The organism is Pseudomonas meliae (genome assembly GCF_001400515.1).
GTDB classification, from domain to species: domain Bacteria; phylum Pseudomonadota; class Gammaproteobacteria; order Pseudomonadales; family Pseudomonadaceae; genus Aquipseudomonas; species Aquipseudomonas amygdali.
In genome coordinates this window covers 1-41,103 of record NZ_LJQT01000409.1, presented here as the reverse complement: position 1 = coordinate 41,103, position 41,103 = coordinate 1, and the positions used below count along the sequence as shown (strand labels likewise).

The following is a 41,103-nucleotide window of genomic DNA, read 5'->3' as shown; positions in this document are numbered from 1 at the left end:
TCTCCGAGAAACCCGGGGCGATTCAGTCGCGCTGTCGCCATAGCCTTTGCACGAGAAGGCGCGCAGGTTGCAATCTCGTACCTGAACGAGCATGAAGACGCGGAAGAAACCAAGCGCTGGGTCGAAGAGGCCGGCAGGAAGTGTCTGCTGTTGCCGGGTGATCTGGCCCAGAAGCAACAGTGCGAAGGCATTGTGAGCAAGACGGTGGCTGAATTTGGCCGTATCGATGTGCTGGTCAACAACGCCGCGTTCCAGATGAATCACGAGACGCTGGAAGAAATCTCCGACGAAGAGTGGGTCAAGACCTTCGATATCAACATCACTGCGATGTTTCGTATCTGCAAAGCCGCGGTCCCGCATATGCCGAGGGGTGGTTCGATCATCAACACCAGTTCGGTCAATTCGGACATGCCCAAACCGACGCTGCTGGCGTATGCGACCACCAAAGGCGCGATTGCCAATTTCACCGGTGGCCTGGCGCAGTTGCTGGGCGACAAGGGTATCCGCGTGAACAGCGTGGCCCCTGGCCCGATCTGGACGCCACTCATCCCGGCGACCATGACCGACGAAGACGTCAAAAGCTTCGGCAGCGAGACCCCGCTGGGCCGTCCAGGCCAGCCGGTGGAAGTTTCTCCCATCTACGTTTTGCTGGCCTCGGACGAAGCCAGTTACATTTCCGGCTCGCGCTATGCAGTGACGGGCGGCAAGCCGATCCTGTGAATTCATAGAACGTTTGTGCGGTTGAAGCGCTGCCCGGCGGGTGCCGTTTCTCCCGCATCAGGCGCGATGTATGGTCCGGTGCCACTGCGGATACACACCTTTCCGGGTTTGAATGGGCATTGAAGCCTGTCAGTAAGCTGAACGGATCCAACTGTTGCAAGAAATTTCAATGCGTTAGCGGTGTCCATGTAAGACATCCCGTGTTCAGGCAGTTGTTAATGAAGTTCTCCAGATTTTCCCAATCCCTTTCGAAATGGGCCGGCAGCCCGGCCACTTTTGCTTCAGCCGTCGTGCTTATTTGTCTCTGGGCATTCACCGGTCCGTGGTTTCATTACAACGATACCTGGCAGTTGATCATCAATACGTCGACTACCATCATTACCTTCCTTATGGTGTTCTTGATCCAGAACACGCAGAACCGTGACAACGATGTCCTGCACCTGAAAGTCGACGAGCTGTTGCGCGTCACCAAGGATGCGCAGAACTCGTTGCTGAACCTCGACGGCCTCACGCAGAAGGACCTCAGGGCCCTGCGCAAGAAATACGAAGCCATGGGCGGCGAGCACGACATCGAGGCCCCTTTGCCAATGGCTGGTGCCGAGCAGCGAGTCTGATCGCTCAGTAACGCCGTTTTTTCAATTACCTATGGAGATTTTCATGTATCCAGACGTACAGCTTTATATCGATGGCCAATGGCGCGCGAGCCGCGATGGACGTTCCATTCCGGTCATAGACCCTGCAACCGGCCAGTCGCTGGGCAGTGTGGCACATGCCGGTATCACCGACCTTGACGAAGCCCTGGCGGCCGCCGAGCGTGGCTTTGCCACCTGGCGCGCCACCTCGGCCTATGATCGCTACAAGCTGATGCAGAAAGCCGCGAACCTGATTCGCGAGCGTGCCGACAACATTGCCCGGATCATGACCCAGGAGCAGGGCAAGCCCTTGGCCGAGGCGCGGATGGAAACCCTTTCTGCCGCTGATGTCATCGACTGGCTGGCCGAGGAAGGACGTCGCAGCTATGGCCGTATCGTGCCTTCGCGTGGCGTGGCCATTGAGCAGAAGGTCGTCAAGGAGCCGGTCGGTCCTGTTGCGGCGTTCACACCGTGGAATTTTCCGATCAATCAGGTGGTGCGCAAGTTGTCGTCTGCACTGGCAGCCGGGTGCTCGATCATCGTCAAGGCTCCGGAAGAAACTCCGGCGTCGCCTGCCGAGCTGATTCGGGCGTTTGCCGATGCCGGTGTTCCGGCAGGCGTGATTGGTCTGGTCTACGGTGATCCGGCTGAAATCTCTGGCTACCTGATCCCGCATCCGGTGATTCGCAAGGTCACGTTTACCGGTTCGACACCGGTCGGCAAGCAACTGGCTGCGCTCGCCGGAAAACATATGAAGCGGGCAACCATGGAGCTGGGTGGTCATGCGCCGGCGCTGGTGTTCGATGACGCTGATATCGACCTTGCTGCGCGCGTGCTGGCCACCGCGAAGTTCCGCAATGCCGGACAGGTCTGCGTATCGCCGACGCGGATTCTGGTGCAACGCAAGGTGCTGGATGCGTTCACCGAGAGATTTGTGGGCCTGACCCGCGAGATCAAGGTGGGCAACGGTCTGGAGGCGGGCACCACCATGGGGCCGGTAGCCAACGAGCGACGTATTCCTGCGCTGGTCGATCTGATCGAAGACGCTGTGCGTGGCGGTGCAACCCTGTCTGCCGGAGGCAAGGCTGTCGAGGGGGCGGGCTATTTCTTCGAGCCAACCGTATTGAGTGGCCTGACACCGCAAATGCGCATCATGAACGAAGAACCTTTCGGGCCGGTTGCGCTGCTGGTGCCGTTCGACACAGTGGAAGAGGCGATTGCCGAATCCAACCGGGTGCCGTTCGGGCTGGCGTCCTATGCGTTCACGACCTCGATGAAGACCGCTCAGGCGCTGAGTACTTACATTGAGGCGGGCATGCTGTCGATCAACCATCAGGGCATCGGCTTGCCGGAAGTCCCGTTCGGTGGGATCAAGGATTCCGGTTACGGTTCCGAAGGCGGCACCGAGGCCATTGAGGCTTACCTGAACACCAAGCTGGTCACTCAGTACAACTGAGTGCGCAACGGGTAAATAAAAACGGTCGCGATGTGCAAGCATCGCGACCGTTTTTTTGGCGCACGTACCCGTCAGTCTTTGGCTTGAATACCGGTCTGTCTCATGACCAGATTCTTTTCTTTCTTGTACTGCAGGGCAACTTCAGGTGCCGGGCCGCTCTGGCCGGTTTCCATCCACTTGCGTATACGGCTGGCGTCAGCGAAGTGGGTGTACTTGCCGAAAGCATCGAGAATAACCACGGAAACCGGACGGTTGGCCATGCTGGTCAGCAGCACAAGGCAGTGGCCGGCCTGATTGGTAAAGCCGGTTTTGGTCAGTTTGATATCCCAGTTGTCCTTGCGCACCAGGTGGTCGGTATTGCTGAAACCCAGGGTGTAGGTCGGTTTGCGGAACGTCACCGTCTTTTGCTCGGTGGTGCTCAGTTCACTGAGCATCGGGTATTTGCGTGCCGCCATCACCAGCTTGGTGAGGTCGCGTGCGGTGGATACGTTGTAAACCGACAGGCCGGTAGGTTCGACATAGGCGGTATGTTTCATGCCCAGTGCCTTGGCCTTGGCATTCATCGCCAGAATGAACGCGGGATAACCACCGGGATAGCTGTGCGCCAGGCTCGCCGCAGCGCGGTTTTCCGACGACATCAGGGTGATCAGCAACATGTCGCGGCGGTTCATTTCGCTGCCGAGTTTGACCCGGGAGAAGACACCTTTCATTTCCGGGGTCTGGGAGATATTGACCGGTATGACTTCGTCCATCGATTGTTTGGCATCAAGGACTACCATCGCGGTCATCAGTTTGGTGACCGAGGCAATTGGCACAATCACGTCCGGGTTGCTGGAGTACAGGACCTTGTCCGTTTGCAGGTCGATGACCATTGCGCTGCCTGAGGCGAGGTGCAGATTGGAAGGATCACGATTCAGAACAGCGGATTCGTTTGCCAGCGTGGTAGTGGAAAGCGCCGGGCCGGTAAGTACAAATAATAGGCCCAGAAGAGACAGACGAATTTTCAAGAGCAAGGCTCACTCGATAAAAGTGGTAATGGAAGGGATCGCGTCAAAACGCTGCATTTTATGAGCAGACTTTGCGGTATGTCGATGGGTGTCGTAGGGCGTTTCATTAATAAATGCAGGAAACGGGATTTCGTTAAGTTGCGGTTAAGTGGCTTTTTGCTCTCAAACCTGTTTAAAACCGAACCACAGTTGAATAGTCGTGGTGTGAAAGGCCTGCACCGATTAGCATTCCATGCCATTCAGGTCACCGATTCAAGGAGTCATGCAATGCTCAAGGGGTTTGTCAGCAAGGATTACGCAGTATTGGTGATCATCGCTTCGCTGGTTGTCATCCTGCTGCTGGGTGTCGGCTTTACATCACGCCCCAGTGACTGGGCAGGCTGGATGCAGGCCATTGGCCTGATCGTCGGTTTGATGGTTGCCGTGGCTGTACCCGCCATTCAGCGCAAGCAGGAAGCGGAGCAGGCGCGCAAGCAGGTACGTGACCGTGAAGTTGGCTACGCACGGCGCATGCAGTATCTGTGTGGCGAGCTAAGCGAATTGCAGGGCCGTATCAGTCTCAACCTGACGCACCTACGCGCCACTGACCGGCACAGCTTGAAATACACATTGCAGGACTACCTGCATCGCCTGTTCGAGTCTCACAAACAGGACCTGAACGATGATCGCGTGGTGCTGGCTCACGAGTTGCGTCAGGTTGCCAATGACCTGATCGATGAACTCGACAGTGGTCGGACCGACCGTGTGGTGTTCATGGCACTGGAAAAGCGCCTGCAGAAGCTGGCGCATCGTTGTCAGGTCAATGCCGCTATGGCCGAGCGCGGCTGAGGCGGATCGTCTGCTTTCCCTGGCTCAAAAAAAGCCCGCCTTCAAAGAGGCGGGCAAGGGGATGTGCGGAGCAACGCACGAGGTTCGCAGAAAAAATCAGCTGTTGAGGGGCTGGCACTGCATTCGCCGGGACAACTCTTCGGCGACAGGCAAAGACGCCAGAGGGCCGCTGACCGGCTCGCCATCCTGAATCAGGTACCAGCAGGCCAGCAGACCTCGCTCTCTGAGCGGCGCTGGAACTGCACTGCCGACGACGGACATGATGTGTACCTTGGTCATAACTGCCTCCTCAATCCATGCCGCTACTGTAGTGGCCGATCGGGAAAGGTAGAAATCGACAGTCTCAATAGTGGTCATTGATAGCAACGAGGGTCGGGCACATTGCATCGGCAGGCGATAGTGTGAGCACACCAATGAAAAACCCGCCTGAAGANNGGGTTTTTTTTTGGTTACCAGCGGCCGCGTGGCGGGCCGTAGTAATAGCCCGGGCCTGGTGGTGGCCCGTAGCGATGGTAGTAGCCTGGCGGTGGAGGCGGTGGGTAGCGCTCGACAACCTGGTAGACCGGGGCCGGCTGATAATAGACCGGTGGTGGTGCGTAGTAGACCGGCTGTTGTTGCACATAAACCGGCTCGCGCTCTACGTACACGGTTCTATCGCGACTTGAAGATACCGCCGCCCCGACAACGGCAGCGCCTACGATAGCACCTACCACGGCAGGGCCACCCCAGCCACGGTCAGCATTCGCCTGGCCAGCAAGGGCCAGGGCACCTACAAACAAGGCGATCTTGGGGATTTGACGAATCATGATTGTTCCTCGCTCTCAACCCGTTGTCGCGCGCCTGCATCACTCTCAAGCACTGCCACGGGATAACACTATGACATCGAAATTGTAAGAATCTGCGAAAGTGCTGAGTAAATTTTATGTAAGGTGTGCGGCGCGTGTCCTCGCGTTCACTGGTGCGTAGCATACGCTTTTATCGAATATTCAAGCCATTACCGTCTGGAGGAAACCCGTATGCCCATTACTGCAAACAGAGACACATTGTTGTGCATGTCCATGGCCGCCCGTCCCGGCAACTTTGGCGTGCGTTTCCACAATCATCTTTATCAGCAGTTGGGCCTTAACTTCTATTACAAGACCTTCTCACCCAATGATCTTGCCGCTGCCGTGGCGGGCATTCGGTCGCTGGGGATACGTGGCAGTGCGGTTTCGATGCCGTTCAAGGAAGCCTGCATTGAACTGGTCGACGAACTTGATGCTTCCGCCGCCGCCATCCAGTCGATCAATACCATCGTCAACACCGACGGGCATTTGAAGGCGTTCAACACGGATTACATCGCGGTTGCGCAGCTCATGGAGAGCCACGCCGTCCCTCGTAGCGCATTTGCCCTGCGCGGCAGCGGGGGCATGGCCAAGGCGGTTGCGTTCGCGTTGCGCGATGCGGGTTTCACCGATGGCCTGATCGTGGCCCGCAACGAGCAGGCCGGTCGACGCCTGGCCGAGGCGTGTGGCTTTCGCTGGCAGGCGGAGCTGGGAAGCGTGCGACCACCTTTACTGGTCAACGTCACGCCGCTAGGCATGCAAGGTGCCCAGGCTGACGAGTTATCGTTTGACTTGCAGGCCATCGATGCGGCCGAGACGATCTTCGATGTGGTGGCCACCCCGGCCGAAACGCCGCTGATCCAGGCTGCACGTCGCCTGGGCAAGCGCGTCGTGAGCGGCGATGAAGTCGCGGCGATCCAGGCACTGGAACAGTTTGTGCTGTATACCGGCGTCCGCCCGACCGATGAGCAGTATCAACAGGCTGCGGCGTTCGCCAGGGCTGTATAGCCTTAGCCTGCGCGCCGGGCCGGACGGGGAACGCCGGGCATCACTCCAGTCTGGCAAGGCGCTCTTCAAGGGCAGCGACGCGCGCTTCCAGCTCATCAAGACGCTGGCTGGCAGCCGGGTTTGCCGCACTACGCTCAGGCGCGTGTTGTCGGGCTGCAAGCAGCTCTTGCAGATCATCCGGGTCGCCCAGCAGGTGCATGTAACGATCTTCCCGTTGACCGGGCTGGCGGGGTACGAGCATCGCCAGGCCTCTGGCGATGAGCCGTTCCAGTTGATGGATGAGTTGCTCGCTGTCCTCGAAATCGTGCATACGGTGACTGCGCGTGAGCAGTTCGCTGACGGTTTGCGGGCCGCGCAGCAGCAACAGGCCGGTCAGTATCACCTGCGCGGGGACCAGCTCAACGGCCTTGTCGACCCGGTGCTCCCAGCGATCAGCGCGACTGCCCATCACCAGACGCGTCAGGCCTCGACCCTCAAGAGCGCGCAGGCTCTGCCCGACCTGGCCCGGAGTCAGACTCATGACCGGATCGCGACTGGTCTTCTGGTTGCAGGCAAGTACCAGTGCATTAAGGGTCAGCGGGTAGGTTTCTGGGTTGGTCGCCTGTTTCTCGATCAGGCAGCCCAGAACACGCACTTCAGAGCTGTTGAGGTGCAGGGCGTCGGCATTCGGGGAGGATTCGGAGGAGGACGATTCAATGGACATGACGCTTCCCTGAGTGATGGCGGTGGATCAGCGTAGGGCGTGGCGCACATTATTGCCAGTGTCTGTTGCACTGATCTGCAGGGTCGCTGAAAAGTGTCACGGTGTTTGCCGTCAGGTGGGTCTATAATTGCGCCTTTCTCAATCAGGATATGTCATGTCTATTTCCCTGTACGCCGCTTCCATTCCTGTCTTCCAGCAAATGCTCAATGCGCTGAGCGATGTTCTGACCAAGGCCGAAGCCTACGCGACCGAGAAGAAAATCCAGCCGCCAGCACTGCTGCAGGCGCGTCTGTTCCCGGACATGTTGCCTTTTACCCGTCAGGTGCAGATTGCCGTCGATTTTGCCAAGGGTGCTTCGGCCCGCCTGGCAGGCGTCGAGATCCCGCAATACGATGACACCGAAACCACCTTTGCCGAACTGCAGGCACTGCTTGCCAAGACGCTTGCGTTCATCGGCAGCATCACTCCCGAACAGGTCGACGGCAAGGAGGGTATCGAAATCGTCCTGCGCCCCGGCACTGAAAAGGAAAAGCGTCTGAACGGTCAGGCTTATCTGCTCAGCTACGCCTTGCCGCAGTTCTTCTTCCACGTCACCACCGCTTACGACCTGCTGCGCCATAACGGCGTTGAAATCGGCAAGCGCGACTTCATGGGCAAGTTCTGATTCTGAAACATGCGGGGCTGAAGCCTCGCTGATGTTCTCGTCCCTCGCCGTTATGCGCAAATCCAACTGACTATCGTGCCAATGCTCCGCATTGGCATGCATTGGCTGACGCAGAGCGTCACGAAATGCATTACCACGCGGAGCGTGGCAACGAGAGTTGTTGGGGTGTCAGCCCTGTTTTTCGGGCTGTAGTGTTGTTCTGGAGTATTCATGTTGTTGCCCATACTTCTGTTGTCGGCCGCCGGTTTTACCGTGCTGACCACAGAATTCGTCATTGTCGGTCTTTTGCCTGCGGTTGCCCGCGATCTGGATGTCACGGTTTCGCAAGCGGGGCTGCTGGTCACCCTGTTCGCATTCACGGTTGCAGCGTTCGGTCCTTTTCTGACTGCTTATTTCTCGCGTTTCGAGCGCAAGCGTCTGTTCATCAGCATTCTTGTGCTATTCGGCTTTTCAAATCTACTGGCAGCGCTGGCACCCAATATTGCCGTGATGGGGCTGGCGCGGCTGATTCCTGCGTTGGGGCTGCCGGTATTCTGGGCGCTGGCCAGTGAAACCGCCGTGGACATCGTCGGGCCGCAGTTCGCTGGCAGGGCGATTGCCAGAATCGGTTTCGGCATCGTTTGCGCCACGGTGTTCGGCATTCCCATAGGTACTTTGATTTCCGATGCTTTCGGCTGGCGCAGTGCGTTTCTGGTGCTCGCCGGTCTGGCATTTGCCAAGGCTCTATTGCTGGCGGTCTATCTGCCACGGACCGCGGCGAAGAAAAATCCGGTGTCGATCCTCAACCAGTTCGGTATTTTGCGCAGCCGGATGATGCAGGGGCATGTGCTGCTGTCGGTACTGGTATTCAGCGGCATGTTCACCGCCTACACCTATCTGGCGGACATGCTGGAGCGTCTCGCCGGGTTCGATGGCAGCCTGGTGGGCTGGTGCCTGATGGGGTTTGGCGCGGTCGGCTTGCTCGGCAACTCGCTGGGCGGGCGCATGGTTGACCGGCATCCGCTGATTGCCAGCCTGGTATTCTGCGCCTTCATGGTGGTCGGCATGGTCGCTGTGGTGCCCAGCATCCACTCGGTGTTCGCCTTGCCAGTCGCGCTGGCAATATGGGGTATCACCCAGGCCGCCTTGTTTCTGGTCAGTCATGTCCGGTTGATCAAGGCCGCACCGCAAGCACCTGCGTTCGCGGCGTCGCTTAACATCGCCGGAGCGAATCTTGGCATCGGGATTGGTGCGATGATCGGCGGCAGGGTCATCGATCATCTCGGTCTGGGGAACGTCGGTTTCGCTGCCGCTGGCATTATCGTGGTTGCGATTGTGCTGGCAGTGCTGTTGATCAGACGTGATTCCGGCCCGCTTGCAGCCTGACTTGCGTCGGTAAACAACTGGTTTCGTGCGCTTTCGGCGATGGCGACAACGCCAGGGTGTTTGACCTTGCGCTCTACGGTGATGGCGTAGAAGGATTCGGTCACCGCATCAGTGTGGCCTATCAGTTGTACGCCATACTGGCTCTGCACCTCATCGGCGATGACGCTGGGTGCAACAAAGACACCGCTGCCGGATTTGCCAAACGCCTTCATCAGCGCACTGTCATCGAACTCGCCGATGATGCGCGGCTGGATGCTCTGTTCGGCAAACCAGCGCATCAGCCGGCCGCGAACGACGGTTTCCTGGCCTGGAATCAGCAGCGGCGCACCGTGCATGCACTGCGGAAAGCCACTCCCGATACGTTCTGCCACTTCACGGGTCGCAAAAAAGCTGACCCCGCATCCTCCCAGTTTCTGGCTGTAGCCCTTGATATCCAGGTGCTGCGGCATGGGGCTGTCCGAGATCACCAGGTCCAGACGCTGGATTGCCAGGTCTGCCAGCAGCCTTTCCAGTTTGTCTTCCCGGCAGGTGATGCGAATGGACTCGCTGAGGTTCATGGTCGGGGCAATCAACCGGTACACGATGGACTTGGGCACCACATCAGCTACTCCGATGCGCAACAGCAGTTGCTGTTCATCGGGCTGCGAGCGCAGCAGGTTTTCCAGATCATTGCCCAACTGAAACATCTGTTCGGCGTAAGGCAGGGCCAGGCGACCCGCTTCAGTCATTTCCAGTTGTCGGCCTACGCGCTGGAACAGATCGACACCCAGTGACGCCTCCAGCAGGCTTATCTGTCCGCTGACGGTCTGCGCGGTGAGATTCAACTGCTCGCAGGCGCGCACGATGCTCCCGGTTTTGGCTACTACCCAGAAATAGTGAAGCTGACGGTAATTGAGCATGATCTCTGCCGATTCGGTAAAACCGAAGTATAAGCCTTATAAAATCGAATTTTCCGTATGTTTCAAAATGTCTAGAATCTGCTTCCAACGCCTGGCTGAACACGCCGCCCAGCCTTGCTTAACGAGGAAGCCATGAATAAAACCCTTTACGCTGCGCTGCTGGGCTGCTCGCTGCTGGTAATGGCAGGATGCGATCAGATAGAGTCATCCACCAAGCATGTGGTGAATGCAGCAGCCGACACTGCAAAACAGGCGATTGACGAAACACATCAAGCCGCAACCAAGGCCATTGATGAGGCAAAACAGGAACTTTCGGTGCAGCAGCCACCACAAAGCTCGGCTGAAACCGAAAATACGACCGATAAATAAATCTGACTTACAACTAATATTGGCTCAGGCAGGGCAGTGATCTATGGAATACCTATTGGAATTCGCAACAAGTCCGGCAGCCTGGATCGCGCTGGCAACACTGGTGGTCATGGAAGTCGTACTGGGTATCGATAACCTGATCTTCATCTCGATCATCACCAACAAGCTCCCTGAGCACCAACGAGAAAAGGCCCGCAAACTGGGTATCGGTATGGCGCTGGTGATGCGCCTTGGCTTGCTCAGCACCGTGGCGTACATCGTGCAATTGACAGAGCCGGTATTCGAGGTATTCGGCCAGGCGTTCTCGTGGAAGGACATGATTCTGATCGCTGGTGGCCTGTTCCTGGTCTGGAAAGCGACGACGGAAATTCACCACAGCATGGACGTCAAGACCGAAGAAGAGAAAGCCCTGGGTTCGGTCGTGGCATTGAGCATGAGCGCGGCCATCGTGCAGATCCTGATGCTGGATCTGGTGTTCTCCATCGACAGTATCATCACTGCCGTGGGCATGACCGAACACTTGCCTATTATGGTCATTGCTGTAATTACTGCCGTCGTCGTGATGCTTGTTGCTGCTAACCCGCTGGCGAAGTTCATCAACGATAACCCGACGGTGGTCATGCTGGCCCTGGGCTTCCTGATCATGATCGGTATGACGCTGATCGCCGAAGGCTTTGGCGCTCATGTACCCAAGGGCTACATCTACGCTGCCATGACCTTCTCGGCAGCCATTGAAGGCCTGAACATGCTGGTACGCAGAGCAAGACGCAAAAAGGCTGCTGCTCAGGTGTCCGCGCACTGATAGCAGGCCAGGCTGAAAAAAGGTCGACCCGGGTAACCGNNCTCGGGTCGACCTTTTTGCATTTCCACTGCCGACAACTTTATTCGAGCGGCACAACGAACTATCAGCTGGCCACAGCAGCGGGTACTTTGACAGCCTTTACCAGGTTCGGCCGTTTTACCGCAGGTGGCGCTGCACTGTGCGGCTGGTGATGGCGACGGGATATGCGCATTACGCCCCACAGCATGGCACTGGCTACAGCAAGCCACGAAGCGAGCAGCATCACGATTGTCAGTTCCAGGCTCATAAGTGCCTCCACATTCCTGCTTTTGTTGCGGTCTTGATAACTGACAGTCTAGTACGGGGCATGTTTCGGTTAATTGACCAGTGGCGCAGGGCTATGAACTATTTTCTCCATTCGGCCCGATAAGCCGCAGTGCCTGACTATACCCTGAACCCCCAGAGCTCTATGATCGGTGTCCAGGCCGGGTCGTGGGTTGCCCGGCATCAGTTGAAGCGAGTGAACATCTTGTCGGTCTCTTTCTATTCCGGTACTGCCGGTGCATTACGTTCATGGCTGGTTTTAGCCTTGCTCATGGGTCTTGTCGGCTGTTCTTCAATGGTCACGCCCGAGATGAAACGCCTTCCGGACCGGGTCGAACTGACGTCGGTGCCGTTCTTCCGTGGGAACGCCTACCAGAGCGGACCAATGGTGCTGGCAAGCATGCTGGCCAACCAACAGGTGCAGACCACGCCCGGCTTGCTCGACAAGCCGCTGCAACTGCCAGGTGCCGAAGACCGGCTCGAACAGAATATGCAGAAGGTTGCGCGGGAATACGGGTTCATGGTCTATCCGCTTGATGGTCAATTACACGACCTGCTGACTCAAGTGTCGGCGGGCTATCCGGTCATGCTGCGCTTTTCCCAGGGCTCTGCACTGTGGAAGAGCCCACGTTATGCCGTGTTGATTGGTTACAACCGGGTAAAGGAGACGGTGTTGTTGAATGCAGGCATGGATCGTCGCTATTCAATGAGTTTCAGCCGCTTCACATCGGCGTGGAAAGAGGCCGGCAGTTGGGCGGTGCTGGTTCAGTCGCCCCGGCAGCTGCCCGCCAACGTCGATCAGCAGCGCTGGTTGCAGGCCGCTGAAGCTTTATCGAAATCCGGACAGGAGCAGGCGGCGGGCGAGGCGAAACGAACGCTGGCACGCGGCGTTAAATGAAATAAACGCGGCACAAACAAAAACGGCACCGATAAGGTNCAAGGTGCCGTTTTACTGTCAGCGAACTTAAAAACCCAACCTGTCACGCAGGCTGTAATACCAGGCGCCCAACGCAGTAAGCGGGGTGCGCAGCATCTGCCCGCCAGGGAAAGGATAGTGGGGCAGGTCGGCGAACGCATCAAAGCGCTCTGCCTGACCGCGCAACGCCTCGGCCAGTACCTTGCCCGCCAGATGCGTATAAGTCACGCCGTGTCCGCTGCAACCCTGTGAGTAATAGATGTTGTCGCCAAGCCTGCCAACCTGAGGCAGGCGAGACAGTGTCAGCAGAAAGTTGCCGGTCCATGCGTAGTCGACCTTCACATCCTTGAGCTGTGGAAACGCCTTGAGCATCTTCGGCCGGATAATGGCTTCGATGTTGGCGGGATCTCTGGCACCGTAGACCACGCCGCCGCCGAAGATCAGGCGCTTGTCGGCGCTGAGGCGGTAGTAATCCAGCAGGTAATTGCAGTCCTCGACGCAGTAATCCTGCGGCAGAAGTGTTTTGGCCAGTTCATCGCTCAGCGGCTCTGTGGTGATCACTTGAGTGCCACAAGGCATCGACTTGGCAGCCAGCTCCGGAACCAGATTGCCCAGATAGGCGTTGCCGGCCACGATGATGAATTTCGCACGGACCTTGCCTTGCGCAGTATGAACTACAGTGTTGGCACCGCGCTCGATGCGAATGGCCGCCGACTGCTCGTAAATCGTGCCGCCCAGGGTTTCGACCGCAGCCGCTTCACCCAGCGCCAGATTGAGCGGGTGAATATGGCCGCCGGTCATGTCCAGCAGCCCGCCGATGTATTGATCACAGGCAACGACTTCGTTGATCCGGCGCTTGTCCATCAGCTCAAGGCCGGTGTGGCCGTAACGCTCCCACAGTCGTTGTTGGGCTTCCAGATGCGCCAGTTGCTTGCCTGTCAGCGCTGCAAATACACCGCCATCCTTCAGGTCGCACTGAATACCGTAGCGGGAAACCCGATCGCGAATGATGGATGCGCCCTCAAAGGCCATCTGCCCCAGCAACTGCGCCTGGTTTGGCCCGACGGTTCGCTCGATCACATCAATGTCACGGCTGTAGCTATTGACGATCTGCCCACCATTACGCCCAGACGCGCCAAAGCCGACTTTTGCCGCTTCCAGCACCGTGACCCGGAATCCATTCTCCAGCAGGAACAGCGCACTCGACAGGCCTGTATAGCCAGCGCCGATGACGCACACGTCGGTCTCGACTTCACCCTGCAACGCCGGGCGTTCCGGGGCTGCATTGGCTGAAGCGGCATAGTAGGACTGCGGATAGGGCGTATTTGCCATCCTGAGACTCCGTTTAATATTCTTGACGATGTGGCGATCGTACCCGAGAACCAAAAGCTCTGCCAGCAACAGGCAAAAAGAGTCACTTCCCGTCAACGGGTAAAAAACGCTGTAATTCATAGGCTTAGAGAAAAAATAGGTTGACAGGTATCTGGATATCCGTAGAATGACGACCCACAGCAGGCACGTAGCTCAGTTGGTTAGAGCACCACCTTGACATGGTGGGGGTCGTTGGTTCGAGTCCAATCGCGCCTACCAAACAAAATCCGCTCTGCTGGGCGGTAAAAAAAGAGTCAACCNNAGGTTGACCCTTTTTTGTTGCGTGTTTTTCGTCGTGTTTCCGTGGTGTGAGCCCGATGTTCCGGGCTTCAGTATAGGCTGGCAGGGGCACGCTACCTCAGGGAATCAGTCGGTCACGGCGCAGCTTTTCAAATACCTCGAAAAACGCATCGTCACTCGCCTGGAACGCCGCAAAGCCCAGTTTACGACTCTTCGACATATCCGTAACCACTTCGATCGGACGGCCCAGGTCGGCGTCAGTGTGCCATGGCGAAATCAGGCGGTTGATATCACCTTCCTTGAGTTGATGCTCGCGGACAATATCGGTCCAGGCTGCCTGATCATCGGCCATTTGCGTTTCCAGCGGCGCAGGCTGGATCGGGAACTGGGCTGGCTGCAGGCCGAAGTACCCGGCGATCTGCCCCCACATCCAGCTCCAGCGGAATACGTCGCCATTGGTGATGTTGAACGCCTGATTGGCCGCAGCTGGTGTCGTGGCGGCCCACAGTTGCTGATGGGCCAGCTGACGTGCATCGGTCATGTCGGTCAGGCTGTCCCACTGCACACGTGAGCCCGGGAACACGAAAGGTCGGCCGGTTGCCTTGCAGATCGAGGCATAGACGGCGAGGGTGGTAGCCATGTTCATCGCGTTGCCGACGGCGACACCTGTCACGGTGTGCGGGCGATGGACGCTCCAGGTAAAACCGTCTTTCTCGGCGGCAGCGAAGACTTCATCTTCCTGCGCGTAATAGAAGTTCTCGATATCCAGGCGCGCTTGCGTTTCCCTGAACGGCGTTTGTGGCAGCGTGCCTTTGCCATAGGCTTCGAACGGGCCAAGGTAGTGTTTGAGCCCGGTGACCAGCGCAACGTGTTTCACACTGCCAGCGGGCCGTACAGCATCCATGACATTGCGCACCATCGAAGCATTGACGCGGATGTTCTCTGCTTCAGTGGCCTGACGCGACCATGTGGTGATGAAAACGTGGGTGGGCTTCAAATCAGCCAGGGCCGCACTGACGGACTCCGGGAGAGGGCGGCAACCTGCCAATCGTTTTCCAGTAACAACTGTGTGATTGCACTGCCGACAATGCCACTTGCGCCAACAACCAGGGCGGTCTGAGTCATAGGGGATCTCCTGAGACGGGGATGAAGGTAATAAACCGTCTGCTCTCTCAGAACAGCTTCAGGCCTGACCGTTCAACCCGATCTGGCTGATCACCTTTGGCGTTGCGCCAGATGCTCGAAATGCTCTCAGGCCCGCTGGGCATATGACTTGACGATGGTCTTGGTCGCACTGCTGGCCTTCAAGTCTGCGAGTTTCTTCGGAGCCAGCCATTTGCAAGCGGCAATCTCATTCTGTGGCGAAGGCTCGCTTGAGGTCGGGACCTGCGTAGTGAACACGTAGTGAGTAACCTGATCTTTCTCATAAACCTCGAGATAGAGCAGATCAAGATTTTTCAGGCCTGTTTCCTCGCACAATTCACGCATGGCGGCCTGAGCAGGCGTTTCACCAGCCTCGATCTTGCCACCAGGCAATGCCCAGCGCGATTTTGGTTTGCGCACGTAGAGGACCTGGCCGTCGCGTTTGCAGATGACTGTCGCTCGTTGTTTCATGATTTGTTCACCTGTTAAAACGTCCGTTGACATGAGTATCTGCAAGGACTTCGTGAACTTGAGACCCAAAGGCAGTCAATGATAGTCACTAAAATGTAATAAATAGTTCATTTTTCTGGCCAGGACAAGCTCACGCCAGCATGAAGCAGGGTGGGCCAGGCGCAAGTGCGGGCTTCAAGCCGTTGCCGACACTTACAGTGAGTATGAGTATCAGTGGGTTATTGTCTGTAGTCAGTTCATGCCTTGCGACGTACGGCATGTCTAGTGCGCGCCGCCATCCATGGCAGCGCCAGGCTCTTCAGGTGCATTCAGCCCGCATCATGCGGCGTTTGAGTCAGCAGGAATTTCCTGCTTGAGGCTGGCCATGTCGATGACGAAACGATATTTCACGTCGCCTTTGAGCATCCGCTCATAAGCCTCGTTGATGTCCTGCATGGCGATCATTTCAATGTCTGAAACGATGCCGTGTTCGGCGCAGAAATCCAGCATTTCCTGGGTTTCCTGAATGCCGCCGATCAACGAGCCTGCCAGACTGCGGCGTTTGAAGATCAAATTGAAGACTGCCGGAGACGGGTGCGGCTCTGCCGGTGCGCCGACCAGCGTCATGGTGCCGTCACGCTTGAGAAGGGACAGAAATGCATCCACATCATGCGGTGCTGCGACTGTATTGAGGATGAAATCCAGGCTATTGGCCTGGGCTGCCATCTGTGCAGCATCTTTGGATACAACAACTTCGTCGGCACCCAGCCGCAAGCCATCTTCACGCTTGTCGGGCGATGTCGTGAACAGCACCACATGAGCGCCCATGGCGTGCGCGATCTTGACGCCCATGTGGCCGAGCCCTCCGAGCCCGACAATGCCCACTTTTTTGCCCGGGCCGACCTTCCAGTGGCGCAATGGCGAGTACGTGGTGATACCTGCGCACAACAGCGGCGCGACGGCGGCCAGATTGGCGTCGTGAGAGATGCGCAGGACGAACTTCTCCTTGACCACGATCTTGTCGGAGTAGCCGCCGAAGGTGTTCTCGCCGCCAAATACCGGGCCGTTGTAGGTACCTGTGAAGCCGCTCTCGCAATACTGCTCGTCACCCTCTGCGCAGGGTGTACATTGCTGGCAACTGTCGACCATGCAGCCGACACCCGCGAGGTCGCCGACCTTGAAATGTTTGACGTCTGCACCGACTGCCGTTACCCGGCCAACGATTTCGTGGCCCGGAACCGAAGGATAGAGTGTGTTGTGCCACTCATTGCGTGCGGTATGCAGGTCCGAGTGACAAACGCCGCAGTAGAGAATGTCGATCTGAACGTCTTCGGCACCGGGTGAGCGGCGTTCGAACTGATATGGTTTGAGCACTTCCTGAGCAGACTGCGCTGCGTAACTGTAAGTCTTGACCATGACTGTCACCTGTTCAGTGGGGGAAGAATATGTAACGCCGCGAGCAAGCATAGCCGAGCCCTGCTCATTCACCTTGGCGGTCTCGCGACACACCTGAATCTGACCCGTATGGCAGCCGTGTAGTGCCCCACGTCACATGGATGTCATCTGACAGGCAAAGGGTCTGCCAAAAAGGTATGAACTTTGCAACAATGCAGCAGCACACTTGTTACCTTTGGTCATGATTTTTACGGATGACCGTCGTCGGCTCATGCATCTGGTGTTTCCATGACAGTCTCACATCTGGCCACGGGTATATGCCCAAGCGTAGCGTTCAGTCCAGACACCACGTTGGCTGCCAACCATGACAGATTCGCCAGTCACGCGCCCATCGACGCACTTTTGAGCGCTGCACGGGAACAGATACCGGATATCGCCTGGGCGGCCTACGCTGCAGGCGAGCTGAAATGTCTGCTCGGGCAGGGCGACCCTGCAGTCGTCTGGCCTGCGCACATCGCTGCTGAAGACTTCGACACATACTGTGCTCAATTGCAGCTTCATTGCCGAGTCGCCGGGCAGGGCGAGGGCGTGTTGGGCTGGGTGCTGGCGCCAATGGCTGAAAAAGACCATCCCGCGCTGGTGGATCTCGCTGCCAGACTGGGTTCACTGTTGCAGACCGCTGCGTTGATCCGGGCGCAGAACACCCAGCGGGTTCTCTATGAAATCAGCCTGCTGGCCAGCTCCACGCTGGATCGCGGGGCTTTTCTGCAGGGTATTCATGAGCAGTTGAGTGCGCTGATCGATGCCGAGAACTTCTACGTCGCGCTGTATGACCAGCAAAGCCGCAAGATCACTTATCCGTATTACATCGACCGTTTCGATGACGAAGCGATGGGCCACGAGACGTTCGAATTCATCGACGCCGATCGAATGTCGCTCACCGGGTATGTCTTGAGCACCGGGCAACCCTTGTTTCTGGAAGCAGCCTGTATCGAGCGGGCAAAAGCCGAAGGTCGTTTTTTCTGGGTGGGGCGTCTGCCGGAGTTCTGGATGGGCGCGCCCTTGAAAAACGCCTCGGACGAAGTATTCGGCATGGTCGCGATGCAGGTCTATGACGTGTCCCGCGTCTACAGTGCTCAGGATCGCGCGTTGTTTTCCGTGGTGTCGCGACATGTGGCGATGGCCTTGGACCGGCTGTTGCGGCGTACCGACCTGGAGCAGATTGTGGCACTGCGCACGCAACAGCTTTCGGCAGCCAACGACGCCCTGCGCCAGGAAGTGCGCGACCGTGAACGCGCCGAGCATTTGCAGAGTGCCCTGTTCCAGATTGCCGAGCTGTCCAGCCAGCCCGGCGACATGAATGAGCTGTTTCGCAGCCTGCACATGATTGTCGGCGAGCTGCTGGTAGCGCTCAATTTCTACATCGCCCTTTACGACAGCGCCACAGGCGAAGTGACCTTTCCTTACTACATCGACGAATACCAGCACACGCCGCCACGTTCACGGCGTGGGCAGCGTGGCTTTACCGAGTATGTGATAGGCCAGCGGCGACCCTGTCTGATCGATTACGACGATGCCCGCAGGCTGGAAAGCCTCGGCGAAATCGAGGTGCAAAAAAACACTGGTCGTTCTTCTTCCTGGCTGGGCATTCCGTTGTTCGATGGCGAGCAAGTGCGCGGCGTCCTGGTGGTGCAAAGCTATTCGAAGGATGTCAGCTATACCTTGCGTGATCAGGAACTGCTGACCTTTGTCTCTCGCCACATCGACACGGCACTGTCCCGCCGCAGTGCGGCAGAAGCGATCCATACCGCCAATGTGCTCCTGGAAGCCCGGGTTCGCGACCGGACCCGGGAGCTGGACCAGGCCAACGCCAGGTTGCAGCATGAAAACTCCCACGACTCGTTGACCGGGTTGCCCAACCGCAGTCACTTGCAACATCGCCTGAAACAGGCATGGCAAGACTTTTGCCTGAACGGCCAGCAGCTGATTGTCATGTTCATCGATCTGGATCGCTTCAAGATGATCAATGACAGCCTTGGCCACCACTGCGGCGATATCCTTCTGGTGCAGGCCGCCGAGCGGCTGCGCAGTTGCATGCGTGAAGGGGATCTGCTGGCCAGGCTTGGAGGTGACGAATTTGCGGTGCTAAGCATCGATGCACCGTTACAGGCCGGTACGGATATAGCCCAGCGGATCCTGACCGCCTTCGAGCAACCGTTCGTGATTGACGATCACAGTGTCTTTTCTTCTTGCAGCATCGGCGTGGTGGGTGCTGACAGCCGCTTTCATGAGGAGCCGGCAGACCTCTTGCGTGATGCCGACACCGCCATGTACCGGGTCAAGAATGGTGGGCGTGACAGCTTCGCCGTGTTCAATCAGGCTCTGCGTCGGGAGGTGTCGGATCAGGTCGAGCAAGAGGGAGCGTTGTGCACGGCCCTGAAGCGTACTGATCAACTGATCCCCTATTTTCAGCCGGTCATCTGTGTAAGGACCGGAGAGTTACTGGCGTTCGAAGCGTTGATCCGCTGGCGCATGCCGGATGGACGGATCGTCGGGCCGGAAAGCTTTTTGCCCGCGCTGGAGGGTTTGCGCCTGATTGGTCGTCTGGATATCTACATGCTCAAATGCGTGGTGAACATCCTGGCGCAACCCGAGAACGGCCACTGGCCGCCAGTGCATGTGAACTGCTCCAGCTACAGCATCACCCGCCCGGCATTCGCTGCAGAAGTGCTGGCGATGCTTGCTGAACAGAATGTTGCGCCCTGGCGTCTGTGCCTGGAACTTACGGAGGGGGCACTGGTGGCCGACCCCGAGCAGGTACGCCTGTCAATGAAGCAACTGGCCGAGCAGGGCATGTCGGTCATGCTGGACGATTTTGGCGCGGGGTTTTCTTCGCTCAGCTATGTGCATCAGTACCATTTCAGCGGCTTGAAAATCGACAAATCGTTTATCTTCGGACTGGCCTCCAGCATACGCAGCCGGGCCATCGTGCGGGCCATCGTACGCATGGCCGAATCCCTTGATCTGAACGTCGTCGCCGAAGGTGTCGAAGATCTGGAAACACTCGAGTTGCTGCGCGAGATCGGCGCGACCCAGGCGCAGGGTTACTACTTCTCTGAACCGTTGCCGATCGAGCTGTTGAACGTCAATACCGGTCGTGCGGCAGGCTGAAAGCAGCCTGTGTCGGTGAATGTTTGCCGCAAACGGCAGAATGTATGGGTTTTTTTGACAGTGCCGATCATGAGTATCTGAATTTAAATTATAAAAAATCAGTAACTTATGGATTTACTGTGCACTTGGCACTGGACTTGCTGTTGAACCTGCGCAACAGGTTCATCAGGAGGTGAAAGATGATTATTGGCACGAGTGCGCTTGAGCAGCTTGTTTCCCGGGCTGTGGTTGGGCGCAAAACCGTAGATGAGGTGTCTCAGGACGCATTCAGCTCGGTTGCCGCCGCTGGCCTGACATCAGGTTCGGCACCGGTTACCACGCCGGTCAGCAATTCAACATCGCAAGACAGCAAGCAGGACAACAGCGGTTACAACGAATCCTTCGCGCGGATGATGATCAATCTCAAGTCTGCCGGTGATTCGTCACTGTCGGAAAAGACGGCTGATCGCGACAACGGTGTCATCGGTTCAGTGGCCAGCGCCACCAGCACCACTGACACTGCATCGACGGGTTCGGTAGAACAGAAGTTCATGGACTCTCTGAAGCAGACGGCCGAAGAGAAAGTGCGCGAGAAGCTGACGGGCGTCACCCAGAAAGACTACGACGCCATGGCACCTCAGGACCAACTGGCCATTGACCAGAAAGTCCAGGACGCGCTCAAGGACAAGCAGAACAACGTTGCGGATGACATCAACACCCGCATCAGAGGTATCAAGGCCGGGATGGTGGCTTGACCAGGCAGTGGGTTCGGTTGCTTGTTCGGCGACTGTAATGGCTCTTTCGTGAGCAAGCTCACTCCCACAAATGGAATGCTTTCCAAATGGGAGTGAATCCTGAAACTTCTCCCGCTTGGAACAGGTTCGGAATGTGGGAGTGAGCTTGCTCACGAAGACTTTATTTCATGCGTTACATGTTGCGGATGTACCGCTGTTTTTGTTTCTCGTCGAAAACTGAATCACCCCAACTGATGCCGATACGGCAGATCCGGTCCGACCTTTGTGCAGGTCAGCGCGGCTGCGCCGACGGCAAAATTCAGCATCTCGTCCAGGGTTTCCCGTGACAGCGTCGACAAGCCTTCTGGCGTATCGAGCTGACGCTCGCTGAGGAAGGTCAGCAGCGCCGCCTGAAAAGTATCCCCGGCCCCGACGGTATCGGCGGTGACCACCGTTTTTGCCGGCACTGACCAAGTACCATGCTGCCGGGTAAAGACGCTGGCACCTTGCGTGCCGCGGGTGACGATGACCAGTTGCGTACGCTTGCCGAGCCAGCCTTCGGCGATTTTTTGTGGATCGCTGTCCGGGTACAACAGGTGCAAATCTTCGTCACTGACCTTGATCAGGTGCGCATGTTCGGCGAACGCTGCGATCTGGCTGCGCCAGCGCTGAATGTCCGGTGCCGGGTTGAGGCGCACGTTGGGGGCCAGTGAAATCAGGCGCGTCGCACTTTCGCGGGCGACCAGCGCCAGCAGTGTGTCGGCAATCGGCTGCACCACCAGCGAAAACGAGCCGACGTGAATGCCGCGTACCTGCGCATCGAGTTCCGACAGATGTTCAAGGCGCAACTGCCGGTCCGCGCAGCCGTCGCCGCGAAAGCTGTAAGTCGGCGAGCCGTCGCTGCCCACGGCGACCATGGCCAGTGTCGTGGGCGCGTCGAACTCAACCAGGTGATCGGTATTGACCGTTTCCTTTTCCAGCACGGCACGCAGACGGCGGCCCAGGTAATCGGTGGACAGCCCGGCAAAGAAGCCTGCCTCCACACCCAGGCGGCGCAGCCCGATCGCAACGTTGAATGGAGAGCCGCCGGCAATCGCATCAAACCCCAATCTGTTCAGGGAACCGCTGTCATCAGCGCGGGTAAAAATATCGAACAGTGCTTCGCCACAAACCAGAAACATAAGAGCTCCATGAAAAAACGGTTCAAAACTTGCGCAGTTGCGCCTGATAACGCTGATAGACCTGCTGATAGGCGGCCACATTATGCACCACGGGGTGCGTCTCACTGTTTTGATCGAGACTTACACAGCGTTCGCACAGTTGCTGCAGGCCCTCAGCCTTGCCGTCGGCATGCGACCAGCACCATGCGGCCTGAATGGCCGCGCCCAGCGCGGCGGCTTCTGCGTGGTCGGTACAGATCACCGGAGTATTCATGATGTCAGCTACGATCTGCCGCCATACCGCACTTTTGGAACCGCCGCCAATCAGGCGGATTTTCTCGCTTTTGATACCACTGTCGCGCAGCAGATCCAATCCGTAGCGAAGGCCGAAGGTGGTGCCTTCGACCACGGCGCGGGACAGGTTGGCCTGGGTCAGATTGGTACTGTCCAGCCCGACGATGCTGCCAGTGGCATCAGGAAGCGCGGGCACGCGTTCACCGTTCAGAAAAGGCAATATCAGCACGCCTTCGGCCCCTATCGGAGCCTCGGCGACGGTCTGGTTGAAACCAGCGATATCCAGAGCGAACAGCTCACGAATTGCCGTAGTCGCATTGGTCAGGTTCATGGTGCAGATCAATGGCAGCCAGCCACCAGAGGATGAGCAGAAGGTAGCGACCGACTCATGCTCGCTGACCCGCGCCTCATCGGCGTAGGCATAGACAGTGCCTGACGAGCCCAGGCTCATGGTGATCAGACCGGGCTGGATATTGCCCGTGCCAATGGCGCCTATCATGTTGTCGCCGCCACCACTGGACACCAGTGCTGCGGGGTTCAGGTCCAGCAGTCGGGCGATTTCAGGACGCAGCACGCCAACCGCTTCGTGTGCTTGCACCAATTGCGGCAGCGCCTTGCCCAGACGGCCGCTCGGGTCGATGTGCGCGAGCAGCGGCAGGTCCCACTCACGGGTGCGCACATTGAAATAACCGGTGCCCGATGCGTCTCCGAATTCAGTGCAGCAGCGGCCGGTCAGCCAATAGTTGAGGTAGTCGTGGGGCAGCAGCACCTTGTCTATACGCTCAAACAGCTGCGGGTACTGTTCCTTGGTCCACAGCAGTTTGGACACGGTATAGCCCGGCGCAATGACCAGGCCAAGGCGTTGCAGGGAACCCTGCGCGCCGCCCAGGTAATCCAGCAAGCGCTGGTTTTCAGGAGCCGATTCAGTGTCGCACCACAGTTTGGCCGGGCGCAGCACCTCACCTTGAGCATCGAGTAGCACCAGACCATGTTGCTGGCCCGATACGCCGATGCCGAGAATCTGTTGCCCCGACACGCCAGATTGTGCCAAGGCATCGCGGGTGGCCTGTTGCAGCGCATTCAGCCATTGCCCTACGTCCTGCTCGCGGCGGCCGTTATGGTCGCTGATCAGGCTATGCGAGGCCGAACCCTCGCCCAGCACAGTACCGCTTTCGGTATCGAGCACCAGCACCTTGGTGCCCTGGGTGCCGCAGTCAATTCCAAGAAACATGGGCGCACCTCAAAGGCGGTTGGCCAGAAGTTTTTCCAGCGTGCCACTGACGCCCAGCGTGCGCAGGTCATTGAGGTTCTGCTCGAACGCTGCGACAAACTCGGCTGATTTCGGAATGGCAACGCCAAATATTTCCTCAACCTGCAACAGCCGCTGGGTAATCAGCACGTCGTCGGCCACCAGTGCCTGACAGAACTCGGCGCGCGGGTCTGGAATTTTGTAGGTCGTGCCGTTCTCGTCGACACCCTTCAGATACAGCGCCCACGCGGCAACGACCAGCGAGGCGCGTTCGAAATTACCCTGATCGACGATCAGACGATTGATCGTCGGAATAGTGAACTTGGGAAATTTGGACGAACCGTCCGAACAGACCCGTTCCAGCTGATCGGCGATCGCCTGGTTGGAAAAGCGCTCGATCAGTGTGTCTTTATAGCCTTCCAGGTCGATGCCCGGCACCGACGCCAGCTGCGGCGTGACGTCCAGGTCCATGTAAGCGCGGATGTAGCGCACGAACAGCGGGTCATTCATGGTTTCGTGGACAAAACGATAACCCTTGAGGAAGCCCAGATAGGTCAGGGCAAGATGGCTGCCGTTGAGCAGCTTGATCTTCATTTCCTCATAGGGCGTTACATCATCGGTGAACTGCACGCCGACCTTTTCCCAGGCCGGGCGACCGTTGACGAACTTGTCTTCCAGCACCCATTGCACGAACGGTTCGCAGACCACCGGCCAGGCGTCGTCGATGTGCTTCTCGTCCGCCAGCTTCAGCCGGTGAGCAGCGCTGGTCATGGGGGTGATGCGGTCGACCATCGCGTTGGGGAAGCTGACGTTGTCTTTGATCCAGTCATGCAGGTCGGCATCGCGCAAGGTGGCAAATGCCAGCAGCGCCTTGCGAGTGACTGCGCCATTGTGCGGCAGGTTATCGCAGGACATCAGGGTAAAGGCTGGCGTACCTTCGGCACGGCGGCGCGCCAGTGCAGCGCAGAGGAAGCCGAATACCGTCTTTGGCTGGTCCGGGTTTGCCAGGTCATGCTGGATCTGTGGCAGATGCGCCATGAACTGGCCATTGCTGTCGTCGATGCAATAGCCGCCTTCGGTGATGGTCAGCGAGACGATGCGAATGTCCGAGCTGGACAGCTTGTCGATCAACGCCTGAGTGCTGTCTTCGGCCAGCAGCATGCCGCTGATCGAGGCAATGACGCGGGTTTCGGTATCTGGCGTGTCGCCCAGTTCGTAGAGCGTGTACAGATAGTCCTGCTGCGCCAGTGCGTCACGTACGGCTTTGTCTTCAGGGCGCAGACCGACGCCGCAGATGCTCCATTCAAAGCCTTCGCCGCTGTTCATCAGTGCATCGGTGTAAAACGCCTGATGCGCCCGATGGAAGCCGCCAACGCCGATATGGGCAATGCCCTGGCGAGTGCTGTCGACGGTGTAGGCGGGCAGGGCAATGTCGGCGTCCAGTCGGGACAGATTGTTTTTGTTCAGTTTCATGAAGGGCTCTCCGGAACTCAGGCGGCGACAGTCTGCAAGGCTTTGGCAATCACCAGGCCTTGAGCGTCGAACAGGTGGCATTGGGCACTGTCCAGGTGCAGGTTCAGCGTCTCGCCGTACTGGCTGGCCAGGTCGCCACGAATACGCATGGTCAGCGCCTCGCCCGAACGGGTGCGCACGTGACAGTACGTGTCGCTGCCAAGACGTTCGCTGACATCGGCAATCACCTGCAACTGGCAATCTTCGCGCTGGGCAAGGTTCAGGTGTTCCGGGCGGATGCCCAGCGTTACAGCCGCGCCAACGCTCTGTCCTGCGCCATTGACCGGCAGACTGATGCGCGTTCCGGCATCCAGCTCGACTTCGCAGCCGGCGTTGTCCACTCGACTGATCTTGCCCTTGAGGAAGCCCATTTTCGGCGTGCCGAGAAAGCCTGCGACAAACAGATTGGCCGGGTGGTGATAAAGCTCCAGCGGCGAGCCGACCTGCTCGACCTTGCCGCCGTTGAGCACCACCACCTTGTCGGCCAGGGTCATGGCCTCAACCTGGTCGTGGGTCACATAAATCATCGTGGCCTGCAGCTCTTTGTGCAGGCGCGACAGCTCCAGGCGAGTTTGCACGCGCAACGCGGCGTCGAGGTTGGACAATGGTTCGTCGAAGAGAAAAATCTTCGGATTGCGCACGATGGCCCGACCAATCGCAACACGTTGGCGCTGGCCGCCGGACAACTGCTTGGGCTTGCGTTCCAGCAACGGGCCGAGCTCCAGAATACGCGCGGCTTCATCGACCTTCTTCTTGATCTCGGCCTTGTCGCCACCCGCCAGGTCCAGCGCGAATGACAGGTTCTTGCCTACCGTCATATGCGGGTAAAGCGCGTAGGTCTGGAACACCATCGCCAGATCGCGCTTGGCCGGCGTGACCTGGGTAATGTCGCGGCCATCGAGTTCGATGGTCCCCGAAGTGACTTCCTCCAGCTCGGCGATGAGTCGCAGCAGGGTGGATTTGCCACAGCCCGAAGGCCCGACAAAGACCACGAACTCGCGGTCATTCACGTCCAGATCAATACCCTTGATGATTTGATGACCATCAAAGCCTTTTTGCAGGTTGCGGATGCTCAGGTTAGCCATGTTGGATTCCTTCTTGTTCTTGGGGTCGGGCTATTTGACAGCGCCGAACGACAGGCCGCGAACCAGTTGTTTCTGACTGATCCAGCCGAAAATCAGGATGGGCGCACACGCCAGGGTCGAGACCGCCGACAGCTTGGCCCAGAACAGCCCTTCGGGGCTGGAGTAGGAAGCGATCAGTGCCGTCAACGGTGCTGCTGCGGACGAAGTCAGGTTCAGTGACCAGAACGCTTCGTTCCAGCACAGGATCAGCGATAGCAGTGCTGTAGAGGCCAGGCCGCCCTTGCAGATCGGCATCAGCACGCGAAAGATCTCCTGTCGGGTGCTGGCACCGTCCAGCCGTGAGGCCTCGAGGATCTCACCGGGAATATCCTTGAAATAGGTGTAGATCATCCAGACCACGATCGGCAGATTGATCAGCGTATAGATGATGATCAGCGCCAGCCGCGAATCCAGCAGGCCAAAGGTCTTGGCCAGCAGGTAGATCGGCATCAGCACGCCGACCGGCGGCAGCATCTTGGTCGAGAGCATCCACAGCAGGGTGCTTTTGGTGCGTTTGGTTTCGAAGAACGCCATGGAATACGCCGCAGGAATGGCGATCAGCATGGCCAGGGCGGTGGCGCTGAAGGAAATCAGCACCGAGTTCCAGGCAAAGTGAAAGTAATCGCTGCGTTCCTGAATGTGCAGGTAGTTTTCCAGCGTCGGGGTAAAGAACAATTGCGGCGGTGTCGCAAACGCGTCGATCTCGGTCTTGAAGCTGGTCAGCACCATCCAGAAGATCGGGAAGAACACCAGCGCAGCGATCAGCCAGGACAGGCTCCCGAGCAGCAGGCTTTGCAGGCGGCGTGATTGTTTGAGGGTCATCATGGCAAGGTCCTCATGACTTGTCGGTGAGGTTTTTGCCGATCATCCGGATCAGGATGATCGCCGCGATGTTGGCGATTACTACCGCGATCAGTCCACCCGCCGAGGCCATGCCGACGTCGAACTGCAGCAGCGCCTGGATGTAGATCAGATACGCCAAGTTGGTCGAGGCAAAGCCGGGTCCGCCATTGGTGGTGGTGAAGATTTCAGCGAACACCGAGAGCAGGAAGATCGTCTCGATCATGACCACCACGGCAATCGGCCTCGCCAGGTGCGGCAGGGTCAGGTGCCAGAAGATCGCGATGGGGCCGGCTCCATCCAGACGCGCCGCTTCTTTCTGTTCCTGGTCCAGCGACTGCATGGCGGTCATCAGGATCAGAATCGCGAACGGCAGCCACTGCCAGGACACGATGATGATGATCGACAGCATCGGGTAATGGGCAAACCAGTCGATGGGCTGCGCACCGAAGAACTTCCACACCGCTGCGAGTACGCCGGACACCGGATGGAAAATCAGGTTTTTCCAGATCAGCGCGCTGACCGTGGGCATGATGAAGAAGGGCGAGATCAGCAGAACGCGGACGATGCCGCGGCCGAAAAACTCACTGGCTTCGAGCAGCGCCGAGATCAGCACGCCGAGGATTACACTGATCGCCAGCACGCTGCCGACCAGCAGCAAGGTGTTACCGGCACCGGGCAGAAAGCCGCTGTCGGTGACGAAATACTGGAAGTTCTCCAGCCCGACGAACTCGTTTTCGCCGGGGGAGAGCAGGTTGTAGCGGATCAGCGAGAAATAAATGGTCATGCCCAGCGGCACGATCATCCACACCAGCAGAAGCGCCACTGAAGGACTGACCAGAAACCAGCCCGGCTTGAATCGACGGCTTTTGAGCGGTTGCTGTTCGCCGGACAGGTCCGTGCGTTCAGGGGAGGCTGAGGTATTCATGGAGAGCTCCGAACCGGATTGCACCAGAGTTGTTGCGCAGTTGAGCGGCAGGGCGAAAGCATCGGCTTTCGCCCTGGTGCGTGACGGTTACTTTTTCGGGTAACCCGCTCGTTTCATGTCACGTGCAGTCGCTGTTTGCGCATTCTGCAAGGCTTGATCCACAGTGGACTGGCCTATAAGTGCTGCGGAGAACTGCTGGCCGACGCTGGTACCGATGGCCTGAAACTCAGGAATGGTGACCAGTTGAATACCTACGTAAGGCACTGTTTTGAGCGATGGCGATTTGGGATCGGCCTTCTTCAGCGACTCAAGCGTGATATTGGCGAATGGTGCGGCTTTCTTATACTCATCGGTGTAGGTCGAGGCACGGGTGCCTGGCGGCACGTTGGACACACCGTCGGTATCGGCAACCAGTTTGGCGTACTCTTTCGAGGTGGCCCACTGGGTGAACTCGGCAGCATCCTTGGTGTTCTTGGCGCTGGTCGGGATCGCCAGCGACCACGAATACAGCCACGACGAGCCCTTGTCGGTTACTTCATGCGGGGCGTAGGTGAAGCCGACGCTGTCGGCCACTTTGCTCTGCTTCTTGTCGGTCACGAACGAACCGGCAACGCTGGCGTCGACCCAGATGGCGCACTTGCCGCTATTGAACAGCGCAAGGTTTTCGTTGAAGCCATTGCTGGAGGCACCCGGAGGGCCGGACTGCTTCATGGTGTTGACGTAGAAATTCAGCGCATTCTTCCACTCTGGCTGATCGAACTGTGGCGTCCACTGCTCATCGAACCAGCTTGCACCATAAGCGTTGGCCAGCGTGGTGATCAGCGCCATGTTTTCGCCCCAGCCAGCCTTGCCACGCAAGCAGATGCCGTACTGTTCCTTGGACTTGTCAGTCAGTTTGCCAGCGAATTCGGCAATCTGTGTCCAGGTAGGGCGCTCGGGCATGGTAAGGCCGGCGGCCTTGAACAGGTCGGTGCGGTAGTAAGTGATCGAAGCTTCAGCATAGAACGGCAGGGCGAACAGTTTGCCATCCGCCGACAGGCCTTCACGCACCGAGGGGAAGACATCGTCCAGTTCATAACTGGCAGGCAGGTCTTTCATTTCCTGCAGCCAGCCTTTCTTGCCCCAGAGTGAGGCTTCGTACATGCCGATGGTCAGCACATCGAACTGGCCGCCCTTGGTGGCGATGTCGGTGGTCAGTCGTTGGCGCAGGACGTTCTCTTCCAGCACGACCCAGTTGAGCTTGATGTCGGGGTGCTTTTCTTCGAAGGTCTTGGAGAGGCGCTGCATGCGAATCATGTCGCTGTTGTTGACCGTGGCAATGGTCACGGTGCCTGCCGTGGCGCTGCCACTGAAGACGAAACAGGTGCTGAGCACGGAACTGGCGAGCAGAAGTTTTGCTGAGTTCTTCATTGATCACTCCTCTTCCACGCCCAGTGAGCAGTAGAAGGATGGTTATTGTTTTTTTCTCTTCCGGAGGTGAGGAAGATGTGGATTGATTACACCGGCGTTCGGTCGGAAAGACAAATCCTGCGCCGCACTCTGACTGATACTTTTTTGCACTGATGCACGAAAGGCCGATAGAGCCGAATCGCCCATAGGCTGGCTTCGCCGCAACTGCAGCGTAGACGATAGGCGCAAGGGCAGGGTGAATCAGTACAGGTTTTGTTCGGTCAGGCGCTGCACAGCCAGGCGGCGATAATGCGAAGGCGTCATGCCCTTGAGTTGCTGGAAGCGCCGATTGAAGTTGGAGATATTGTTGAAACCGGATTCAAAGCACACATCAGTGACCGGTTTGTCGCCATCAGCCAGCAATTCGCACGACTTGCTGATGCGCAGTCGATTGACGAACTCTACAAAGCATCGCCCCGTGGCCTGCTTGAACACTCTGGAAAAATAGGTTGGCTTCATGCCCAGATACTCGGCCACTTCCTCCAGCGGCAGCTCCCGGCCATAGTGGGCAAAGATGTAATCCACCGCCCGGTTGGTGCGATCGACGCTGTGCTCGTCAGCCGTATGGGCGACCGCAGTGCCAGAGAGCAACTGATAGTCGTCGCTGGCCGCCAGCAACTCGAGAAGAATGAAGAAATGACCCAGGCGGGTGATGCCCCGTGAGTCGGCAATCTTCTGCATCAGCTTCATGGCCTGACGAATCGTACGTTTGCAGCGAAATTCGATGCCGTAGCGGGCGCGTTCCAGTAATGGCGTCAGGGTTTTTAGTTCGGCAAACACCTGATTGCCACTTTCCAGCAGTTCATCGGTGAAGTTGACCAGCATGTCGCGTTTGGCCACAACTTCACCCTCATCGATCTGGCTGATCCAGTTATGCGGCAGGTTGGGGCCGGTCAGAAACAGGCTGGCAGGGTTGAAATTGCCGATGTAATCGCCGACAAATACCTTGCCTGAGCTGGCCACAATCAAATGCAGCTCGTATTCCTTGTGAAAGTGCCAGCGCACCAGCGGACAGGGGAATCCGTGCTCGCGATAAATGATCGACAGCCCGTTGTGGTCGTCCATCAATTCGTAGGAAGGGTCGGCGATTCTTGTTGTTTTACTCATGGCTATGTCGTGTTCAGCAGTTGCCAGAACGATAATGTGCCTGATTTTCAGCTTCAATGCCCGGTCGCTGACAAAAATCACCTACGATCAGGCGTCTCACATGATTTGCCACAGTGGAGTGGTTATCCGATGAAACAGATCCTGCTGATTGGCATGGGGGCCGGTGATCCCGAGCAGATTACCTTGCAGGCCATTGCTGCGCTGAACCGTGCCGATGTGATCTTCATCCTCGAAAAGGGCTATGTCGACGATGAGTTGCTGCGTCTGCGCAAAGCGCTTTGCCAGCGCCATATCACTTATCAGGGCTACCGTTTGGTACAGGTTCAGGACCCACGGCGCGAAGGCGACCCTGACGTCTACGAGCGGGGTATCGAGAGTTGGCACGAGCAGCGCGCTGCATTGTTCGAACGGCTGTTGACCGATGAGCTTGGCGCAGATCAGGTTGGTGCATTTCTGGTGTGGGGCGATCCGTCACTGTATGACAGCACCATGCGCATCCTTGACCGCGTATTGGCGCGCGGCAGGGAAACATTCGAATATCAGGTGATTCCCGGCATCACCAGTGTCCAGAGCCTGGTGGCGCAACACCGGATACCGCTCAATCGTATTGGTGAGTCGATTCACATCACCACAGGGCGACGCCTGGCGGCGGCAGCGCTTGAGCAACACAGCAATGTCGTGGTGATGCTGGATGCACAGTGCACATTCGAGCGTTACGTCGGGCACGGGCTGGATATCTATTGGGGCGCTTATCTGGGCACCGCGGACGAGATACTGGTGTCTGGCAGGCTCGATGACGTGTGTGAGCAGATCAAGCTGTTGCGCGCCGAAGCGCGCGACCGCAGGGGGTGGATCATGGATACCTATCTGCTGCGCAAACCAGCTTAGACCGTATCTTCAGCCTTGTTACGGTTCTTGGCTTCGATCCACTGCGCCATGTACTTGGTGCTCTTGTGGTGATGATGGCGAAGCATGGCGCCGGTGAAGTTCGCCAGACGATGCTCGGGCAACTGGTTACGAAGGGTCTGAATGCGCTCGATCAGGCTCGCACAGTGTTGCCGATGCTGGTAACGCGCCTGCAGCAACGCCAGCCCGGCGTTCTGCGCCTCTAGCCAGCGGGTCTGGTCTTGATAGAGTCTGACCGCAGCATCAGCGATGTCTTTCGGGTTATCGGCGATGACGCCAGGCCACGGCAGCCCGCCGCTCATGGCTTCTGCGCCGATCACAGTGGTGATTGACGGAGTGCCGCAGAGCATGGCATCCATCAATTTGCCCTTGATGCCGGCACCGAAACGCAACGGCGCAAGACAAATGCGTGCTGATGACATGACCTGCAACGCATCTTCAGCCCAGTGCTTCACATGAAACCCTTGAGCGCCATTGTGCAGCGCTGTTGCCTTGGGTGGCGTGTAGGCACCGTAAATATGCAGCTGCGCTTCAGGCAATTGCTGACGGATCAGCGGCCAGATTGCGGTTTTCATCCATAGCACCGCATCCCAGTTGGGGGCGTGACGGAAATTACCGATGCTGAGGAAGTGCGCGCGTTCTGCAAAAGGCCGAACGCTGTCGGGAACGCCGTCAATCATTAGCGGACACCAGTGCAGCAGCGAGGCGGGCAGCCCAAACGAACCGGTCAGTAATGCCATTTCAACGTCGGATGTCATCAGGTTCAGGTCGCAGCGATACAACGATGCGACCTCGCGCTGCGCCAGCTCACTGGAGGCGATCTGCTTGAAAAGCCCCGGCGTTGAAGTGTCGCAAATATCGCTCGGATCACCCGCGGAATCGCTGTTCTGCGAGTCCTTCAACATCTGATGGCGTGCATGGCGCAGGCTTTGAAAATCCGACGTTTCCAGAATGCGCAGGGCGTCGGGGCATTGTTGCTCGACGCGCCAGCCGAACTGCTCTTCGATCATGAACTGATCAAAAACAACGATATCGGGCTGCAATTTGCTGACAAACAGGTCAAAACTGCTGTCATTGAGCGCGATTCGTACTTCCTCGATGCCCAGGCTGACCAGATCGGCCCTATGTTCACCTTCAGTGGCAGGGCTGGCAAAGGTAATCTGCCAGTTCTGCTCGAGGAAGCATTGGATCAGTTGCATCATGTGCCCGCTGGCAGCCGAAGAGCGTGGCTCGGGCCATACGTAGCCGATGATCAATACACGTGTGCTGGCGTGCGTGTCGGTGTGACTGAAAGCAGCTTTGATGTCAGTCAAGGATGCTTTTTACCTTGTCACGCAACTGGTCGATTGAAAAAGGCTTGCCGATCGAATGCATGCCTGGCGGCACATCGATGTTCTCGGAGTAACCGCTGGCGAACAGTACCGGCAATTGAGGCCGCAGTTCGATGACCTTTTTAGCCAACGCGGTCCCCTTCATGTCGGGCAACCCCTGATCAGTCATCAACAGGTCGATGTGCCTGGTATCGTCAACAACGAAAGTCAGGGCTGAAGTGGCGTCCTCGGCTTCCAGTACCTTGTATTCCAGCTCTTCGAGCACGTCGACAATCAGCATGCGCACAATGGCGTCGTCTTCGACCACGAGAATGGTGCGGTCTGTGTCCGGCATTGTTGACTCCTTAAACCTGAAAAATGGTGATAGCGCAGACAGCATGGAATGCGATGCTTCCTTTTCCGGCAGCTCAGAGTAACCGAGCGCCGTCCTGTCCACTGTTGATACTGTCCCTGTATCAGTAAATAAAAACCGGGTGGAAGTTCAATCGGCGCACAAATACGGTGAATTGTGAGGGTGATTGATGGCTTTACGTCATGAACGCGATATGTGCGTGAGCTTATCACCGATTTATGTGTGAAATTTCAATCCTCTATGTCAGAAATAAGAGTGTTTTTCGTGGGTTTACGGCAAACTCTACGGTTTTGATCCACTCGTCAGGGATATTTCATGAATCGGACGTCTGTTGTCGATGAGCAACGCTTTCGAAAACTGCTGGGGCGTAACGTCGGCTTGCCATTGGGTGTGGGGGTACTGAGCGCCGTTTTCTTCATTTTGCTGATCAGTTATCTGCTCACGGCCATACAGTGGGTCGAGCACACTGACCGGGTGATCAATAACACCAACCGTTCGATGAAACTGTCGATAGACATGGAAACCGGCATGCGCGGTTTTCTGCTGACCGGCGATCAACACTTTCTCGACCCCTATGAAATCGCCAAACCGTTGCTGGTTGCCGAGCTGGACGGACTCAAGAGTCTGGTCGAAGACAACCCGACGCAACAGGACCGGTTCAGGCGTCTGTCCACGATGCAGCAGGAGTGGAATGCGTTTGCTCAGGAGATGATCAATCTGCGGCGCAACAACGGCGACTATCAAACTGCTGTGCTGGCCGGACGTGGCAAGCGAATTACTGATCAGATCCGCACCGAGTACGATCAGGCTGTCGAAATGGAACAGCAACTTCGGTTGACCCGCAACGCAGAGGTCACGCGCAGTACCATTCTTTCAGTCTGCCTGTATCTGATATTCGTGGTGATTGTCAGCGCTATCCTGGCGTATATCGGACGACGTGATTTGCTGTCGCTTTCGGCCACCTACAGCGAAAACCTCAGGCTGCAGGAAATCAATGCCGAGCGTCTGCAAAAAGTCGCCTGGTTGCGCAACGGTCAGAGCGAACTGGCCGAACAGGTACTGGGTCAGTTGACACTCAATATGCTGGGTCGAAACATCCTTCAGTTTCTGACTCATTATCTGGGCGCGTCGGTGGCGGCGGTCTATATTCGCCAGGATCACGGCGGCTTGACGCGTGCTGCTTCCTACGGTTTTTCTCGCGAACAGGAGCAGCAGGAGCAGACCATTCACAGCGATGAAGGCATTGTGGGGCAGGCCGCACAACAGGACCGGATCATCACGCTGGATGAACTGCCCGAAAATTACTTCAAAGTGGCTTCCGGTCTGGGTGAAGGCTCGCCGCGCAGCATAGTGGCAGCGCCTACCAGCAATGACGATCAGGTCAACGGGGTGATCGAGTTGGGCTTTCTGCGCCCGCTTACCGAGCAGGATCTAGAGTTTCTTGAGCTGATCGCGGACAACATTGGCACTTCGATTGAAGCGGCCCGTTATCGCCAGCGTCTGCAAGAGGTGCTGGCCGAGACCCAGCAACTCAACGAAGAATTGCAGGTGCAGCAGGAAGAATTACGCACGGCCAACGAAGAGCTGGAAGAGCAGTCGCGTATTCTCAAGGAGTCTCAGGCACACCTGGAAACTCAGCAGGCCGAGCTGGAACAGACCAACGAGCAGCTGGCCGATCAGCGTGATGCGCTGGACCGCAACAACGAGGAACTGAGCATCGCTCAGGCCGAGTTGCAGGCGCGTGCGGACGAGCTGCAGCGCGCCAGCAAGTACAAGTCCGAGTTCCTTGCCAACATGTCCCATGAGCTGCGCACGCCGCTCAACAGTTCGTTGATCCTGGCCAAGCTGCTGGCCGAAAATCCGGGCGAAAATCTGACCGCCGAACAGGTCAAGTTTGCCGAGTCGATCTATTCGGCGGGTAATGACCTGTTGAACCTGATCAACGACATTCTGGATATTTCCAAGGTCGAAGCCGGCAAGCTCGAAATGCGCCCGGAAAACAGCAGCGTATCTCGTCTTGTCGAAGGCCTGCGCAGCATGTTCCAGCCGCTTGCCGCCGAGAAAAAGCTGGCGTTCACGGTTGACATACAGGCAGGCGCGCCGACCATGCTGTTCACGGACCGCCAGCGTCTTGAACAGATCCTCAAGAACCTGCTGTCCAACGCGATCAAATTCACCGAAGCGGGCGCCGTCAGCATGGTCGTTTCGCGTCAGCCGGGTGCAGGCATCGTGTTTATCGTGCGCGACTCGGGCATCGGCATCGCCGAGGAGCATCAGCAGGGTATTTTCGAGGCATTCCGTCAGGCAGATGGCACCACCAACCGGCGTTATGGCGGTACCGGGCTGGGGTTGTCGATCTCCCGCGATCTGGCGGCATTGCTGGGCGGATCCATCAGTGTGACCAGCGCGCCAGGGCAGGGCAGTATTTTCAGCCTGGTGTTGCCGGAAAGCTATGTCGAGCAAGGCCCTCAAGAGCCAGGCAATGAGTCTGCGGTCATGCTTGCGCCTCCCGCGCCTTCATTGCCGGTTCCTGCCGCGCCGGTCATCCAGCAGTCGGCCCCGGCCCCAGTGCCGGTGGAAACACCTGTAGCCGTGTTTGCCGATGATCGTGACAAGGCACCGTTTCAGCGGCGCTGCATTCTGGTCATCGAAGATGAAGTGCGCTTCGCTCAGATCCTCTTCGATCTGGCCCATGAGCTGGGCTATGACTGTCTGGTCGCGCATGCTGCGGATGAAGGGTTCAACCTGGCGTCACGCTACACGCCGGACGCGATCCTGCTGGACATGCGCCTGCCGGATCACTCGGGCCTGACCGTGCTTCAGCGTCTCAAGGAGCTGGCACCTACCCGACACATTCCGGTGCATGTAATTTCGGTCGAGGATCGCCAGGAAGCTGCGCTGCACATGGGCGCCATTGGCTACGCCGTCAAGCCGACCACCCGCGAAGAGCTCAAGGATGTATTCGCCAAGCTGGAGGCCAAACTGACCCAGAAGGTCAAGCGCATCCTGCTGGTCGAAGACGATGCGCTGCAACGTGACAGCATTGCTCGCCTTATCGGCGACGATGATATTGAAATCACTGCGGTGGGTTTTGCCCAGGAGGCATTGGACCTGCTGCGCGAGAATGTCTACGACTGCATGATCATCGACTTGAAACTGCCGGACATGCTCGGCAATGAGCTGCTCAAGCGCATGTCCACGGAAGACATCTGCGCCTTTCCGCCGGTGATTGTCTATACCGGGCGCAACATGACCCGTGATGAAGAAGCCGAGCTGATGAAATATTCGCGCTCGATCATCATCAAGGGCGCACGCTCGCCTGAACGCCTGCTGGACGAGGTCACGCTGTTCCTGCACAAGGTCGAGTCGCAACTATCCAACGAGCGACAAAAGATGCTCAAGACCGCGCGCAGCCGTGACAAGGTCTTTGAAGCGCGCAAGATCCTTGTGGTCGATGACGACGTGCGTAACATTTTCGCCCTGACCAGCGCCCTGGAGCACAAGGGGGCAGTGGTGGAAATTGCCCGCAATGGTCTTGAAGCGATTGCAAAGCTCAATGAGGTCGAAGACATCGATCTGGTCCTGATGGACGTGATGATGCCTGAAATGGACGGTTACGAAGCGACCATCGAGATCCGCAAAGACCCGCGCTGGCGCAAGCTGCCGATCATCGCCGTTACTGCCAAGGCCATGAAAGATGATCAGGAGCGTTGTCTGCAGGCAGGTTCCAACGATTACCTGGCCAAGCCCATTGACCTGGATCGACTGTTTTCACTGATTCGCGTCTGGCTGCCGAAGATGGAGCGCATTTGAATGAGGGCTCACTGGCCGTGCTTTCCGGGGCGCAAAAACGGATGGCATCATGCACCTTGATCGAAGCATAGAGATCGAGCTGCGCCTGCTGATAGAGGCTATCTACCTCCAGTACAGCTACGATTTCCGCGACTATTCCGGTGCGTCGATCAAGCGCCGTGTGATCCATGCGTTGCGTCAGTTCGATTGCGCGACCATCTCGGCCCTGCAGGAGCGTGTGCTTCATGACCCGGCAGCATTCATGCAGCTGTTGCAGATTCTCACCATCCCGGTGAGTGAGATGTTCCGTGACCCCTCGCACTTTCTGGCGATCCGCAACGAGGTCGTGCCGGTGCTACGCACTTATCCGTCGATCAAGGTGTGGATTGCCGGTTGCAGTACGGGTGAGGAGGTTTATTCAACGGCTATTCTATTGCGCGAAGAGGGGCTGCTGGAGCGGACCATCATTTATGCGACCGATATCAATCCCATCTCTTTGGAGAAGGCCAAGCAGGGCATTTTTTCCATGGATAACCTGCGCACCTATACGGAGAACTACCGTAACTCGGGAGGGCAGCGCAATTTCGCCGATTACTACACGTCTGCCTACGATTACGCGATCTTCGACAAGACACTGTGCGAGAACGTCACTTTTGCCGATCACAGTCTGGCTACAGATAGTGTATTCTCCGAAACGCAATTTGTTTCCTGCCGTAACGTACTGATTTACTTCAACAAAAAACTTCAGGATCGAGCTTTCGGGTTATTTCATGACTCGCTGTGTCATCGCGGCTTTCTGGCGCTGGGCAGTAAGGAAACCCTGGATTTCTCTGCCTACGGCGGGGCGTTCGAGACGCTGGTGAAACCCGAGCGGATCTACCGGAAATCATGAGAACCACCTTTGACGATGACCTGTCCTGCGTCCCGTTGCCCGTGGTCGATGCTATTGTCGTAGGCGCGTCAGCGGGTGGTGTAGAGGCCCTGCTGAAAATATTCAGAAATCTGCGGCCGGGTTTCAGTCTGCCTATATTGATGGTGTTGCATTTGCCGGATGACCGGCGCAGCCAGTTGGCCCATGTATTTCAGAATCGCTTGGCGATCCCGGTCAAGGAAGCCGATGACAAGGAAGATATCGTGCCGGGCACTTTGTACGTTGCGCCAGCGGGTTACCACGTCTCGGTGGAGTCTGACTTTTCACTGTCATTGAGTCAGGAAGACAGGGTGTTTTACTCAAGGCCCAGTATCGACATTTTGTTCGGTTCGGCCGCGGATGCCTACGGCCCGCGACTGGCTGGCGTATTGCTGACTGGTGCCAATAATGACGGCGCACAAGGTTTGCTGCAGATCAAGAAGTATGGTGGTTTCACGGTGATTCAAGACCCCTCGCAGGCCCAGGCGTCGACCATGCCCGAGGCGGGCCTGGCGTTGCACTCGCCGGATTACCTTCTTTCCCTGAACGATATTGGCCGCTTGCTGGTCGAGTTGGAACGAACCGCATGTTAAGTGAAATTCAGGCAAAACTGCTCATCGTCGATGATTTGCCGGAAAACCTGCTGGCCCTCGAGGCGCTGATCAAGCGCGGTGATCGACTCGTCTACAAGGCACTCTCGGCGGACGAAGCGTTATCACTGCTGTTGCAGCACGAGTTCGCGCTGGCCATCCTCGATGTCCAGATGCCTGGAATGAACGGGTTCGAGCTGGCCGAGATGATGCGCAGCACCGAGAAGACCAAGAGCATACCGATCGTTTTCGTCAGCGCTGCCGGTCGCGAGCTCAATTATGCCTTCAAGGGCTATGAAAGTGGTGCCGTGGACTTCCTGCACAAGCCGCTGGATATCCATGCGGTAAAGAGCAAGGTCAATGTTTTCGTTGATCTGTATCGGCAGCGCAAGGCCATGAAACTACAGGTCGAAGAGCTGGAGCGCAGTCGCCAGGAGCAGGAAGCCTTGCTCAAGCGTCTGCAGTCGACCCAGGGCGAACTGGAACACGCGATCCGTATGCGTGATGACTTCATGTCCATCGTTTCCCACGAGGTGCGTACGCCGCTCAACGGTCTGATTCTGGAGACCCAGCTGCGCAAACTTCACCTGGCCAAAGACAACGCTTCAGCGTTCACCATGGAAAAGCTGCGGGCAATGGTCGACCGCGACGAGCGACAGATTCAGAGCCTTATCCGCCTGATAGAAGACATGCTTGATGTCTCCAGAATTCGTACCGGCAAGCTGTCGATCAGGCCGAGCCCGTTTGACTTGAGCGAACTGGTCTGTCAGTTGCTGGAAAGCTTTGCCGCACAGATTGCCGCCGCCGATTCGACGGTCACCCGGTTTGCCGAAGAGCCGGTGATCGGCGTTTGGGACGAGTTCCGTATCGAGCAAGTGGTTGCCAACCTGTTGACCAATGCGCTGCGCTACGGTGCGCGCAAACCGATTGAAGTGCATGTGTACAGCAGGGAGGGCGAAGCCTTCATTGAGGTTCGGGATCAAGGCATCGGTATTACTGCTGAAAACCAGAAGCGCATCTTTCAGCAATTCGAGCGAGTATCGAGCAATCACGCTGTTGCCGGGCTTGGCCTGGGGTTGTTCATTTCCGATCAGATCGTCATGGCTCACGGCGGTCGTATCGAGGTGGAGAGCGAAGAAGGCAAGGGTTCCGTCTTTCGTATCTGCCTGCCTTTATAGATGACAGCTGCTGTCGATACAGGTGACAGCCGTTGGCGATGTAGATGATAGCCACTGGCAATCAAGTTTAATCACATATCGGCGCAACCTCCCATGCATGCCGTGGTCGTAATGGCAGCTATTTATAAGATCAAAGGCAGTTCAATGAGCGCTGATGCAGAAAACGTCGTATTAATCGTCGAAGACGAACCCCTGATCCTGATGCTTCTGGCCGATTATCTGTCTGGTGAGGGTTATCGAGTCCTGAAAGCCGAGAATGGTGAGCAGGCTTTCGAGATTCTGGCGACCAAACCCCACCTTGACCTGATGATCACCGATTATCGATTGCCGGGTGGTGTCTCGGGTGTACAGATTGCCGAGCCTGCGGTGATGCTTCGACCGGAGTTGAAAGTGATCTTCATCAGTGGCTATCCGGCGGAAATACTCGATTCAGGCAGCCCCATTGCGCTGAAGGCACCCATTCTCGCCAAACCGTTCACCATGGAAACGCTGCATTCGCGTATTCAGGAACTGCTGGCCTGAAGACGCGCTTTAACCGTCGAGTGAGCAGGCCGTCTTACAGGCCGGAGTCATGCACAGCCTGAGCGTTTCTCAGGCTTCTATCATTTCCCGCACTTTCGAGGTCAGGTGGTCGAACGCAAAGGGTTTGGTAATCAGTTGCATACCGTTCTCCAGAAAGCCTCCGCGGACGGCGGCATGCTCTGCGTAACCGGTGATAAACAACACTTTGAGTTCCGGTCGCAGCTGCCTGGCGATTTCTGCAAGCTGCCGGCCATTCATGCCCGGCAGCCCTACATCGCTGATCAGCAAATCAATACGCTGGCCTGATTCCAGTATCGGCACGGCGTCCAGTGCTTCGCCGGCCTCGATGAAGGTGTAACCCAATTCGCTGAGTACCTCACTGACCAGCGTCCGAACAGCCGGGTCGTCTTCGACGATCAGCACGGTTTCGCCATTTTCGGCGTAAACGGCATTGCTCTGGAAACTCTGCTCGGCTTCATCTGCAAGCCCCTTAAAGCGCGGCAGGAACAGCTGTACGGTAGTGCCTCGGCCTACTTCACTCTTGATTGAAACATGACCATGCGACTGTTTGCTGAAACCATAGATCATTGAAAGACCCAAACCGGTGCCCTGGCCGATAGGCTTTGTGGTAAAGAACGGGTCAAACGCACGGCTGATCACTGTTTCCGGCATGCCGCAGCCATTGTCACTGACGCTCAGCACCACGTAATCACCGGGCAGCAGGTTCTCATGGGCATTGGTAAACGATCTGTCCAGCTGCTGATTGAAGGTTTCGACCACCAGCGTGCCGCCGTCGGGCATTGCATCGCGTGCGTTGAGCACCAGGTTGAGCAGGGCGCTCTCCAGCTGGTTAGGGAAGCTCCGAGCAAGGCAGCTGTTC

Annotated in this window: 38 protein-coding genes, 1 tRNA gene and 1 pseudogene; 19 read left to right on the top strand and 21 right to left on the bottom strand. The window is 57.4% G+C overall.

The window, feature by feature from the left end:
* The 3 genes from ALO64_RS18840 to ALO64_RS18830 form a co-directional block, all read left to right on the top strand.
* Positions 1-720: SDR family oxidoreductase (locus tag ALO64_RS18840; protein ID WP_054991780.1), on the top strand; the 720-nt coding region annotated here is incomplete at its 5' end.
* Between the two features lie 218 nt (positions 721-938).
* Positions 939-1,334 (top strand): low affinity iron permease family protein, encoded by a 396-nt coding sequence (locus tag ALO64_RS18835; protein ID WP_005733403.1) that lies wholly within the window; start codon positions 939-941, stop codon positions 1,332-1,334.
* A gap of 43 nt (positions 1,335-1,377) precedes the next feature.
* Entirely contained in the window at positions 1,378-2,808 is a 1,431-nt protein-coding gene (locus tag ALO64_RS18830; RefSeq protein ID WP_010215185.1) for an NAD-dependent succinate-semialdehyde dehydrogenase, read from the top strand.
* A 71-nt stretch (positions 2,809-2,879) separates the two neighbouring features.
* Here ALO64_RS18830 and pbpG read toward each other — a convergent pair whose 3' ends face one another.
* Positions 2,880-3,815 carry a D-alanyl-D-alanine endopeptidase gene (gene pbpG, locus ALO64_RS18825; RefSeq protein WP_002553614.1) on the bottom strand — a complete coding sequence of 312 codons (936 nt, stop codon included), beginning with the start codon at positions 3,813-3,815 and terminating at the stop codon, positions 2,880-2,882.
* Positions 3,816-4,082: 267 nt separating this feature from the next.
* Between pbpG and ALO64_RS18820 the strand changes: the two genes are divergently transcribed.
* Positions 4,083-4,643 (top strand): hypothetical protein, encoded by a 561-nt coding sequence (locus ALO64_RS18820; protein ID WP_005757910.1) that lies wholly within the window; start codon positions 4,083-4,085, stop codon positions 4,641-4,643.
* Between the two features lie 96 nt (positions 4,644-4,739).
* On the opposite strand, the gene ALO64_RS18815 is transcribed toward ALO64_RS18820, so the two are convergent.
* Positions 4,740-4,922 (bottom strand): hypothetical protein, encoded by a 183-nt coding sequence (locus tag ALO64_RS18815; protein ID WP_005733406.1) that lies wholly within the window; start codon positions 4,920-4,922, stop codon positions 4,740-4,742.
* Positions 4,923-5,092: 170 nt separating this feature from the next.
* On the bottom strand, positions 5,093-5,449 hold the full coding sequence (locus tag ALO64_RS18810) for a hypothetical protein (RefSeq protein WP_002553616.1): 357 nt from the start codon (positions 5,447-5,449) through the stop codon (positions 5,093-5,095).
* Positions 5,450-5,659: 210 nt separating this feature from the next.
* Between ALO64_RS18810 and ALO64_RS18805 the strand changes: the two genes are divergently transcribed.
* Positions 5,660-6,475, top strand: coding sequence for a shikimate 5-dehydrogenase (locus ALO64_RS18805; RefSeq protein ID WP_044344002.1), 816 nt, complete (start codon positions 5,660-5,662; stop codon positions 6,473-6,475).
* 40 nt (positions 6,476-6,515) lie between these two features.
* Here ALO64_RS18805 and ALO64_RS18800 read toward each other — a convergent pair whose 3' ends face one another.
* Positions 6,516-7,178: a YceH family protein gene (locus tag ALO64_RS18800; RefSeq protein WP_044344001.1), complete on the bottom strand. Its 663-nt coding sequence runs from the start codon at positions 7,176-7,178 to the stop codon at positions 6,516-6,518.
* Positions 7,179-7,332: 154 nt separating this feature from the next.
* On the opposite strand from ALO64_RS18800, the gene ALO64_RS18795 reads away from it, so the two are divergent.
* Both ALO64_RS18795 and ALO64_RS18790 read left to right on the top strand, forming a co-directional pair.
* A complete protein-coding gene (locus ALO64_RS18795; protein WP_002553619.1) occupies positions 7,333-7,842 on the top strand; it encodes a DUF1993 domain-containing protein in 510 nt (169 codons plus the stop codon).
* A 210-nt stretch (positions 7,843-8,052) separates the two neighbouring features.
* A complete protein-coding gene (locus ALO64_RS18790; protein WP_005733407.1) occupies positions 8,053-9,207 on the top strand; it encodes an MFS transporter in 1,155 nt (384 codons plus the stop codon).
* On the opposite strand, the gene nhaR is transcribed toward ALO64_RS18790, so the two are convergent.
* The gene (gene nhaR / locus ALO64_RS18785; RefSeq protein ID WP_044344000.1) at positions 9,099-10,106 is read right to left on the bottom strand and encodes a transcriptional activator NhaR; all 1,008 of its coding nucleotides are present in this window, start codon (positions 10,104-10,106) and stop codon (positions 9,099-9,101) included. The two genes, ALO64_RS18790 and nhaR, sit on opposite strands and share 109 nt — an antisense overlap.
* A gap of 132 nt (positions 10,107-10,238) precedes the next feature.
* Here nhaR and ALO64_RS18780 point away from each other — a divergent pair, with 132 nt between their 5' ends.
* The gene (locus ALO64_RS18780; protein ID WP_005757924.1) at positions 10,239-10,475 is read left to right on the top strand and encodes a hypothetical protein; all 237 of its coding nucleotides are present in this window, start codon (positions 10,239-10,241) and stop codon (positions 10,473-10,475) included.
* A 43-nt stretch (positions 10,476-10,518) separates the two neighbouring features.
* Positions 10,519-11,277 carry a TerC family protein gene (locus ALO64_RS18775; RefSeq protein ID WP_044343999.1) on the top strand — a complete coding sequence of 253 codons (759 nt, stop codon included), beginning with the start codon at positions 10,519-10,521 and terminating at the stop codon, positions 11,275-11,277.
* A 103-nt stretch (positions 11,278-11,380) separates the two neighbouring features.
* On the opposite strand, the gene ALO64_RS18770 is transcribed toward ALO64_RS18775, so the two are convergent.
* Entirely contained in the window at positions 11,381-11,563 is a 183-nt protein-coding gene (locus ALO64_RS18770) for a hypothetical protein (RefSeq protein WP_005733412.1), read from the bottom strand.
* Positions 11,564-11,782: 219 nt separating this feature from the next.
* Between ALO64_RS18770 and ALO64_RS18765 the strand changes: the two genes are divergently transcribed.
* On the top strand, positions 11,783-12,478 hold the full coding sequence (locus ALO64_RS18765) for a peptidase C39 family protein (protein ID WP_029241015.1): 696 nt from the start codon (positions 11,783-11,785) through the stop codon (positions 12,476-12,478).
* 66 nt (positions 12,479-12,544) lie between these two features.
* Here the strand turns inward: ALO64_RS18765 and ALO64_RS18760 are convergent, their stop codons facing one another.
* Positions 12,545-13,828, bottom strand: a complete 1,284-nt coding sequence (locus ALO64_RS18760) for an NAD(P)/FAD-dependent oxidoreductase (protein WP_005733414.1) — start codon at positions 13,826-13,828, stop codon at positions 12,545-12,547.
* Positions 13,829-14,009: 181 nt separating this feature from the next.
* On the opposite strand from ALO64_RS18760, the gene ALO64_RS18755 reads away from it, so the two are divergent.
* A tRNA-Val gene (locus ALO64_RS18755) sits at positions 14,010-14,086 on the top strand.
* A gap of 139 nt (positions 14,087-14,225) precedes the next feature.
* Here ALO64_RS18755 and ALO64_RS18750 read toward each other — a convergent pair.
* The 3 genes and pseudogenes from ALO64_RS18750 to ALO64_RS18740 form a co-directional block, all read right to left on the bottom strand.
* Positions 14,226-15,232: pseudogene (locus tag ALO64_RS18750) on the bottom strand (SDR family oxidoreductase).
* Positions 15,233-15,358: 126 nt separating this feature from the next.
* On the bottom strand, positions 15,359-15,721 hold the full coding sequence (locus ALO64_RS18745; RefSeq protein ID WP_005730063.1) for an NUDIX hydrolase: 363 nt from the start codon (positions 15,719-15,721) through the stop codon (positions 15,359-15,361).
* Between the two features lie 318 nt (positions 15,722-16,039).
* Positions 16,040-17,116, bottom strand: coding sequence for an NAD(P)-dependent alcohol dehydrogenase (locus tag ALO64_RS18740; protein ID WP_044343998.1), 1,077 nt, complete (start codon positions 17,114-17,116; stop codon positions 16,040-16,042).
* A 267-nt stretch (positions 17,117-17,383) separates the two neighbouring features.
* Between ALO64_RS18740 and ALO64_RS18735 the strand changes: the two genes are divergently transcribed.
* Positions 17,384-20,266: a bifunctional diguanylate cyclase/phosphodiesterase gene (locus tag ALO64_RS18735; RefSeq protein WP_044343997.1), complete on the top strand. Its 2,883-nt coding sequence runs from the start codon at positions 17,384-17,386 to the stop codon at positions 20,264-20,266.
* A gap of 179 nt (positions 20,267-20,445) precedes the next feature.
* The gene (locus tag ALO64_RS18730; RefSeq protein WP_044343996.1) at positions 20,446-21,000 is read left to right on the top strand and encodes a hypothetical protein; all 555 of its coding nucleotides are present in this window, start codon (positions 20,446-20,448) and stop codon (positions 20,998-21,000) included.
* Between the two features lie 221 nt (positions 21,001-21,221).
* Here the strand turns inward: ALO64_RS18730 and ALO64_RS18725 are convergent, their stop codons facing one another.
* The 8 genes from ALO64_RS18725 to ALO64_RS18690 all read right to left on the bottom strand — a co-directional run bounded on the left by ALO64_RS18725 (position 21,222) and on the right by ALO64_RS18690 (position 30,642).
* Complete coding sequence (locus tag ALO64_RS18725) at positions 21,222-22,160, bottom strand: carbohydrate kinase family protein (RefSeq protein ID WP_044343995.1); 939 nt, start codon at positions 22,158-22,160, stop codon at positions 21,222-21,224.
* Between the two features lie 22 nt (positions 22,161-22,182).
* Positions 22,183-23,664: a xylulokinase gene (xylB, locus tag ALO64_RS18720; RefSeq protein WP_044343994.1), complete on the bottom strand. Its 1,482-nt coding sequence runs from the start codon at positions 23,662-23,664 to the stop codon at positions 22,183-22,185.
* 9 nt (positions 23,665-23,673) lie between these two features.
* Positions 23,674-25,155 carry a mannitol dehydrogenase family protein gene (locus ALO64_RS18715; protein WP_044343993.1) on the bottom strand — a complete coding sequence of 494 codons (1,482 nt, stop codon included), beginning with the start codon at positions 25,153-25,155 and terminating at the stop codon, positions 23,674-23,676.
* 17 nt (positions 25,156-25,172) lie between these two features.
* Positions 25,173-26,279 (bottom strand): ABC transporter ATP-binding protein, encoded by a 1,107-nt coding sequence (locus ALO64_RS18710; protein ID WP_044343992.1) that lies wholly within the window; start codon positions 26,277-26,279, stop codon positions 25,173-25,175.
* 30 nt (positions 26,280-26,309) lie between these two features.
* Positions 26,310-27,143, bottom strand: a complete 834-nt coding sequence (locus tag ALO64_RS18705; RefSeq protein WP_002553633.1) for a carbohydrate ABC transporter permease — start codon at positions 27,141-27,143, stop codon at positions 26,310-26,312.
* A gap of 10 nt (positions 27,144-27,153) precedes the next feature.
* A complete protein-coding gene (locus ALO64_RS18700; RefSeq protein ID WP_002553634.1) occupies positions 27,154-28,086 on the bottom strand; it encodes a carbohydrate ABC transporter permease in 933 nt (310 codons plus the stop codon).
* An 87-nt stretch (positions 28,087-28,173) separates the two neighbouring features.
* Positions 28,174-29,496 (bottom strand): ABC transporter substrate-binding protein, encoded by a 1,323-nt coding sequence (locus ALO64_RS18695; protein ID WP_010214724.1) that lies wholly within the window; start codon positions 29,494-29,496, stop codon positions 28,174-28,176.
* 240 nt (positions 29,497-29,736) lie between these two features.
* Positions 29,737-30,642 carry an AraC family transcriptional regulator gene (locus tag ALO64_RS18690; protein WP_002553636.1) on the bottom strand — a complete coding sequence of 302 codons (906 nt, stop codon included), beginning with the start codon at positions 30,640-30,642 and terminating at the stop codon, positions 29,737-29,739.
* A gap of 129 nt (positions 30,643-30,771) precedes the next feature.
* Between ALO64_RS18690 and cobF the strand changes: the two genes are divergently transcribed.
* On the top strand, positions 30,772-31,530 hold the full coding sequence (cobF, locus tag ALO64_RS18685; protein ID WP_044343991.1) for a precorrin-6A synthase (deacetylating): 759 nt from the start codon (positions 30,772-30,774) through the stop codon (positions 31,528-31,530).
* On the opposite strand, the gene ALO64_RS18680 is transcribed toward cobF, so the two are convergent.
* Both ALO64_RS18680 and ALO64_RS18675 read right to left on the bottom strand, forming a co-directional pair.
* Entirely contained in the window at positions 31,527-32,861 is a 1,335-nt protein-coding gene (locus ALO64_RS18680; protein ID WP_044343990.1) for a glycosyltransferase, read from the bottom strand. The genes cobF and ALO64_RS18680 overlap by 4 nt on opposite strands.
* Positions 32,854-33,213: a response regulator gene (locus ALO64_RS18675; protein ID WP_044343989.1), complete on the bottom strand. Its 360-nt coding sequence runs from the start codon at positions 33,211-33,213 to the stop codon at positions 32,854-32,856. Before ALO64_RS18675 ends, ALO64_RS18680 begins: the two co-directional genes overlap by 8 nt.
* A gap of 333 nt (positions 33,214-33,546) precedes the next feature.
* Here ALO64_RS18675 and ALO64_RS18670 point away from each other — a divergent pair, with 333 nt between their 5' ends.
* From ALO64_RS18670 to ALO64_RS18650, 5 genes are all read left to right on the top strand, one after another.
* Positions 33,547-37,044, top strand: coding sequence for a response regulator (locus tag ALO64_RS18670; RefSeq protein WP_044343988.1), 3,498 nt, complete (start codon positions 33,547-33,549; stop codon positions 37,042-37,044).
* A gap of 49 nt (positions 37,045-37,093) precedes the next feature.
* Positions 37,094-37,915, top strand: coding sequence for a CheR family methyltransferase (locus ALO64_RS18665; protein ID WP_044343987.1), 822 nt, complete (start codon positions 37,094-37,096; stop codon positions 37,913-37,915).
* On the top strand, positions 37,912-38,526 hold the full coding sequence (locus ALO64_RS18660) for a chemotaxis protein CheB (protein WP_044343986.1): 615 nt from the start codon (positions 37,912-37,914) through the stop codon (positions 38,524-38,526). Before ALO64_RS18665 ends, ALO64_RS18660 begins: the two co-directional genes overlap by 4 nt.
* Entirely contained in the window at positions 38,520-39,701 is a 1,182-nt protein-coding gene (locus tag ALO64_RS18655; protein WP_002553643.1) for a hybrid sensor histidine kinase/response regulator, read from the top strand. The genes ALO64_RS18660 and ALO64_RS18655 overlap by 7 nt, the downstream gene beginning before the upstream one ends.
* Before the next feature lie 144 nt (positions 39,702-39,845).
* Positions 39,846-40,223, top strand: coding sequence for a response regulator (locus ALO64_RS18650; protein ID WP_002553644.1), 378 nt, complete (start codon positions 39,846-39,848; stop codon positions 40,221-40,223).
* Positions 40,224-40,292: 69 nt separating this feature from the next.
* On the opposite strand, the gene ALO64_RS18645 is transcribed toward ALO64_RS18650, so the two are convergent.
* On the bottom strand, positions 40,293-41,103 hold an 811-nt coding region (locus ALO64_RS18645; protein WP_157058677.1), incomplete at its 5' end, for an ATP-binding protein.

Coding starts and splice junctions, on each gene's coding strand:
- ALO64_RS18835 (WP_005733403.1), top strand. CDS start 939: ATGAAGTTCTCCAGATTTTCCCAATCCCTTTCGAAATGGGCCGGCAGC.
- ALO64_RS18830 (WP_010215185.1), top strand. CDS start 1,378: ATGTATCCAGACGTACAGCTTTATATCGATGGCCAATGGCGCGCGAGC.
- ALO64_RS18820 (WP_005757910.1), top strand. CDS start 4,083: ATGCTCAAGGGGTTTGTCAGCAAGGATTACGCAGTATTGGTGATCATC.
- ALO64_RS18815 (WP_005733406.1), bottom strand. CDS start 4,922: ATGACCAAGGTACACATCATGTCCGTCGTCGGCAGTGCAGTTCCAGCG.
- ALO64_RS18810 (WP_002553616.1), bottom strand. CDS start 5,449: ATGATTCGTCAAATCCCCAAGATCGCCTTGTTTGTAGGTGCCCTGGCC.
- ALO64_RS18805 (WP_044344002.1), top strand. CDS start 5,660: ATGCCCATTACTGCAAACAGAGACACATTGTTGTGCATGTCCATGGCC.
- ALO64_RS18800 (WP_044344001.1), bottom strand. CDS start 7,178: ATGTCCATTGAATCGTCCTCCTCCGAATCCTCCCCGAATGCCGACGCC.
- ALO64_RS18795 (WP_002553619.1), top strand. CDS start 7,333: ATGTCTATTTCCCTGTACGCCGCTTCCATTCCTGTCTTCCAGCAAATG.
- ALO64_RS18790 (WP_005733407.1), top strand. CDS start 8,053: ATGTTGTTGCCCATACTTCTGTTGTCGGCCGCCGGTTTTACCGTGCTG.
- nhaR (WP_044344000.1), bottom strand. CDS start 10,106: ATGCTCAATTACCGTCAGCTTCACTATTTCTGGGTAGTAGCCAAAACC.
- ALO64_RS18780 (WP_005757924.1), top strand. CDS start 10,239: ATGAATAAAACCCTTTACGCTGCGCTGCTGGGCTGCTCGCTGCTGGTA.
- ALO64_RS18775 (WP_044343999.1), top strand. CDS start 10,519: ATGGAATACCTATTGGAATTCGCAACAAGTCCGGCAGCCTGGATCGCG.
- ALO64_RS18770 (WP_005733412.1), bottom strand. CDS start 11,563: ATGAGCCTGGAACTGACAATCGTGATGCTGCTCGCTTCGTGGCTTGCT.
- ALO64_RS18760 (WP_005733414.1), bottom strand. CDS start 13,828: ATGGCAAATACGCCCTATCCGCAGTCCTACTATGCCGCTTCAGCCAAT.
- ALO64_RS18745 (WP_005730063.1), bottom strand. CDS start 15,721: ATGAAACAACGAGCGACAGTCATCTGCAAACGCGACGGCCAGGTCCTC.
- ALO64_RS18740 (WP_044343998.1), bottom strand. CDS start 17,116: ATGGTCAAGACTTACAGTTACGCAGCGCAGTCTGCTCAGGAAGTGCTC.
- ALO64_RS18735 (WP_044343997.1), top strand. CDS start 17,384: ATGACAGTCTCACATCTGGCCACGGGTATATGCCCAAGCGTAGCGTTC.
- ALO64_RS18730 (WP_044343996.1), top strand. CDS start 20,446: ATGATTATTGGCACGAGTGCGCTTGAGCAGCTTGTTTCCCGGGCTGTG.
- ALO64_RS18725 (WP_044343995.1), bottom strand. CDS start 22,160: ATGTTTCTGGTTTGTGGCGAAGCACTGTTCGATATTTTTACCCGCGCT.
- xylB (WP_044343994.1), bottom strand. CDS start 23,664: ATGTTTCTTGGAATTGACTGCGGCACCCAGGGCACCAAGGTGCTGGTG.
- ALO64_RS18715 (WP_044343993.1), bottom strand. CDS start 25,155: ATGAAACTGAACAAAAACAATCTGTCCCGACTGGACGCCGACATTGCC.
- ALO64_RS18710 (WP_044343992.1), bottom strand. CDS start 26,279: ATGGCTAACCTGAGCATCCGCAACCTGCAAAAAGGCTTTGATGGTCAT.
- ALO64_RS18705 (WP_002553633.1), bottom strand. CDS start 27,143: ATGATGACCCTCAAACAATCACGCCGCCTGCAAAGCCTGCTGCTCGGG.
- ALO64_RS18700 (WP_002553634.1), bottom strand. CDS start 28,086: ATGAATACCTCAGCCTCCCCTGAACGCACGGACCTGTCCGGCGAACAG.
- ALO64_RS18695 (WP_010214724.1), bottom strand. CDS start 29,496: ATGAAGAACTCAGCAAAACTTCTGCTCGCCAGTTCCGTGCTCAGCACC.
- ALO64_RS18690 (WP_002553636.1), bottom strand. CDS start 30,642: ATGAGTAAAACAACAAGAATCGCCGACCCTTCCTACGAATTGATGGAC.
- cobF (WP_044343991.1), top strand. CDS start 30,772: ATGAAACAGATCCTGCTGATTGGCATGGGGGCCGGTGATCCCGAGCAG.
- ALO64_RS18675 (WP_044343989.1), bottom strand. CDS start 33,213: ATGCCGGACACAGACCGCACCATTCTCGTGGTCGAAGACGACGCCATT.
- ALO64_RS18670 (WP_044343988.1), top strand. CDS start 33,547: ATGAATCGGACGTCTGTTGTCGATGAGCAACGCTTTCGAAAACTGCTG.
- ALO64_RS18665 (WP_044343987.1), top strand. CDS start 37,094: ATGCACCTTGATCGAAGCATAGAGATCGAGCTGCGCCTGCTGATAGAG.
- ALO64_RS18660 (WP_044343986.1), top strand. CDS start 37,912: ATGAGAACCACCTTTGACGATGACCTGTCCTGCGTCCCGTTGCCCGTG.
- ALO64_RS18655 (WP_002553643.1), top strand. CDS start 38,520: ATGTTAAGTGAAATTCAGGCAAAACTGCTCATCGTCGATGATTTGCCG.
- ALO64_RS18650 (WP_002553644.1), top strand. CDS start 39,846: ATGAGCGCTGATGCAGAAAACGTCGTATTAATCGTCGAAGACGAACCC.